The following is a 57671-nucleotide window of genomic DNA, read 5'->3' on the forward strand; positions in this document are numbered from 1 at the left end:
CCACATGATGCGCGCGCCCACAAGACCATCTAAGTTAAATGTCGGCGAGTCCACCAATCTATAGGATGGCGCAAGGGTCAACATCGTCATTGTTAAGTCAGTCGTAGCGCTCAAGTCCGCACGGCCCACGACGCGAGATGCTGTTTTACCCAAATCGCCATACACGCCATCCAAATAAAGTCCGAAGCGACCGTAGCGAGCCTCTGCTACCAGCATCGCTGCCATTTTGAGATCGGACAAAATATTGCCAGGAGTGAGTTTGACTTCGCCCAAATTTGTGCCGTTTTGAGAAACAGAGCCTGTGATGCCCATTCCCCAAGCGTAGGGAGTGACACTAAAACGCCAAGCATCTGACATTGATGTTGAAGCCGCTTGAGACGTTTGGGTCGGCTGTGCACTCACTAACGGAGAAAGCAAGGCGCCACATAGAAGCATTGCAAATCGAACCATCATATTGGGCTCCAATTTAATATTTTTAGTCGAAATTAAGTTTTTGATAGTACTGGATTTGACCAGTATCGCTTCCTTGTGACTATCATTTTTCTTCAAATTAATGCTAATTTGAAGAAAGTGTGGATTAAGATCAACACACATAAAAACGAATGAAGGAGATATCCCAATGAAGTCTGTTTTAAAAGCTAGCCTGCTGAGCCTGTTTGCGCTCGCACTTTCCCCGGTATCTCACGCTGCATGGCCAGACAAACCTATCAAACTCATCGTACCGGCCGCACCAGGTGGCACGACTGACATCACCGCGCGTTTACTGAGCGAAAAAATTGGTGCCGAACTTGGTACGACGGTTGTTGTAGAAAACCGTGCCGGCGCGGCTGGCATCATCGGTACGCAAGCACTTGTACAAGCGCCTCCAGATGGCTACACCATTGGCTTTGGCAACATTGGCCCCAATGGCATCAACTACAGCCTCTATAAAAAACTGCCTTATAAGCATACGGACTTTAGCCCGATCACCTTAGTTATTTCTGTGCCCAACGTATTAGTCGTCAACAGCAAATCACCTTATAAAAATGTAAAAGAACTTGTCGATGCGATTAAAAATGATCCTAAAGGCAATTACAGCTTTGCTTCCTCTGGCACAGGTCAATCACCCCACATGTCTGCAGAAATGTTTGCCCAGCGAACTGGTACGAATCTGACGCACATCCCCTTCAAGGGCATGGGTCCCGCCGTCGCAGCACTATTGGGCGGTCAAGTGACGTTTGCCATCGACAATCTCCCAAGCTCGATTGGCTTTATTCGTTCAGGTCAGTTTCGTGCCTTGGCTGTCACCGGGGCTGAACGCTCACCCCAGCTTCCAGATGTTCCAACCATGGCTGAAGCTGGCATTAAAGACATGGTGGTGACAGCATGGTTTGGTTTTGTTGCGCCTGCAGGCACACCGCCTGCGATTGTGGACAAAATCCAGCAAGCCACCAAAAAAGTATTAGCGATGCCGGAAATCCAGAAACGCTTTGCTGAAATGGGCGGCGTACCAGGCGGTGGCACACCGGCAGAGTTTGGCGCTTTTATGGATAAAGAGCGCGAAAGCTGGAGAAAAATCGTAGAGGCCGCCAAGCTGCAATTAGAGTAAATCTTAGCTAAGTGGATAATCAAGGTGCCCTGTTTTCACGTAAATCAGGGCACCTTCTTCTTTTGTGAACGGCGCATGTTTGCTATAGCGCGGGCTACGTATCCAAGAGCCTGCCGAGTAGGATCCATGCTCGTCATGAAATACGCCTTCTAACACGAATATTTCCTCGCCGCCAGGATGCACATGAGGATTGAACACCGTGTTGGGTGCCCAACGCACCAAAGCTGTCCCGACACCCTCAAACTCATGCAGTGGCATCACAGCGAGTCCCCGAACGAGTCCTGGGTACCAGTTGGCAGTGGTTGTGTCGACACGAACCGTGGCAGTATCACGCGGATGAAACTGTCTGAGCTTTACAAACAAAGTACAACCATTTTCTGATCGAGGCGAATGGCTACTATCGGGAGGATTGCGGAGATAAGTCCCCGCTGGATAATCGCCGTGCTCATCCGAAAAAGTGCCGTCCAGGACAAGAATCTCTTCTCCAGCACCATGCAAGTGTGGTGTAAATGAAGAGCCGGGTGCATAGCGGACTATTGAGCTCGCTCGAGCCACCTCCTCCCCAATGCGATCCAGAGGTACTCTATCCACACCCTCGACCGGCGAAGGCTGCCATGAGACCCGACGGGTATCAATAACCACCCTTTGTTTGAAGTCTGCGTTGATGCTCATATAGTCACCATACAAAAACAAATCTTACTTTAACTAAGCGTGTAATAAATTGCCTGTAAAAAATCAGGGCCGACGATTTGAATAATATGTAGACAAGCACGAAAATGGACAGGCATTCCATGCGGGCGTAACATCAAACTGTAAGATTTATTTAACCAATGGGTGTTATCCAAACTGTGCTGACAAAAATGCCTTTCACAACAAGCAGTGCAGAATTGCGTAATTTTGCCTTGGGCTTATCCATTCTGTTGATTGGCTTGGTCCTTGTTGTCATTCTCCCTGCACCTGATGCCGCAAAAGGTCTATCCAGTTATGTCCCGCTCCATACCATCATGGAGGTGATGGCGATTGCCGTTGCAGCGATGGTGTTCGGCGTTTCTTGGGCCACACATCGATTTAGACCAAACGGACGAGCACTTGTATTGGGGATAGGATTTCTAGGCGTTGCACTACTCGACCTTACTCATACGCTGTCATACGTAGGCATGCCTGATCTGGTCACGCCAAGCGGACCAGAAAAAGCGATCAATTTTTGGTTGGCGGCGAGGATCACCGCAGGAGTCGCATTGATCTGGGTAGCTTTTTGGCCGACACGCCTTGCAAACTGGATCGGACAACGTTCTCAATATTGGGCGCTTGCAATTATTTTGGTGTTGGTTGGCATCGTGCATTACCTCTTATTGGTTTACCCAGCCGCGATGCCGCGTACCTACATAGAGGGGCAAGGTCTTACCTTATTCAAAATAAGTATCGAATACGGTCTCATTGCACTCTACTCAGCTGCCGGCTTTGGTTTTTTTAAGCGTTGGTATAAAAAGAAAGAAATAAGCGACTCACTGCTTGCGATTGCTTCCTTCACAATGGCGATGAGTGAGTTCTACTTTACGCTGTATGCCAATGTGACCGATGTCTATAACGTTGCTGGCCATATTTACAAAATCATCGCCTTCGCATTTCTTTACCGCGCACTCTTTATCGAAACAATCAAACATCCCTACGAATCACTACAGCTATCTGAAAATAAGATTTCTTTTGAAAACAAATTGAACGCTACATTGTTAGAGCTTCAAGAGCGAGAAAATCTTGAACAAGAAAAAGACCTTCTTCAGAGATGGTTATCCAACACCAAAACACTCACATACAGTCCGGTTGCGTTTATTTATGTTGTTCACGAGGAGCAAAATACAGTCAAGATGATGGCGTATTCAAACGATACGCCAGAGACTTTCCTGGATTCCTCTGGCGAAAGCTTTATAGCTATAAATGAAACGGGTCGCTGGACAGATGCACTGCGTCAGAGTCAACCCTTTTTACGCAATGAATCATTAGTGAATGATGATATTCGTGGTCTTCCAAAGACAAATAACGCATTTAATCGCTTGATGACTGTGCCAGTTTTAGAAGGAAACTATGTCAAACTCATCGTAGGTGTAGCCAATAAGTCTGAGCCCTATGATGAGCAAGGAGTTAAAGCTCTGCAAGTAATGGCCGCTACTTTATGGAGCATGCTCAAACAAAGTCAAAAAGATGCTGTCATCAATCGGCTATCTGAGACACTTGAGCAGAGCCCCCATTCCATTGTCATCACCGACACTGCGGCCTCCATACAATATGTCAATAAAGCATTTACTCGAGCAAGCGGTTACAGTGCACTTGAAGCGGTTGGCCAAAACCCAAAAATCTTACAGTCTGGTGAAACGCCGCACGCGAACTACGAAGCACTCTGGAATAATTTAACAAGTGGTCAGTCATGGCAAGGCGAATTCATTAATAAAAAGAAAAATGGACAGACTTATGTCGAACTTGTTTCGATTTATCCGATTCGAGATCGCTTTGGATCACTCACTCACTATGTCGCACACAAAGTTGACATCACCCAACACAAAGCCGCTGAAAAACGAATTCGCGATCTTTCGGACTTTGACGCACTGACGGGTTTGTTAAACCGAAAATCTTTTCAAGAGAGGCTCACTTTAGCCATTGATCAAGCAGCGCAGTCCGATAGCTTGCTGTCCTTGCTATGGTTCAACCTTGATAATTTCAAAGCCATCAATGAGACACTCGGCCATGCTGTTGGAGATGAATTACTCGTCGAGATGGCCAATCGCATTGTCCATGGCCTAGGGGCAGGCACAACTGTAGCGCGTCATGGTGGAGACACCTTTGTAGCCTTGGTTCCCATGGAAAAGCAAGCCCTTGTCGCCCTCAAGGCAAGAGAAATCTTGAATCAAATCCAATCACCACTACTCATTGATGGACAACATTTCGCACTGAGCGCTTCTGTAGGAATTTCGGTGTATCCGAATGACGCAAAAGTTTCCGGACCACTGGCCTCTGCAGCTGAAATTGCGATGTATCGCGCCAAGCAAGAAGGACGGAATGGCTTAAGATTTTTTGCACCTGAAATGCAAGAACACACACAACGATCGTTGGATCTAGCTGTTTCTTTAAAGGGCGCACAAGATCGCGGAGAATTATTTTTAGTCTATCAACCGCAGCGCAGACTCGCTGATAAAAAAACAATCGGTGCAGAAGTACTTCTGCGCTGGCAACATCCAAAATGGGGTCTTGTTTCTCCTACGGAATTCATTCCAATTGCCGAGCAAACAGGTCTGATTGTTCCTATCGGACTATGGGTTTTAGAGCAAGCTGCTCGTCAGCTTCGCGCATGGGATGTGACAGGCTTGCCGGAAATCTTTCTGGCGGTGAATGTGTCGACCATTCAGTTTTCCCGACCCGGATTTGTTGAAGAACTCATGAAAGTGATGTCGCGTGTCAACATAAGCACAAAACGTATTGAAATTGAAATCACAGAAGCTGTTGCACTCAAAAATGCCGAACAAGCGCAAGCCATCATTCAACGCCTTCATGCAGCGGGCTTTGCTGTTGCTTTAGATGATTTTGGGACAGGGTATTCTTCCTTGAGTTATTTAAAACGCTATGCAATAGACAGACTCAAAATCGATCAGTCTTTTGTGAAAGACCTTGCAACAAGTGCAAGTGATCAGGCGATCGTGAACGCAATTATTCATATGGCGCATAGCTTAAACATGAAAACGATCGCAGAGGGTGTCGAAACTGAAGCGCAAGCAAAACGCTTGCAAGAATTGGGCTGCGATGAAATACAAGGTTACTGGTTTAGTGAGCCGTTGCTCAACACAGTCTTCGAAAAAATGCTGCGAGATTAAATATTATGGAACATAAAAAAAATATCTTTGTTGTGTTTGGTACTCGGCCAGAGGCGATCAAAATGGCTCCTGTCGTCAAAGCTTTGCAAGCGCACTCTGAAATAATCACTACCGTCTGTGTCACTGCACAGCATCGACAAATGCTCGATCAAGTCCTCAGTTTGTTTGAAATCAAACCGGACATTGATCTGAATCTTATGCAAGCGAATCAGGATCTTGCTGATGTGACAAGTCGAGCGCTTGTAGGTCTTAGGGATCGCTTTCGTGAGACTAAACCCGACGCTATTTTGGTTCATGGCGACACCACGACTGCTTTAGCGGCGGCTATGGCTGGTTTTTATTCTGGAATACCGGTTGGGCATGTAGAAGCAGGACTAAGGACGCACGATGTGCACTCACCTTTTCCAGAAGAATTTAATCGTCAAGTGATTAGCAAAATTGCACGCTGGCATTTTGCACCGACTCTCAACAGCCAGGAAAATTTACGCGCAGAAGGCATCAATACTGACAATATCTATGTCACAGGAAACACCGTTATCGATGCCCTGCACTGGACCTTGGACAGACTCGCCGTTCGCGATGCAACAGACACTCGCGTTTCCAGTATCCTTGATCAGCTTTTGCCATTTGATTGGCACAGCCAACGCTTTATTTTAATGACAGGGCATCGGCGGGAAAATTTTGGCTCAGGCTTTATCCAAATCTGCGATGCCGTCCGGGACCTTGCGCAACGTTTTCCAGCAGTTCATGTCGTATACCCCGTGCACCTCAATCCCAACGTGCGTGAGCCAGTTTTGGCACGTCTCGGAGACTTGAAGAATGTCCACCTGCTCGATCCATTGCAGTACGAACCATTTTCCTTGCTTCTCAAGCACTGCTATTTTGTCTTAACTGATAGCGGAGGCATTCAGGAAGAGGCTCCTAGTCTTGGCAAGCCAGTACTGGTGATGCGCCAGACAACTGAGCGACCAGAAGCTGTTGAGGCGGGAACGGTAGAGCTTGTCGGCACGGATGTAGAGCATATTGTTTCCGCTTGCACTCGTTTGATTGATGATGCCGTTCACTATAAAAAAATGTCAGAAGCACATAACCCCTACGGGGATGGTCAGGCTGCCCGCAGAATCGCAGATATTATGATTGCTTGGTCAGTGTCCAAAGTTGATTAGATATCGCAATGAAAAAAATATGCTGTCGCCTTTGCACGGCGCGCGCTGAAGGAGCGCTGTCGCCAATTGATTGGCGGGCAAAGGCTCAGCCTTGAACTGACGATCAGGTCCGACCTGTCGGAATATTTCATAAACTAGCCCAGCTAAAGGCGACTCATCGCAAACGGCCAAATCCTGCAAGTACAGTGCAGTCTCTCCCGGCAGTAATGCCCGCGTGCCAACACCATCTTGGACCCAAATTTGCAAATGCGTTAACTGCTTCAGTGTATTCAACATTGCTTTGTATTCGGTGGGATCTGAATTACCTTTAAAAAACGAAGTGATGTATACGGGCTGAGTACTCAATACCTTAAGTGCGTCCACATCGCGGGAAAGTTGCTTTGCAAGAACGGTCTGATCGCTTATTGCACGCCATCTGCGATCATCTATTTCCATGGGCAAATACCAACCAACAATACTAGGTTGCGGTAAAAGAGAGAGCCAATTTTTAGCGAGCGCTATATTTTTTTCTGTATTCTCTAAAAAGTAAGGCTCTAACAAATCGCTAGGCACTTCAAGGGCTGAAAAGGTATCTGGATCTGCATAAAGACCAATCACAAGCTTTAAATCGGCGGCGACCGCATCTTGCAGTCTTCTTTCGAGCCACTTCTTTTCCTCACCCGCTTGAAAGAGCGTTCCATACTGTGTCCATTGGACAATCAACGTATCAAATCCTCGCTTCTTCAAATCGCGAAATGTGGTTGGCCAAAATTCTTCAGACAAGGTGATGTCACGCTGTTGAGGTTGATAAATCATCCCGGTCAATGCGTGCGCACTGAGCGCCACTCCACATATCAGCCATACAGCCATTAACCATCGCAAAAGATACAATTTCACCAGCGCACTCCCATTGTCAGCAAAGCGGCGAAGCGATCATTTTGATAGGTTTTGATCGCGCCCTGCAGTTCTAGTCCAACATAATATTTACTGGCATAGGCGCTGTAACGTGACTGATTGGCCCAGATATTCCAACGAACGCCCGCGCCGACACGCACATCAGGCGATGTTTCACCGCTGATTTTGGTTGCTAACAATCGCGTGTAAGGCTCAATCGTCTGTCCCTGTTGTAATTTATGGTGATAACCAAATCTGTAATCGGCCGTCAATGCATAAGCTTGCGTACTTAGATAATAGGCAGAGTCTAGATATAAATTTTGAGAAAACCAACCTGATCCTGTTGGATGCCAATCATCACTGTAGATACCCGTATTTAAAAAGGATGCGCTGACTCTCAACATCGTGTTGGCAGCTGCGCTCGTCCCTTGATCGAGTGGAATTTGCTTTTCAGCTGCAAGGTAGAGGACATAGTCCGAAAATGGTTTCCACCGCAGACCAACGCCAAGCATGGGCGCATACACTGGCAAAGCAGAGTTATTCGGACCACTGCCACCAAAAACGCGCCCATACACGGAAACGGTCTTGCCATCATTGATGGCGGGATCACCTAACCGATAGTCGAATTCGATCTGTGAATAGCTTTTAAAATCCTGTCCTGGTACGGGTGACTGGACTGAGGCAGCAGGTGAGGTGCTCGTCATACCGTCAACGCTTAGAGTCCAGCGTCTTGATAAGTCCTCGTGCATCCGTCGCAAGGCATACAAACTCTCCGTGCGCGCAGGCGTCTGCTCTTGATGCGGATAGCGTAACAAATGATCCACCGACTCTTCGATATAACGTTTAGCTTGATCGTTATCGCCTAGGCGCTGATCGATATAAGCCAATTGTTCGGTCACTCGCATATCATTAGGTCTTAATTTGAGTGCAGCCTTCATTTGCACCTGTGCCTCAGGCAAGTCTCCTAGGTTGTACTCAAGAAAACCCAAGTCTGCACGCGTAGCGCCATCATCTGGCGCTAAAGCAATCGCGGCCTTAAGTGATGCTGTCGCGGCATTTGCATCACCATATTCCCGTTGCCAACCTGCCAACTCAGCATAACGATTGGCGCGAGGATCCATCTTGAGAGAGGTTTGCATCGCATCGATCGCACCCGGCAAACTTTCAGCGCTTAAGACACTTGCTTTTACCGCCCAGTAGTCTGCAGTCTGCTTGCCTTGAGCTTGCTCGTACTGCTCTAGCCACTGTGCAGCTAAAACTTTATCGTCTGATGCCAATGCAGTAATCGTGGCCGCCAACCAATTTTCTGATGTCAGCTTTCCAGTCGCAATCGTCTCTTTCCACGCCTCAAGCGCCAGTGCGTTATTCTTATTTTGATATGCCACATAGGCAAGAGCCCTTGTCGCTTCAGCAGTCGGATGCCGCTTAATGGCTTGCTCAAAAGCGTATTGGGCCAGTCCTGGACGCTGCTGTGTCTGATAACACTCGCCCAGCATCATCCAGTCAGAGGCAGAGTACAGTTGGGACAAGTCACCTAGCACTTGCCTGACACCATGACAGTCGCCCAAGTGCTTAAGCATGGCAGCTTGCAGCCCCCTTAGTCGCGAGCTATCCAAAGGGATTGATAAGCGCGCTTGAGCGCTAGCCGCTAGCAAACTTGGCTGGCGTAACGAGATCACATCAAGCCGAGTCACTAGTTTTTCCCGAAGCGAAGATGGCATCCCATCGAAAGGGTAGCGCGTCATCAACAAATGCCAAGCAGTGGCATAGGAGCCGGATTCGACTAAGCGATATGTCAACGCGTCCAGCAATGCATCGCTCGTCTGACCGAGCTCGGCAATTGTTTCTTCCCAATCCGTATCGGCGGGCAATTCAGCGCCTGACTGCAGACGACGCTGTAACTCAGTCTCTAGAAGACTCGCATTATCTCGATATTTGACCTGATAATCCACAAAAGGTTTCAAGCGCTGACCGACTGTTGCACTCACTAATGCCAACCACTCACGTTCTTGTGCACTGGATTGAATATTAGTTTTTTGATTCTCTAAAAACGCCTGCATTTGAGTCTTATCGTTCGCGCGGGACTCGGCGATCAGCAAGCGCATCACAAGCTGATGGCGTTCAAGTTCAGACACTCCCTTGAAAGGATATGCTTTGATCAGTATGCGAAGTGCTTGGTCGGCATGGCCTTGTGTGAGCAGCTCATAACTTAGGCTATCCACGTGCGATATTTGCCCGAGCTCGGCGGAACTCCAACGGTCGATTAATTGGTTTGCCTGGGGATGTGCACCAGACTTGGTGAGCATCAGTATCGACAACCGCTGCTTGAGATAATTATTTTCTGAAAATTTAGGCGTGTAAGTCTGTAGCAAATTATCAATGGGTGTTGAAGACTTTGCCAGCAAATCAATCCAAACTGACTCCGCATACGCTGAATCCAACTCAGGGTGATTGTCCTTTAAATAGCGACGCAACAGTGCGGAATTCCCCTTTAATGACTCTGCTCTTTTTAATACATCACTATTCATTCGTTGGGTATAGACGCGTTTCATCTCCAAAAGTTTGGGTGCATCAGGTGTGAACTTGAGTTGCGCATCAATCGCCGACATCGCCTTATCCAGATCACCAGCTGCTGCATAGGTTTCAGCCAGATAGCTCACTAGTACAGGACTGCTTGGCGCTAAGACTAATGCACGCTGAAACTCCTTGACCGCAATGTCATACCTCTTTTGATTCAAGGCACGGAATCCTGCATCAACGTGAGGAAAGACCGTAAAGCGCTGCCGGGCGTTTAATTGCTCTGACCAGTCTTGTTGGGAGATTGCCGGTAACGGACAAAATAGCGATACAAAAAGAATGCTTTTGCAAAGATTTTTTTTAAAAAAACTAATCAAGTCATAATGCTTCATGTAGAGGTCTCAGAATGTTTGATCTCCGAAGACATTGCATAACCAGCAATGACTGCCTCCATCGTCGGCTGAATTTTCGCTTGTACCTCTATGGCGTGTCGCAATGTTTCTTCACTGATAATTCCATGCTCCACTAGATAGTCCCCTAAAGGTAAAGTCGAGCTCGCGTGCTGCAACAGCACAGCAGAAAATGCGGCGGCATCAATACGGCCAAGTGTTTGCAGAACCTCGCCCAACATCACCTGTCTCGAAACATATTCTGTCCATACTCTATTGCGATCATGCTCTTTTATTTGACCAAATACGATCGCTGCTTCGAGCGTCTCCCTGGGGTCTGCCATTCGAAATCGCGCATAACAATGACGCAAACCCACCGTGACTTGGCCGATCTCCGCGATTACATAATTGATCTCACATCCGAGCTTTCTACGCAAGGCCGACAAAGCAATTGGACTCAATGCAGACTCTGTCGCGACGACCAGCCGACTCGCCTGACGCTCGATCGGAAGAATCGCATAATGCAGAGCGATTTCTGCAGGGACGCTCGCAATCAATTCCGACGCCAATCCATAGGCATCAATTGAGACATGAGGGACATTTGCCTGTTCAGCCAAACCTTGTGCAAGTTGCAGGGGCGTCAATTGACCGCTATGCACCAGCCAAGTTCCGAGGCGCATACCTTCCGGCTTTTGAAGCAAAGCAGATTTCAACTGATCTTCGGTCAGGCATCCTTGATTCACTAATATCAGACCAATCATTCTGCGTGCGCGTGAAATCTCACCGAGAGAGGGAAAATCGTGTGTCGTTTTATCCCAGGCAACACGTCTTGGATTGCCTTGTTGGATCACTTGCCTAATCGCACGCCAATTTGCCAGAAAATTGATGAAGTTGCCGAGCAACATGCGAGGCAAAGAAAGCAATCCCTGAAAGAGTCCGTAGTACTGCGTGACGAAGATCGTTCTTTGCAGAATACGATTTGACATCAAGATTACGTTCACCCAGAGCAGCGTGACTAGCAGCTCACTCTCTTCGAAAACAGACAGAAAACGATAGGCGTCAGGCCAAAAAGACTCATACAACAACACAAGCATGAGTTGAAACAAAATCAAATTAGCGCCAAAACTAAAAAAGTTAGTGAAGACACCCTTGCGATCACGCCAGAGAAAGTAATTAAGTCGCCAGTTACTTGTCCAGCCGTGCGTGACATAACCCTGAAAGACTATGCCGATAATCCAACGTGATTTTTGTCTGACAGCCGTTTCAATCTTATTTGGAAAAAACTCACGTACACAAATGACATTCGATTCCCTGAAACTTTGTCCAAATTTTTCGGTTTTTTTCCATTCAGTTTTTGTTTGCTCAGGCGCAGGAAATCTCACAAAGATTTCCTCAAGTCCATGCTCCTTTAAGCGGAAGCCTATGTCATAGTCCTCGGTCAAACTTTGCGTGTCAAAAGCGATACCATCACCATCTACCAATAAAACCTCAATCGCGCGACGGCTAAAGCACGTTCCGACACCAGCGCTTGGTACTTGCCCTACTACCGCCTCTCTAATTGGCACGTCTTTTGCATGGAGCTCAGTAAATTCGTCGATATAGTGCATCCCGACAAAGTCATACCACTTACGCTCAAAGGGATATACCGGCACCTGGATCAGGTCTTTACGATCGACAAGGTAATTAAAAAGCCTAAGCTCCATGGGCGACACCACATCTTCGGCGTCATGCAAAATAAATCCTGCAAATTTTAGATTGGCGCGTTTTTCAAACTGCGTAATGGCATCAAGCACATTATTGAGACAGTCTGCTTTGCTGGTAGGACCTGGTCGAGCGCAAACAACTTTATGAACGTTAGGAAATAACGCGCATACCTCATCGACATCACGCTGCGTATCTGGATCGTTTGGATATGTCCCGACAAAGATATGATAGTTTTCATAATCTAGCGTGCGTGCAGCAGTATCAGCCATTGATCCAATGACGCCCGTCTCGTGCCATGCGGGAATCATGATTGCCAGTGGTTTTTCCGGGATGGACAGAAGTAGCGCCTGTCCCGCGCGAGGATGACGTTTATAGATAGTGAATCGACGCCACAGCCAACGGACCCAGTAGATCAAGTCGATTAGCAGATCATCTAACCCGCTGAACGTAATAAATATCGCCACAACGATGACAATATATTTCAGCGTGTATAAATATAAAGAAAGGTAATCTACCCAAAGCATGTTGTGCCACTCGTTCATTTAAATCCGCTTAGTCACTGAGGCACTTAGTGAATGAGCATGCAGTCATTGTTTATATTAACAAGACCTAATGAGTGTACTTTATCGCAATTCGTTTTAAGCTGACTGTTTAAAACGTACCCAACTATTCTTGCCCTTTCTTTTAGCTTGATACATCGCAGTATCGGCATATGCTACTAAGTCATTCGTTGTCGTTCCGTCCGTTGGACAAATGCTAACGCCAATACTTGCACTGACCGAGACATTAACCCCGTCGATCATAAAAGATGCGGCAACTGCAGTCAGTATGCGGTCTAGAGACGCATCAAGATCTTCTTCTCTGTTAATGCCACCCAGCAATAATACAAACTCATCACCCGCCAAGCGAATCACCGTATCAGTCTCACGTATAACTTTTTTCATACGACGCGCCGCAGCAATCAGCAGCTTATCCCCGGCTTGATGACCAAAGAGATCATTCACCTCTTTAAAACCGTCTAAATCAAGAAAGCATACTGCGAGTAAATGTCCCTCAGCTCGAGACGACAGTATCGCGTCGTGCATCACACGATTGAGTGAAAGACGGTTTGGAAGATTGGTCAGTGCATCCAAATGGGCTGCGTCATGCAACATTTCATTTCGCTGGAGCAGTCTACGTTCAGCACTTTGAGTTTTTATCTTGGCACGATAAAACAGTACGATCGAGGCACCAAACAGTCCAATGAACAAAATCACCGTGGACAACATGATGTTCCTGCGTAAACTTTCGAGCAACGCGTCATCCAAACTTGCATCACTCTCTAGCCTGATCCATCCAAGTGGGATACCTGGATCAATCCGATACCAAAGGACCGAACGACCAGCTTGCTTTTGTATGACGTATGCTGATGAGAGATCGTCGGGTGGTGTCAGTTTTCGAATAGAGAAATTTACAAGTACCTGATCGGAGTCCGGTTTGCGTTCTAAAAACGCTAATACGTCCCCGTTTAAATCTGTTGCCGCAACATTGTGGACAACCTCATTACCCATGATTTGACGTAAGTCGCCCTCAAGTTGTGCGTAATTTCGCGTCACGATGAGATCACTGACGGCAAGCGCAAGGCCCTTTCCTAGCGCCACATCTCTTCTTTCTTGGGTGACTTGAATCATTTGATTCATACTGTAAAAGGTCCAGATGCTACTGGCCGACAACAACAAGACCCCGAGTACAGAAAACCAAATGAAAATTTTTGTAAATATCGCCGCAGATGCTGGTGAGGAGGATGCGCCTTTAGTTTGCATTTCTCACCATAAATTTTTCTAAGTGCAGCGCCTCAAGAGGTTGATAATTCGTCTCAAAGTTCACAACTTTAGGATCAGTTAACTGTACGTTTTTCAGCAACTGACGACCTTCATCTTTTTGCCCAAGCGCTAAAAAAGTATGTTGGATTTGATGTTGTAATTCAAGCGGAAGGCGTGCATGCGCTGAAAATGGGTGGGCAGTATAGCGCTTTGTTTCCATGAGTACTCTGAGCTCTGCCCTTAATTCTGCAGGCTCCGACCGCAAGGTGCTCTGAATGCCTCCACCCGCCACGACATCTCCGCGTATGACTGAGCGATAGACATTGCTATGGGTTTTTAAATAGACAGGGGTGAAAGGCACGCCCTCTAAAGTGAGTGTGGCACGAATTAAGAGTGAAGCTGCAAAAGCATTGGGTGCTGGGAAAGCGATTTTGGTCCCATTCAAACCGTGGACGGTCTGAATCTTACTTTCTCGACTGACACTCAGCACACCATAAATCGGCTCACTACTTGCCACCAGCGGAATATATTTGTGCTCGCGCCATTTCATCACAGCATGGTATGGATTCATGAAAGCAAAATCAGGCAATCCGTCATTTAAATCCGATTCGAATTGAGGAATGCTGATTGGCACAATCAAGTCAAAACACTGTTTCGTTTGTTGACCGACCTGTTCGAGCAAAGGTGCCCAGTATGTGTAAGTCTGAGTAGCAGTGAGTTGGGGAACGATATAGACTTTGAGCGGAGCAGCAGAAGTGGCCACGCCTAAACACGCAGCGTGGACGCCTAAAGACATGATGTAGGCAGCGACTCCGATTGCGAACTGACGCGCGTTTACCCAAGCCATGATGTTTTATTCTTGATGAAGTTAACCTTAGCTTAATGATGTCACATTATCACATCAATCCTTTATATTCAGGATATCGAACAGTCTTTACTAAGGAAATTTAGTATGAAAAAAGTGGCATTTATCAAACGCAGCAATGGTAGCCACTGGGTAGGCGATGGTTTTCCGGTGAAAAACATCTTCTCCTATACCGACATTGCTGAAAAAATCTCACCCTTTTTGATGATGGACCATGCAGGTCCAGCTGTTTTCCCTCCAACCAAACAAAAACTTGGTGTCGGTCAGCATCCTCACCGAGGATTTGAGACGGTCACGATTGTGTATCAAGGCGGCGTCACGCATCGAGATTCGGCAGGAGGCGGGGGCTCAATTGGTCCTGGAGACGTGCAATGGATGACAGCGGCATCCGGTCTGATTCACGAAGAATTTCATAGCGAAGATTTTGCACGCCAAGGCGGACCCTTTGAGATGATTCAACTTTGGGTGAACTTGCCTGCAAAAGACAAGATGTCAGCACCAGGGTACCAAGGCATCACCGCTGAAAACATCGTCCATGTTTCTCTTGCAAATGATGCGGGAACCGCACGTATTATTGCGGGTGCCTTTGGAAACGTGAAGGGTGCGGCCCAAACATTCACCCCCATGAACGTGTGGGATTTGCGTTTAAACGCAGGGCGAACGCTCTCTCTGACACTCCCTTCAGGACACACAGCAGCACTTTATGTGTTGAGCGGTAGACTGACAGTCGGCACACAAACAGTTGGCGCAGCTGAGATGGTAGTGATGGAGCGCGAGGGAACGGAGCTCTTAGCAGAAGTCACTGAAGATGCTGTTGTATTGTTGCTCTCAGGGGCGCCGCTCAATGAGTCGATCGTCGGTCACGGCCCCTTTGTAATGAACACCCGTGCAGAAATCATGCAGGCAATGCAAGACTACAACAACGGAAAATTTGGTCAAATTGTTTCTGCGTCATAACATCAACTCAAATCCTTCATGTATCGCTGATAGTTAATCAGACACAATGCACTACAGAGAAAGGTAAATGCGTGCATAGAAAAATGATCACAAATATTTGTGTCATGCTGGCTCTTGCCACGACCTTGACGTCGGCGATCGCAGACCAAATTGAATGCACCTTCGATGTCAACGACAGTCGAAAGACACTTACACTTTCCCCTAGCGAGGACGTATTTACATCAACAAAAATCAATTTGCCCGGTGGATTTCGTTTTGCTGGTCAATATTTATCAGAACTAAAAACATTTAAAGTTTACGTTTATCACACACCAAAAGAGCGCTATGTATTACTAGCGCTTCAATCCTTTGTTATCGAAAAAGCATCTTGCCCCCAAGATTTCGGCCAACATCGTGTGTATGACAGCGAGGATGAACGGGAGCTTTATTTTCATTGTAGAAAAATATGTACTCGATGACTATGCTGAGGAAATGGCTAAGTTGCACACTTCTTGTGCTGATATTTTTTGCAAATATCGTTCATGCAGAAAACCAACCCATCAGGATTATTTTTGTTGGCGATATCATGCTGGATGATCTACCCGGAAAATATATACAAAACGGAAAAGATCCCTTCGCTTCTTTTGCTTCTCTTTTTAAATCTGCAGACTTAACGATTGGTAATCTTGAATGCGTGGTGGGAACAACCGGCGTCGCAGAAGACAAACCGTTTGTGTTGCGTGCACATCCGCGTGTGTTACCCATACTCAAAAACTATTTCAGTGCGCTGTCTCTTGCCAATAACCATAGCGGTGATTTCGGCCCGACAGCTTTTTCAGCCATGCTTGATCTGCTTGATGCGTCTGGGATCAAATATTTTGGTGGTGGCAGAAACCTTCAAGAGGCATATGCGCCCATCTTTTTCGATATAAAAGGCAAACGTATCGCCTTGTTGGCCTATAACTTATTCTTCCCGCGAAGCTTTGAAGCACTCGAGGATCGCGCCGGAAGCGCATGGGGAGAAGATGACTATGTGCGCGAAGGCATCAGACGGGCACGCGATGTGAACAAAGCCGATATTGTGATTACCTACCCGCATTGGGGGTGGGAAAATGAAAAGCTCGCCTCTGCCAATCAAGTGGCGTTAGCGCACTTAATGATCGATAGCGGTGCGGATGCCGTCATTGGTGGACATCCGCACGTCACACAAAATATAGAAACATACAAAGGTAAAACGATTTTTTATAGCCTCGGTAACTTTGTTTTTGATAGTTTTGAAACCGAAGATACGAATACGGGATGGGCTGTAGAAATGACCATCCAACCTGACTCAACGATTTCCTGGAAAATTATTGAAGCCAAGCTGGATAGCAACGGAATCCCGCGAAACAATGGACAAATCAAGCTCCCTTAGATGCCAAGATCACAACGGCATCTGCGGCCACTGCAGAGTGGCCATCTTCCATCACCAGCAGTGGATTCATCTCCGCCTCAAGCAACTGATCACCTAACGAAGCGACCATCGTTGAAAAACCAATGATCGCTTTGACGACAGCCCCAACATCAAGTTTGGGTTTGCCCCGATAACCATCGAGTAAGGGCCAAGACTTTAGTTGCTTGAGCAGACCCAGTGCTTGTTCCTCCGACACAACCATGCCAGGAGGCATCAAACACAAGACACTATCGTTCATCAGTTCTGCAGTAATGCCACCCATACCAACCATGAGTGCCGTGCCAAGTGGATCCCTGTGCATACCAACAATCAATTCTGCTGGCGCCCGCAGCATTGGCTGGATAATAAAAGACGTGGCATTGAGCCCTGTGTGCGTTTGAACATCGCTCACCATTTTTTCAAAAGCCTTTGGCAAGGACTCGGCCGTCAAGCCTAACCGCACACCACCAACCTCTGATTTATGAAGAATGTCAGAAGACAACACTTTTAAAACAACCGGGCCTGTCAATTTCTGTGCGGCGGCAACCGCCTCTTGCGCACTTTGCACGACTTGAGTGTGCGCACAATCAATCCCGTAAAGTCCAAAAAGCTGACTGGCTTCAAATTCATTTAAAGCACCTTCACCATCAGCATACGCAGTGTGATCAGGCGCATTGAGCAATGGCGTAAAGCTTGGCAGCGATCGCGAAACAGATTCCATCGCCTTAAACGCGACGGCACAAGACTCTGGATTTAAAAAGGCTGGAATTCCGCGGCCTTCAAGAACCTGTACAACATTAGGCGCGTGAGGACTGACATACGCCAAAATAGGCTTATCTGAATCCCCCAGACAATCTCGAATTGCATCGGCCACCAAGTCAGGCATCGCCAGGCTTGACGAGCCCACCACCACCACTAACGCATCATAAAGAGGGCTTGCAAGCACAGCCCGGATAATGCCGCGCAACAGAACTGGATCAAGACCAGCTAACGTGACATCGATCGGATTTCTATCGAGTGCAGCTTCGTCGCCTTTTTGTAAGTCGCGCAACGCTTGGGCCGTTACTAAATCAGGTGCGGGCGTCTCGAAACCAGATACACCCAAACTATCTGCCACCAAAGTACCTGCACCACCCGTCGATGTCAGTACAGCAATACGCTGACCTTTTAAAACGCGATTGGTTGTCAATGCCGAGCAGATATCCAGCAAATCATTGAACTGCTCTGCACGAATCACGCCAATCTGTTTAAAGAAGGCGTCATACATTCTATCCGAACCCGCCATTGCACCAGTATGGGAAATCGCTGCACGCGCTCCAGCTTCTGAGCGACCCACCTTGTAGGCCACCACAGATTTTCCTGCATCGCGTGCAATCTCCACTGCTCTGCGAAATCGCTCAGGATGACGAATAGTCTCTACATATAATGCAATGACTTGCGTAGCTGGATCCTTAGCCAAATACTCAACAAAGTCTGACAACTCAAGATCGACTTCGTTACTGGTTGAAATGAGTTTTGAAAAGCCAATACCACGGGCTGCGCCACGCGATAATATCGAACCAAGAATTCCGCCGCTCTGGGAGACAAGGCCCACCGAACCCGCCTCGAGCCCATCCATTTCAAGCGCAGCGCTTGCTGACAAAATAATGCGATCAGTTAGATTCACCAGACCGATCGTGTTTGGTCCCAAAATGCGCATTTGACCTGTCGCACTCATGAGTGCTGACTGTCGCGCGGCCCCGACTTCACCTGTTTCGCCGAAACCACTCGCAAGCACAATCGCAGCGGCCGTCCCGCGTTCAGCCAGCTCGCGAACCGCCTCATGCGCTCTTGCGGCACCTAACAGCACGATCGCAACATCGGGAGCTTCGGGCAAGTCAGCTATGCTGGCGTAACAGGGCAGATCACCAATACGATCCGCCTTGGGATTGACCGGATATACCTTGCCCGCATAGCCATGCTTCATTAGATATGTAATCGGACGCCCTGTCGTTTTACGTGGATCAGCTGAGGCCCCGATCACCGCAACACTGCGTGGTTGAAACAATCTCGAGATCGCATCCATCTTTTCGCTCATGCCTTTTTTGCTGCAGCAGCACGTTCAAGAAATGCCATGACGGCTTCGCGATGTTCGCTGCTTGTATAACAAATGCCTTGCGCTTGGCTTCCTTGTGCAAAGACTTGTGTCGAGGTCAACTCAAATGTTTGGTTAAGGATGGTCTTACTTAGCGCAAGTGCTGTGGGTGAACCTTGAGCCAGTGACTTGGCCCATGCCTGCGCATCCGCAACCAGTCCTTCATCAGTACTCATTTGATCAGCGATACCGAGTGCGAGCGCTTCTTGCGCATCGACCTTACGACCACTGAAAATGAGGTCTTTTGCTTTAGGCAAACCGACTCTGCGCGGTAAAAAATACATGCCGCCGCCATCGGGGATCAAACCACGATTGATATATGACCATGCAAAGTTTGCACTTGGACTCACCATCACAAAATCACAGGCCAGTGCTGTATCTGCACCTAGACCAGATGCAGCACCATTGACTGCTGCGATCGTAGGTTTAGGCATCGTATAGAGCAGAGATTGAGTATGGTGCACGCGTTGCTGTCGGGCCCAACCGTTAATGCCGACTTCGCCTTGAGGAGCTTGCATGCGCTTTTCCATACCAGCCACATCACCACCCGCACAAAATCCTTTTCCGCGACCAGTCAAGACCATTGCACGAATGCTGCGATCTGTCGCGATGCTCTCTAGCGTATCAATAAACTTGCCACGCATGTCATCACTAAATGCGTTACGTTTTTCTGGGCGATTTAGGAAGACCGTTGCAATACCGTCCGTCACAATCAATTCAATCGTTTCACTCATATCGTTCTCATAATAAGGTTGGATGTCGGTACTTCTCTATGCAAATTAATTTGGTTCAATTTTGGCGGCTTTCACAACTGCAGCCCAACGCTTTTGTTCGGCAGTCACATATTCAGCCAACTCTTTCGGCGTTCCTGCCGAGATCACAAGACCTTCGCCCTCGACGCGTTTCCGAAATGCTTCTGATTTGGCGGCTTTAGCAGTTGCTTGATTCAATTTTTTAACAACATCTGCGGGTGTTCCAGCAGGCACAAAAAAACCGTACCAACTCTCAGCGGCATAGCCTGGCACACCCTCCTCTGCAATAGATGGCACCTCTGGTCGTACAGGCGAACGTTCTGGTGTTGTGACCCCCAAAGCTCGTACCTTGCCGCTTTCAATCAGTGGCGCTGCGGCGGTAGCCGTTGCAAACATCATATTGACCTGACCACCCAGCAAATCGTTGAGGGCGGGTCCAGCACCTTTATATGGAACATGTGTCATATTGACATTGGCAAGCGTATTAAAAAGCTCTCCAGCCAAATGAGCGGAGGTACCCACGCCCTGAGAGGCGAATGTCAACTTTCCTGGATCTGCTTTCGCGGCAGCCACAAGTTCTTTAATAGATTTGTACGGACTATTTGCAGGCACGACCAAAATATTAGGTGATCGTCCGATCAGCACGACGGGATCAAACGCTTTGTCAGTATCAAAAGGCATTTTGCTCCGTAAACTGGGATTCACGGCGTGAGCAAACGTTGCGATCAAAATAGTGGTGCCGTCTGGTGCACTTTTAGCAACCGTATCGGAACCAATCACAGTCCCTGCGCCTGGCTTATTTTCAACAATGACAGTTTGTCCAAGATCTTGAGACATTGCAGCGCCTAATGTTCGCGCGATGGTGTCTGTACCGCCACCAGGGGAAAAAGGCACGATGATTCTAACTGGACGATCTGCTGCATTGCTCTGAGCCTCAGCCGGGGCTATAGCCGTCAAGCTTGGTACCAGCATCAAGAGGGCGAACAGCCGAGTCAGGTTTGCTTTGACTATAGACATCATATTTGTCTCCTTTATTGTTAAATCTGTATGTTGATACTTTTTTAGTCTAGTCCTATCGTATAAGTCTTGCCCATGGCACAATTCCACTGAGTGGAATGTATCTTCTAATTAAGCCCTACATGTATGCCAAAGTTACCAAGCCGATCCGATCCTAACCGGTCTCTTTTGAGAGGGCTGGAAATCCTGCGCGCATTTCGTCCTGGCAGTGACATTCTGGGAAATGCTGAAATCGCTGATCGCACTGGTCTACCTAAATCAACCGTCAGCAGACTGACCGGAACGCTACTTAAGGCGGGATTTCTTTTTTACGCTCCCCAACAACATGGCTACAGCCTTGGGCCTGCGGTGTTAAGCCTTTCGCATGCCATGCGAAGTGGCTCCATCCTTCTTCAGGTTGCGCGCCCAATCATGCTTGCTGAAGCCAGGCGCTTAAAAATTAATGTCGGCATCGCCATCGCTGACCGAGATGAAATGGTTTATCTTGAAACACTACGCTTTTCTGGTAACTCCTCACTGCGGCAGGTTGTCTCAGGTCAGCGTGTCCCAATGGCTTTGACCTCCCTGGGGCGTGCATACTTGAGTACTCTTTCCCCAGAGGAAAGACGGACTCAACTTTCGCAGCTCAAGTCAAAACATACGCGAGACTGGCCAACACTCCGACCCGAAATCATTCACGCTATTCAATCAATTGAACTGAACGGATGGTGTGCTGCAAGCTGGCAACCGCAAGTGATTGCACTGGCCACCCCGCTGTTAGTCGAACCGCAAGCTGTTCATATCCTCAACATCAGCATACACACCCCTGAAAACATTGAAACCGTAGCTGATCGTATGGGTCCTGAGCTCATCCATCTCAAGCACAAACTGATCGATGCGCATCACCTCGTGCTAGGATAGCTATCACTTGTGCAACCCATATACTTACAGAAACTATTATTCGGAATGCTCATGCTTAAGCTCGTAAGCAGCCTCAGCAGAATGCTGCTTGTCATGATCACGGCGATGATGACCACTTTGTGTGCGGCACAACCCGCAGCAACGGTTGCCGCTGCTTCTGACCTAAAGTTTGCAATTGAAGAGCTTTCCTCAATGTTTGAAAAAAATACAGGCCATAAACTTCGGCTGATTTTTGGCTCTTCTGGAAATTTTTATTCACAAATTCTTCAGGGCGCTCCTTTTCATTTGTTTATGTCTGCTGATGAGACGTTTGTATTCAAACTTGCACAAGCAAATAAAACCATTGATCAAGGAAAACTCTACGCGTATGGTCGCATCGGATTAATGGTGCCAACAGGCTCATCGATCCACGTTGACTCCGAACTCTCAGGTCTCCGCACAGCACTCAACAACGGTCAAATCAATCGTTTTTCAATCGCGAATCCAGCACATGCTCCCTATGGCGCACGAGCCAAGGAAGCACTTGAACATGCGGGGCTATGGACTCAAATTGAGCCGCTAATCGTTTTGGGTGAAAACGTTTCTCAAGCGGCCCAATTTGCCACTTCTGGCTCGACTCAAGGAGGCATCATTGCCTACTCACTCGCCCTCGCACCGCAAGTTGCGCGACTAGGAAATTTTGCTCTTATTCCAGAGAGCTGGCACACGCCACTGGCGCAACGCATGGTGCTCATGCGCAACGCGCCACAGGCAGCAAAAGATTTTTATGAATATCTGTCTACGTCAGCTGCACAAGAGATCATGGTGAAATACGGCTTCACCATGCCGAGACCATAAGATGGATTGGCAAGCGCTTACCCTTTCGCTCAAGTTAGCATCAGTGACGCTTCTGCTGTTACTTCCATTAGGTATCTTGATTGGTCGCTGGTTAGCCAAGACTAAGTTCTCTGGAAAATCGCTTATTGAGGCAGCGATCGTGCTCCCACTTGTTTTACCTCCAACTGTGCTTGGATACTATCTTCTTGTCTCTTTGGGTGCAGCCTCACCTCTCGGCATATTGGCTCAACACTTGTTCGGTATCCAATTAACCTTTAGTTTTACTGGTCTGGTGATTGCATCCGTTATTTTCAACATTCCCTTTATGGTTCAACCCATACAACGCGCGTTTGAGGCGATTCCAGACAACCTTTCCGAAGCCGCTACAGTAAGTGGGCTCAATGCATGGCAAACTTTTTTTAGAGTTGAACTGCCTCTGGCATGGCCAGGACTTTTATCTGCGATGGTACTAACCTTTGTACACACACTTGGAGAGTTTGGTGTGGTGCTCATGATCGGGGGTAGCATTCCAGGCGAAACGCAAACCATTGCAATTTCAATTTATGATCGCGTTCAATCTTTTGACCTTCAAGCCGCTGATCGCATGGCACTGTTGTTGCTTGTACTGTCTATGCTTGCTGTCGCCGCGTCCTACTTTGCTACAGCTAGGATGATGAGACGTCGATGAATACTGCCAGTTCGTCAAAATCGCTTCACGTCATAATCGATCAGCATGGATCAATCCCATTGCAAGGAGTGCTTCACTGCGATGCAGGGAAAATGATTGCCTTAATCGGCCCCTCTGGAGCAGGGAAAACTTCTCTATTGCGATCGATTGCTGGACTACTCCCGATGACTACGGGCTCTATTTGCGTGGGTGGAGAAACTTGGTTTGATAGCCAGCGACAGCTCAATCTTAAAACTTTACAACGGCATGTTGGGCTCGTATTTCAACACTACGCTTTGATGCCGCACTTAACAGCGCTAGAAGACGTTGCACTTTCACTCCTGCAACATCCAAAAAATGAAAGGCTTGCACTGGCGAAAGCATGGTTAGACAAGGTCAACATCACCGATACCTTGCAAAATCGAAAGCCAGCTCAACTGTCAGGGGGCCAACAGCAACGTGTGGCGCTCGCGCGTGCGCTCGCGCGTGAACCAAAAGTTCTTTTGCTTGACGAACCATTTTCTGCTGTCGATCAGCTCAGTCGTCAAGGTCTGTATGAGCTTTTGGCGGATCTGAGGTCAGAACTCAACATACCGATCGTCTTGGTGACACACGACCTTAATGAGGCAAGATTACTCGCCGATCAAATTGCAGTGATGGATGCAGGAAAAATCATTCAACAAGGTTCACCCTTCGAGATTTATCGCTCCCCAAAAAACGCAAGAGTTGCAGACCTTGTCGGCATTCGCAATCGATTTTATGGCCGATGGCTTGGTCCAGACCGGTCAACGACCCAAGTTGGTACTGGTCTTCTGCAGTGGCTCGCAACACCTGACGCGAAAGAAGGACCCATTTTAAAAGTACGCGACAAAGGTCGACTTGAAGCGGGACAGTTAGTCAACTGGGTCATTCAAACGGATGGTCTGCTGCTTCAACCAATCGGCATTGAGCAGCCTATCTCATCTGAACTCAATCATCGCGTTGAAGTCATGATTTCTGAGGTCAAGCATTTAGGCGAATCATCCATCATCACGCTGGAAAGTCATGCCTCTCCAGATATTAAAATTAGGATGACGGTAACTGGACCTCAACGAGCCAATATCGATCAAAATATAAAAATGACTCTTCTGCTTGATAGCAGTTGGGTACACATCATGCCTTTAACATCCTGACACCATGCTTGATAAGCAAAATTAAATCATCACCTTTAAATCTGCGGCAACGTCAAAATTAATTTCTCCAAGTGCTTGAATTTCAGCTGGAGTAAACCCAGGTGCAACTGCCTCTAAGACAAAACGTCCATCGACCCAATGCAAAACTGCAAGATCGGTGACAAGCCAATCTACACAGCGCTTTCCAGTAAGAGGATATTTACAACGGCGCGGAAGTTTTGTTCGGCCTTTGCTGTCAGTATGTTCCATCACAATGATCAGCTCGACATCACCAGAGATCAGATCCATCGCGCCACCGATACCTCCTCGTTTTGCATCCGTCACGCTCCAGTTAGAAACACTCGCCTCTGCATCCACTTCATAGGCGCCAAGAATCACTGTATCGATATGCCCCCCGCGTGCCATCTCGAACGAGGTCACGCTTTCAAAAAATGAGGTGCCAGGGATTGCTTCGACAAATTGCCCACCCGCATTAAAGACATCTGGATCGACAGCGTCACCTGTCACAATCCCGCCATAACCCAGCACACCATTTTCAGCATGTAACCACACGCCCCGACCTTCAAGGAAATTGGAAACGAGCGTGGGGATGCCAACACCTAGATTCACGTAAGAATTGTTTCGTACGATGTTCGCGGCATTTTGAGCAATCCCACTGCGTGTCAGTGCTGGTTTCCCGTTATACATCCGCGCACTATCTGCTGGTCGCTTGCCTGAGCGAGACAAGGAATTGATATCGATAGGATCTGTAATTTTGACAACGCGATCGATAAAAATTCCAGGGAGATGAATATGCTCTGGCGCCAACTCGCCCACCTCAAGGATCTCCTCGACCTCAACGATAGCAATGCGTGCCGCTTTAGCGAAACTTGCATTGAAATTCGCACTCCCTCCACGAAACTGAACATTGCCCGCACGATCAGCGCGATAAGCGCTCAAAAATGCGTAATCAACTTGTATCGCGTGCTCTAACAAATAGGGCTGGCCGTTGAAATAGCGAACATCCTTTCCTTCTTGCAAGTCGGTCCCTATACCAGTTGGCGTGTAAAAGGCGGGGATTCCAGAACCTCCCGCACGACAGCGCTCAACTAAAGTCCCTTGAGGTACTAACTCCACCTCTAGCGTACCTTCGGCAATTCGTCTTTCAGCTTCCGTCTCCATGCCGGCACGTATTGAAAAAGAGGTAATGATTTTTTTGACCTGATCATTCTCTACGAGCAATTGCCCCTTTTCACCAGGTGCGCCGAGTGAGTTACACACCACCGTTAAATCGCGAACACCTTTATCGCGTAATGCAAAAATTAGAGTATTGGGAAAACGGTGTGCCAATCCAAAACCGGAAATTGCAACGCTGGCGCCATTTGCGATATCTTCGATTGCTTGCTGAGCTGAAACAACTGCCTTATCCATTGTGTTCTTTATAAAAAGTTTTTAATTTAAACAATCAGAAATGCTTACTCGATGCGTAATTTCAAGATTTTGTTCAACTCGGTGAGTTCAGCCTTTTCTTGAATAATGGCGGCACGGAATTGTTGAGGATTGAGTAGTTTGAGTTCAGAGCCACCTGCCTCGATACGTGCGCGTACCTCTGGCTGAGAAAAATATTGATTGGCTGCCTGATAAAGAGTGTTGATGACGCTTTCAGGTGTACCAGCAGGTGCAAGCAACCCATACCAAGAACCAGTGACATCCTTAATCCCTAATTCAGTCAATGTCGGCACATCAGGCAATGCTTTGGATCGTGCTGAAGCAGTGAGTCCTATCGCACGTAAACGCCCCGATTGGATATGCGGCAACATTGCAGATAAATTCAAAAATGAAACATCCACATGTCCACCCAACATGTCCGTCATGACAGGCGCCGCACCCTTATACGGCGCGTGTGTCAATTTTGTTTTTGTTTCGATTTGAAAAATTTCGCCCGCCAGATGTGTAGAGCTTCCAGTTCCGGTCGAGGCATAGGTCATTGGCTTTGTCTTCGCTAACTCAATAAATTCTTTGACGTTTTTGGCTTTAATGTGCGGGGCTACCACCATCACATTAGGTACGTCGACAATCATAAGAACCGGACTGAATTCAGTAATGCCATCATAGGGTGACTTGGCGCTGAACACTGGAAATGCCGTCTGTGGTGCACCGGCACCCACAAGTAGCGTATATCCATCCGCGGGCGCCTTGGCAACAAAGGCTGTACCAATAGAACCACTCGCACCAGGCTTGGCCTCCACAACAAATGACTGCCCCAGATTTTGCGTCAATCCCATCGCAAGCTCTCGTGCAATTTGATCGGCAGGTCCGCCGACAGGATATGTAATGATGACTTTGACGGGTTTATTAGGATAAGTCTGTGCTAAGACACTCTGCGATAAGAACGCAACTATTAACGCCAAACAACGTAAAAATATTTTCATTATTTTGTCTCCGTTTTTATATGGTGCAAGATACTGCGATCAAATCACGATTTACTCACCTCTTGCGTCTGGCTCAGCAGGCTCAAAACGATAACCCTTGACGCTATCGCCACGCACATATCCACAATGTGGCCAACCAAAATGCACGGGCATAATTAATGCATTACGCTCAGCAGCACGCTTTAAGAACAAAGCCCGTGAAGTACGCGCCTGCTCAGCATGTGCATCAATCCACGTATTGATATGTGGCATGGCAATTTGTAGCGGGCTATGCATCACATCACCTGCAAAGATCGCCTCTTTACCCTCAGACTGGAGACGAAAATGTATGGAACCCGGCGTATGTCCAGGCATCGCCTCGGCTTCTAGGCATCCGGCCACAATATCCCCATCACTAATCAAATCGATTAAACCGGCCTCATACAAAGGCAGCACACTATCCTCGAAAGATCCACTGATGACCCCCTTGTCACCTTTTAGATAGGCCGCATGCGCCTGTTCAAAGTCAACCTTGGGCATCAAGTGACGCGCATTTGGAAACATCGGCACCCATTGCCCATTGTCCATCCGCGTCCCCCAGCCCACATGGTCAGGATGAAAGTGTGTCACGATGACGTGCGTCACAGACTTTGGATCTGCGCCCGCCGCAGCCAACCATAACGGTGTCAATGTATTGAGGTTATTCATGCGCTCAGACGCGCGTTTTTTATGATTACCCACGCCTAAATCAATCACAATCACTTTGTCATCGATATGCATCACCCACAATTGCATGGCAACGATAAAGCGCTCAAGACGCCTGTTGTAATGATGCGGGGCAAGCCACGAAAGGTGAGGTGCGATCTCTTTGACGTCGAGTTCAGGAAATACAAAGTCTGCTGCGTGAGTGGGGCCGCTGTACTCAAGAACGTTATAAATCTTTGCACGACCAACATTACGTGAATAAATCATCTTTATTTGTCTCCGTTATTTTTTATTTTGTTATTTTTTATCTTTTTATTCGACTTGCCGATAGGTCAATCGCCATCTTGTATCGCGCTTTTCCCAAGAAGGCGGACCAGAGGAAAATGAGTTGCCGGTTGGATCGGCAGTTAATCTCGATTGCATGAATGCTTGCGCGCGCGCTTCGTTCGCAATACCGTACATCGCAACATAATTAGGAACACCTGGCGCAGGATGCATAAACTCGCGCATCGATGCATAACGTGCGCCACTCACAAACCCATATCCGGCCAACACCTCAGGGACATGCGTCTGGTTATAAAATTCATTGAACTGGGCAATCTCTGAGGCAGTTGAACCCGACGCTTCACTCATCCCGACAAGATACATGTAGGGCGACGCAGACACTTGCAATGTCTCGGGGTTATTCAATAAATGACGCCACATGAGACGCCATTTTGTCTGGCGCTGCTGCCAAGCACTCGGTCCATCGCTGTACACAGGCCGTCCACTTGCAGGGCCATCATTGCGAGAAATGTAAAGCCTTGCGGCCTCCTCACTTTCAATATCATAGGCCGCCAGAAATCTTGGTCCTCTTGGCCCGCGAGGATCATCTTGTGCAAGTTCGTAACGACGTCCGCGTAAAAAACCTGGATTACTGGCTAAAACTTCGGGTCGATGTATATCGCTATAAAAACGATTGAACGCTGCCACATCTGCAGCGCTTGTGTCAGCGGGAATATCCATTCCCACCCAATAGGTAAATAATGCATCACTCATGACATGATCCTTGTGTTTAGGCCAACTTGAACATTGGTATACCCGTGCCATTCTCACTGTGTTTGAACGTCACTTGTACTTTTTGACCACAACGGATCGTATCCAAATCACAATCCACAATATTAGTGAGCATCGTGGGTCCCTCCTCCAAGGTGACGTAAGCAATCACATAAGGAACGGGCCCAGACACACGTGTCACGCTGTAACTGTAAATCGTACCGGCACCTGTTGATTCTCTCCATTCCGTTTTATCGCTGAAACAAAATGGACAGAGTGCGCGCGGATAGTGGTGATACTGGCCACAGTCATTGCAAAACTTTACTAACAACTTGCCCTTTGTGGCCGCTTCAAAAAATGGCTCATCGCCATAGTTGAATTTTGGGTCGGAAATTTTTCTATCTTGATATGGGGTAGCCATCGAATTATTCTCTTTCCATGATGAGTGTGGCACTGCCGTGGCGCGTACTGAGCGAGCCACCGGTTCCATGTGCAAGTGCGAGGTCGCAGTTTTTGACCTGAACCAACGGATGCGCTTCACCACGCAATTGTCGAACCGCCTCGATGATTTTAGTAATCCCACCACGATTGACAGGGTGGTTATTACACAAACCACCACCGTCTGTATTGAAAGGTAATTTACCCACACCAGAAATGAGATTGCCATCCATGACGAACTTGCCACCTTCGCCTTTTTTGCAAAAGCCCAGATCCTCGAGAGTCATGATGACCGTAATCGTAAAGCTATCGTAAATAGAGGCATACTTAATGTCTTGAGGTGTCACACCCGCTTCAGCAAAAGCGATGGGGCCCGAGCGCACCGCACCTGTGTAGGTGATATCAACCTTGCCACCCATTTGTCCTTTAGGCGACTCCCCTGCGCCAATGAGCTTGACCATCGGACGCTTCAGTCGTTTGGCGACTTCGGGACTCACCACGATGACCGCGCCACCACCATCTGTGACCACACAGCAATCCAAGCGATGCAGAGGATCAGAAATCATGGGCGATTTCAGCACATCCTCAACGGTCACCACCTTTTTAAGGTAAGCATTGGGGTTGTGCTGGGCGTGATGTGAAGCGGCAACTTTGACCCAGGCAAGCTGCTCACTTGTCGTGCCGAATTCATGCATATGACGCATAGCGGCAAGGGCATATAAGTTAACGGTCACGGGTCCGTAAGGCATTTCAAAAGGCGTATCAGGAATGTTCGAGTCCAACTCGCGCACGATCGTTCCTGGCCGACCAAATCCAGCACAGGTGATCAGCGCCACACTACACTTACCCGCAGCGATTGCCTCTGCGGCATGCGCCACAAGATACAGGTAGGACGAACCACCCGTATTCGTTGAATCTGAATGCCTGACTGTTAAACCCATGTAGTCGATCATATTGATGCCACCTAGCCCTCCTGGGGCATCAGTCGAACAAAAATAACCGTCAACGTCATGAATAGTGAGTCCAGCATCCTCTAAGGCACCTTTTGCACATTCCGCATGCAACTGGGCGAGTGATTTATTTTCAATTTTTCGTGCGGGGTGCTCGTAAATGCCCCCGATATAGGCCTTGCCGCGAATACTCATGCGATGTTGTCTCTATGAATATTTAATGTCACCTGATTGAACAACTCAAGAGATGCACTAAATTTTTGTAAATTTTTATACCACGTGGGTTTTGACAAGTAAATCAAATATTAATTTTTCAAGATGGTGTATCAATATATAAAACTGGCATACTTCACTCACGCTTAACAATTGTCGAATTAGTCGGGATCTCATCATGAGCAAAAACGCTGCGCAAGTCATTATTGAGGTTTTGGAATCCGCCGGGGTACGTCATATCTACGGTGTTGTAGGCGATACGCTCAACCACGTCACAGATGCTATTTCAAAGAGCACCATTGAATGGGTGCACACCAGACACGAAGAAGTCGGAGCTTTTGCGGCCGGAGCTGAGTCCTACATGAGCGGCGTCTTGGCGGGTTGTGCAGGATCCTGCGGGCCTGGCAGCCTCCACTTGATCAATGGCGTCTACGAGGCCCATCGCAATCATGCCCCACTAATTGTGATTGCTAGCCAACTCGACACGATGAGCCTTGGTTTAGATATGCCTCAGGAAGTCGACTTTCAAAAAGTCTTTTCTGATTGCTCGGTCTTTTGTGAGCAGGTTTATAACGCCGAGCAAGCTCGACGCGTTGCAGTGCTTGCCTGTCAGGCCGCCATCAGCAAAAAGGGTCCTGCGGTCATTATTCTGCCAGTTGACATCAGCAATACCGAGATCAAAGATGATGTGCCTTATTCGGTGCACTTCCCTAATCCGGTTCGACGTCCCTCTGATAGCGAACTTGCCCAAACTGCCGCCATTCTTGCCGAGGGGAAAAAGATTGGCATTTACGCCGGCGCGGGCTGCCAAGGTGCGCATGATCTGCTGATTGAGTTAGCAAAAAAATTAAAAGCTCCCATCGCACATACATCGCGTGCTAAAGATTTTGTCGAATACGACAATCCCTACAACGTTGGTATGACGGGCTTGCTGGGTGTGCATTCTGGTTTTCATATGATGACCGAGTGTGACACGTTGCTCCTGCTTGGCGCAGACTTTGCCTGGGGGCAGTTCTATCCTAAACATGCCAAGATCGTACAGATTGATCGCGATGCCGCCCGCTTGGGTCGACGCCATCCTGTCACGCTCGGTTTAGAGGGAGACGTGATCGCTTCGCTGGAAGCCTTACTTCCAATGATCAAAGAACGCTCTGATGAAAGCTTTTTGAAAGAGTGCCTTGAGCAACGTCAAAAAACTGAAGCCACGCTACTGGCTGAGGAGCAACCCGGTCGCGGTGACTTGATACACCCTCAACACCTCGCAAGTTTGCTCAACAAGTATGCGGATGATGACGCTTTATTTTCAGCGGACACCGGAACCGCGATGGTGTGGACCCTGCGACATATCAAGACAAATGGTAAGCGCCGGACCATGATTAGCCTGAGACACGCCACGATGGCGAACGGTATGCCCATGGCGCTGGGGTTGAAAAAAGCCTATCCCGATCGCCAAGTCATTTGTATGGCGGGTGATGGCGGTCTCGCTATGCTGATGGGTGATTTATTGACGATTCATCAAGAAAATCTTCCAATCAAGATTGCAGTATTGAACAATGGCGCCTTAAACTTTGTCGAGATGGAAATGAAGACAGAGGGCTTGCTCAATAACTATACAGACCTGAAAAATCCAAGCTTTGCCAAAATCGCTGAAGCTGTCGGTTTAAAAGGGTTTGAGGTCAAACGCAGCGAAGATCTTGAGCAAGCCGTCCAGGACTTTCTCTCTCATCCAGGTCCCGCGCTATTGGATGTGCATACGAATCGTTATGAACTCGTGATGCCACCGACCGTTAGTGCTCAAAATGTTGTGGGCATGGCAACCTACAGCGCCAAGGCATTGTTGAGTGGTCGCATCAGTGATGTGAAAGATCTGATGAAAAGTGCGCTGCATGATTTGAAAAGATAAGCACCATTGAAATCGCGCGCGGCTTCATCCAGCGCGCGATTTTTTCTTTTTCAATGTCTCGCTTTTAATTCTTCTTTTTCTCGACGACTAACTGTATCTCGACCATGAAACCGTAATGAAGCTCGGGCACGGGCACCACGGCGCGAGCAGGCTTATGGTCACCAAAAATATCCGCATAAATCGTGTTGAACTCTGGCCAGTTTGATACGCCAACAATGTATGCCGTGCACTGCACCACATCATTGAGCGTACAGTCGGATGCTTTGAGAATATTTACACAATGTTTAAAAGAGGCGCGCACCTGGCGCTCGAAACTATCGATCTCCTCTTCCGCAGGTTTGCCAGGAAGAACCCCTGAAACAAAAATCAAGCCTTCGGACTCAACCGCATGGCTATAGTGACCGGCGGGAGCAGGCGTATGTGGCGAGTGTATGAGTTTCATTTGATATTCAAAATTAATTAATAAATTTATCGTTGTAACTGTGTATACAAATACTCAACGAGCAATCGTACCTTGGCTGTTAAGTAACGGCGACTTGGATACACAGCAAAGATACCAAGTTCGTCCGCTCGCCACTCGGGCATCAATTCAATCAATCGGCCTGACTCGATGTCTTCGCCAATCAAAAAGTCAGGCTGTAAAATGATGCCTTGATCTTTAAGTGCTGCTGCGCGACAAGTATCTCCGTTGTTAGTCCGCATCACCGGAGCGATTCGCACTGAGACTTGACCCTTGGTATCACTATCAGAAGTAAAGATCCAGTGATCGCCTGACGATAACAAACTGTATGCCAGGATACGATGATGACTCAAATCTTCGGGAACGCGGGGTATTGTATGTTTCTGTATGTAACCCGGTGAAGCGCACAACACCATTCTCGTTTCACTTAATGGACGACTCACAAGCGTCGAAGATTCTAGTTTTCCAATTCTTACTGCCATGTCGTAGCCCTCTTCAACCAAGTCGACGACACGATCTGACAGCGTCACATCCAAATTCACCTCAGGATACTTTTGCATAAAACCAGGCCAGAGCGCCGCCAGATGCGAAAGCCCATAGCTCACCGGCACATTGATACGTAACAATCCGCGCGCTTGCGCACTACGATGACTGACATCGTCCTCAGCTTCCTGCAGTTCAAAGAGCACACTGCGACAACGACCCAAGAAAGTATCGCCCTCTGGAGTGAGGGATAGTTTGCGAGTCGTACGGTGGAGCAATCTCACACCAAGATGCTCCTCAAGCTCTGCGACCAAGCGTGACACGACTGCCTTGGATATCTGCAGACGATCCGCCGCTCCGACAAAACTGCCAGCATCCACCACCGCTACAAAGGCACGCATCGCGTCAAACTTATCCATTGTTCCTATTTTAAAGACAATTAATCATTTTTAATCATATTTATCTATTTTTAAATCACCAATAGACTGTTTTTTGTTTAGCAACACTCCCATCTTCACCCAACTCAATGGATTTTTCATGAATTCAACACTACAAAATAGCTTGACCCTTTTCGGCCGCCTAGCACTGGCTGCTCTCTTTCTACCCGCTGGTTTGTCAAAAATAAGTGGCTTTGAAGGCACAGTCGGCTACATCAACTCCGTAGGCCTTCCCCTAGCCTCCTTGGCTGCTGTCATCGCGATTCTGGTCGAGGTCGGTGGCGGCTTAGCGCTCATTACAGGTCTGTTTACCCGCTCCGCCGCACTCGTGCTTGCAGCATTTACGGCTGTGGCAACGTTATCCTTTCATGCATTCTGGGCAGTTCCTGCAGAACAAGCATTCATGCAACAGCTCATGTTCTATAAAAACGTTGGGGTTGTAGGCGGTTTACTTGTCTTGGCTGCTCACGGCGCCGGAGCCTGGGCACTCGGCGCGAAACATCACCAAGTCGCAGCTTAATCATTCACGCATTTAAAGCACAACCAGAAAACACTCATGACAACGCAACGCGCACCCGTAATCTTCGTTTCACATGGTTCTCCAATGCTAGCAGTCGAACCTGGTGCGCTAGGTGCCAAACTCGCAGAGCTTGGAAAGCACTGGGATCAAGTGCGCGGGATCGTGGTGGTATCGCCTCATTGGCAAACCAAAGCGTTGAAAGTGGGCAGTCATCTTCAACCCGAAACGATTCATGATTTCGGTGGCTTTCCAAGCGTCCTTTATACGCTTAACTACCCCGCGCCAGGATCACAAGCCTTGGCGCAGCAAGTGCTGCAGACGCTTGCATTGTCTGGCATCCAAGCAGAGTTAGATACAGCACAAGGCCTGGATCACGGAGTATGGGTTCCGCTTTTGCATCTGCGACCTCAGGCAGATATTCCAGTTGTCCCGGTTTCATTACCTGTGGACGCAACACCTGAAACTGTGTTCGCGCTTGGTCTTGCGCTTGGCTCACTACGCGATCAAGGCATAGCGATCGTTGGCTCCGGCAGTATGACGCATAATTTAAATGAGTTTCGCGGTGCGGGCGTCACTCAACCGCAAGCATATGTCACGGAGTTTTCCAATTGGGTACGATCTCACACTGAAACGCGAGACATCAAGTCGATGATCCACTACCGCACACAAGCGCCGCATGCCGTCAGAGCGCATCCGACCGACGAGCACTTTCTACCACTCTTCGTGGCGCTTGGCGCAAGCTCAGAACAGGACTCCATGCAGATACTAGACACTGAAGTACGCTACGGAATGCTATCGATGGAGTCCTATGCCTGGGGCAACTTGGATCTTGATTCAAACCAAAATACTACTGAGGTTTGATACCAATATCTGTCACGACCTTGCCCCAAATCTGTATTTCACGTGCAATGGACTCTTTAAACTCGATCGGTGTTCCCCCTGCAGGTTCAGCCCCATCGGCCTGAATCTTTTCTCTCGCAGAAGGTTTTTGTAGAATTTTATTTACAACGGTATTGAGTTTTTCTACGACATCAACAGGCATCCCTTTGGGTCCGATGAGGCCATACCAAAGCGTCGCCTCGTAATTCGGAAAACCGCTTTCAGCGATGGTTGGCACATCCGGCAATGCTTGAATACGATTGGGTGTAGTGACCGCCACCGCATTGATTTTTCCTGAACGGACATGCGGCAAAGCACTCGCGGTCGCAGCAAAATAGAGGTCAACCTGATTGGCAATCAAATCAACCAATGCGTTCCCGCCGCCTTTGTAAGGGATATGTGTCATCTTGATATCCGCTCGCTGGTTAAAGAGCTCGTTGGCGAGATGAATCACACTCCCTTGTCCTGATGAGGCAAAATTAATAGAACCTGGAGATTTTTTGGCAGCAGCCACCAACTCCGCCACTGTTTTGATTCCACTCTTGTTTGATGTCACAGCGAGCATCGGTCCAGCGCTCATTTTTATAATGGGCGTGATGTCTTGCACTGGATCGAATTTAAGTTTGTAGAGACTTGGGTTGACGGTATAACTTGAGGAAATCAGTGTCACTGTATAGCCGTCTGGTGCCGCAGCGAGACCTGCTTCAACACCAATTAATCCGCCTGCGCCGGTTCGATTTTCAACCACAACGGGTTGACCTAAAACATCCGCCATCTCTTTGGCCATATATCGCGCCAACACGTCAGCACCGCCGCCTGGAACAAAGGTCACGATCATGCGGATTGGTTTGTCTGGATAGCTCGCGTGAACGCCCGAACTAAACATCAAGGTAAAACCAGTCAAACCAAAGGCTATCAGGGTTGAAATTTTTTTATTCATTGGTTGTCTCCGCGCATGTTGCACCGTTCTTATTCATTTCTTCGAATGTATCATTAGGAACGGTGCGATTAATAACCGCAACGACAGATTATCGTTTAATCAAGATATTTGCCTCGCGGGCCACTTTGCCAACAACTGCGATTTCCTCAGCAATAATTTTCTTAAACTCCTCGGGTGTATTAGGTTGAGTCTGGAATGAAAGCTTTTCAAACTTAGCCAATACCACGGGGTCTTGCGTTGCCTTGTTCACTTCTCTGGAAATCATTGCGACAATTTCAGGTGGTAAATTTGCAGGGCCCCACAGCCCATACCAAGACTTAATCTCAAATCCCGGCAGTACTGTTTCTGAAACGGTAGGCACATCAGGCATCGAGCGGACACGCTCATTGCTTGTAATAGCAAGTACCTTTAAGCGCTTGCCTTCGATAAAAGGCGTAGCACCCGGCAAAGGTGAAATCGCTGCAGTCACGTGCCCACCCATCACGTCCGTCAATTGAGGGCTCGCACCTTTATAAGGAATGATGTCCATATTGAGCTTCAGCTCTCTCGTGAGGATTTCCTCAGAAAGATGGCTAGTGGTACCAAAACCTGAAGTCGCCCAAGTGTATTTTTTAGGATTCGCCTGCGCTAACGCCACCAACTCTTTGAGCGAGTTGATTTTTTCATTAACCGACACAAGCACTGCGAGAGGGACATATCCGACCTGAGCGATCGGTGTAAAGTCCTTTTCAGCATCGTATGTTTTACCTTCCATCACCAGTGGCAAATACACTTGGCCAGAAGCATTAAATAAAAGCGTATAACCATCAGATTTTGCTTTAGCCACCTCAAGGGATCCAATTAATCCTGAGGCACCTGGCTTATTTTCAATCACAATCGGCTGGCCGAGTTGCTTTTGTAATTGATCGGCCACAATGCGCGCTGTCGTATCAATCGATCCGCCAGGTGTGTACGGAACGATTAATCTGATGGGGCGTGATGGATATGCTTGAGCGATTGCTTGTCCCGCCAACACCGAGCTGAGGACTGCAAAGATTACGCCATAAATTGTTTTTTTCATAAATGCCTCTTTATCATTTTTAATTAAATTTAACTAACAAATCGGTAGAGTCTCTGCGGATTTAAAACAAGCACTTGCTCCATCAACGTAGGTTCAAGGGCAATATGCGCTAACGCTTCTACTAACAATCCATCATCCGGGATGTGTGTGTGATTAGGATGTGGCCAATCTGTTCCCCACACACACTGTTCTGGATATTGACTCACCAGACACTTCGCAATTTCAACTCCTGCAGCATAGCGATCTCCTATAGATGCATGCGCATCAATGCGATCAATACCGCTCACTTTTACAGTGAACAATTTATTTCTAAGTAAGCGAAATAGTGCTTGAAAATCCTCATGCTCAATACCCTTTCTAGCATCAATGCGTCCCATATGATCGATCACCACCGGAACTTGGCTTTCTGCAAGTAATGGTCCAAGCTCATGAATAAGTGAGCTCTCAAAGTGCACCTGTAAGTGCATACCGACAGCCTTTAAACGCGGCGTCATTTCAAGGACTTTCTGAATCGATGCATCATTGGATAAATGACGCATAAAGTTAAAACGAACACCTCTGAAGCCCGCTTCGGCGAGTCTGAGTAACTCTTTGTCTGTGACAGTAGTTGGCACCAGCGCAACGCCAAGATACGATCCTTTTCCGGCAAGAATTGCATCTTCAACCACGCTATTATCAAAACCATGAATGACGGATTGCACAATCACGCAGCGTTCGATACCTAATTGCTGATGCAAGGCAAATAACTTTTCTTTCGGCGCTTCGACAGGTGTGATTTTTCGGTCTGTTGAGTATGCAAAAAGACGGGTAGGTCCAAATACATGGACATGACTGTCACAGGAAAATTTTGGTAATTTGATTGTCGATTGGCTTGGAGACTCCAGATATGTTCGAACTGGAGTTTGAACTTCTTTTGTGCCTATTGAGGACATAGTGTTCCCGATCTCGCTTAATCGCAACGCGCGGTCATCCCGCCGTCAACAAGTATTTCAGTTCCCGTAATAAAACGAGCGTCGTCACTGGCAAGAAACAAAGCTGCGCTTGCCGAATCACGTCCGTCACCCATAAAACCAAGCGGAATACGCTTCAATCTCTGAGCAAGCAATGAATCGACATCGCCGCCTGCACGTTGCTTCGCCAGTCGGACTTCGACCATGGGCGTATGCAATTGACCTGGCACAACGGTGTTGACTCGAACACCTGAGCTTGCATATTGGACAGCCATGACTTTTGACATTTGAATCACGCCTGCTTTAGAGGCAGCATAGGCGACCTGGGCACTTCCCGTCCATCGCATTCCAGATGTGGATGCCATGTTGACAATAGCACCGCTTTTTTTCGCCATCATGATGGGTAAGACAAACTTTGATGTCAGGAATACGCTTTTAAGATTGATTGCCATCTGACGGTCCCAACTTTCCTCCGTCATTTCTGTTGGGCCACCTGCAGCTGAACCACCGACGTTATTAATCAAAATATCGACTGTGCCAAACTTTCTCACACAGGCCTCCACCATGGCCTCAACGCTTTGCGCACTCGTCACATCACAGATGTAGGTCTCAAACGATTTCGCCGCCTCTCCAGCACGCGCGATTGTTTCTGCAAGTGTCGCCTCCTCTCGGTCCACTGCAAAAACGCGTGCGCCCTCCTCTGCGAGTCTGACAGCCATTGCACGACCGTTTCCCCATCCTTCCCCTACGCAGCCTGCGCCGGTCACAATCGCGACCTTTTGATCAAATCTTTTCATGTGTGACTGCGTCCTCTCATCGTTATTTATTGATACAAAGTACCTATTAACCTTCAAGTTTGAGCGCATCAGGATGTCATGTAAACTACATAGCTCCTATACCAGATATGTTTTTATGCTATGGATCTGAAGCAGCTTGAATACTTTATTGCTGTTGTCGAAAAAGGCAGCTTCAGCAAGGCCGCGATCTATTTGAGTCTTGCCCAACCAAGCATCAGCCGAAAGATTGCCTTGCTGGAGGATGAGCTTGGACAGAGGCTGCTTGAGAGAACTGGCCGAGGAGTTAGACCCACTGAGGCCGGCCAAGCCCTCCTGTCTCATGCCAAGCTCATGATTGATACGGCGGCGACGGCGACCTTTCAGATAAAAGAGATGAGCACAGCGGTATCTGGAAAAGTCATTGTGGGTTTGCCGCATCGCGTCGCCGAAGGACTCTGCGTCCCTCTCGTCCAAGAGTTCAGAAAACGGATGCCACACGCCATGATTTCTGTGGTTGAGGGACTCAGTGTTTCTCTCAGAGATGGACTCATCAATGGCCGCATTGATCTCGCGGTACTTTTTGACCCACCGCCCACTCCATTGCTCTCATACGAAAAACTGATGCGAGAAAAGCTAATTTTGATCGCACCCGATCACTATCCACTCAAAAGCCAAATCAGCTTGGCTGAGCTCGCAAATTTTCCAATGATTTTGCCCGGTCAATCCAATCCAATCCGCAATCTCATGGACGCCGTATTACTGCCTCAAAATATTTGCCTCAACATCATTGCCGAAGTGGGCGCCGTCTATACCGCACTTAAACTTGTAGAGAGCGGCATAGGTTGTTCAATTTTGCCTGAAAGTGCCCTTAAACATAAACACACGTCTAACCTTAGGTTTGCACAGATCGGCCCACCAGTCATGCGCAACCTTTTAGTACTCGCCACACCCAAATCTCGTCCCACCAACAGGCTGCACCAGGAAACGGCAAAACTTTTAAGAGAACTCGACTTTAGGGCTTAAAAACTTCAACCCTCAGCCAACTATAGAACTCGCCTATAACTGTTATAGATGGGAAGTCCTTCACAGAGCTGCAGAAAACCCTGAAACTATGCCTTTTAAACACTTCTACCAGCAGATGCAAACATGACATATTCGACTCGGTCCGTGACGTATCAATCTAAAAATAACCAGCCAATCACGATTGAATACAGCGATCAAGGTACAGGTCGTATCATCGTTATGCTTCCTTCTCTTGCTCGTTCCGGTAGAGATTACGATGCAGTGGCGGAGCTTTTGGTCAAAGACGGTTTTCGAGTGATCCGTCCAGAACCCAGAGGTATTTTAGGAAGCTCTGGTCCCATGAAGGATCTGGACCTGCACGATTTTGCGGCAGACGTCGCAGCGGTTTTAGATCAAGAAAAAACAGGACCGATTGTGGTCGTCGGACACGCTTGGGGAAGTCAGCCTGCGCGTATGCTCGCCGCAGACCGTCCAGATTTAGTGTGTGGCGTGGTCATGGCAGCCGCTTCAGCAGGAAAGCTTCCACCCGGCTCCACAGAAAAACCCTATAGTCGACTCAGGGCTGAGATTGACGGTGCTGGTAACCCCGAGTTGTCCAAAGAAGTCAGACTTGAAAATCTCAGAAAAGCATTTTTCGCTCCTGGCAGTGATCCAAGCGTCTGGCTAGACGGTTGGTATCAAGAGGCCCATCATGCACAGAGCCATGCCCGTATGTTCACCAACATAGACGAATATTTCTCTGCTGGCGAAGTCGTTCCCATCCTGGATTTGCAAGCCGAGTTTGATGCAGTTGTTGTTCCAAACGTCATGAAGCCCTATTTGGGCGATCGCGTCACGGTGCAGGTGATCAAAAACGCCGGACACTCGATGGCACCTGAACAGCCACTTGCTATGAGCAAAGCCATCGTGGCTTTTGCAAATAAAATCTATGGCTGAAATGAATGAAGACTCGGTCTAGGATGAATGAACCGTCATTGGCATTGACGTCGTCTTGATCCGAATAGGGACGCGCTGATTCTTGTAGGGAATGAGCGCCTCGCCCTCGATCTGACTGGCGATCGTTTTTGCCTGACGACCAATCGGCTCGATAAAACGACTCGTTTCTCCAGCAATCGAAATACAATCACCCAAGGCATAGATACCCGCTTCGCTAGTTACCAGAGTGATTGGATCCACAACAATGCCATTCTTCCAGGTCAGGCCTGCGCTGCTTGCGAGACGGTCACATGTTTTTAGACCCGTTGCCACAACAATCTCATCGATTGTTATATGTTGATCATCGCTTAAACGCACGTCATAACCATGCGTAGCAGAACGCTTAACTTCTAACACTTCTGTATTGCCAAAAAACTTAATCGCCAGATGTTCCCACGCTTTCAATAAAGCGTCTGTTTGCTCTGAATCGGCGAATAATCGCGCGAGCGGCCTTGGGGCAATATCTACGAGTAAGACGCTATGCCCACCTAACGCCAGATCATTAGACAACTCAGCACCAATAAGACCAGCACCAATCACCAGCACTCGACGCGATGATGCGCCAAGTGCGTCACGCAATCGTGCATACTGACTTAGATGATTGATGCGCCAACAATATTGCGCTGGCAAATGCGCTGGAAAAATAGACTGAGCGCCTTGAGCAATCACCAGATGTTGATAGTGAATACTCCCGATCGTTGTTCGAAGCACCTGACGAGAGGCATTGATACTAATCGCCGTCGTCTTCGACAAAAGAGCGATCTCAAGCCTGAGCGCCGCTGCAGCGCCTGTTTCCTTGACGAGCCCTGATACAGACAAGTTTCGCGCCATCGCAACGGATAAAAGAGGCTTGTCGTATCGATCAGCGTCACATTGTGAGACTATTGCAATAGAAATTTCTTGAGATAACGCGCGTAAGGCTTCCGCTGTTTTCCAGGCCGCAGTCCCGCCTCCTACAATCACCACATCGTATTTTCTCTTGCTTGAGCGACGTAATGAGCCGCGATCCCGAGCAAGGCTGATTGAAGCGCTTGAGCGCGCTCTTAAGGTGCCAACACGTCCCTCTTCGACCAACACAAAATCTGCTTTAGACACGCCGCAAATTGGGCAATACCAATCCTCAGGAATATCCTCAAAACGTGTGCCAGGTGCCAAACCACTGTCCACATCGCCATCGCGCTCATTGTAAATATAGCCACATGCTTTACAGAGGTATTCCCTCCATGCTTCTAATGCACTCATGCTGGCATCGTCTCCTGACTGAGCCGGGCCATCTCGCTGCGTAGGTGTTTAATTGCAGGTGTCACGATCGCCACAAAATGCGACTCGCGTACACGACGCTGGACCTCGGAGCTCATTAGATAGCCTCGAGCACCTTGATGTAACAATGCGGATTGAGCGGCTCTCAGGCTCAACTCAGCTCCATGCGCGCGGGCATCGAGAACTTGTATAAAAAACCCATCCGAATCATCATAAGGTGTTTGCGCAAGCCCCATGATCCTGAGCAACAAGGCATCGAGCTCCTCTTGTAAGTCATCAGGCCTGTCTTCAAGATAACGATTCACATGGCCCAACTGATCCTCAACTTTCCATATTGAATCAATCGCGCCTTGAATCACACCTGCCGCCATCCCACATTGCAACATCACAAAAGCTGCCCTGATTTTTTTAATCAAAGGTCTGGCGGGCTCAGCGATCACCTCATCATTCGGAACAAAACAATCGTTTAGATGCAACGCATAGGTGGCTGTACCCTCCATGCCTGAAAAACTTGGGCACTCCCTAAGAGTCACACCTTGCGCATCGCAACGAAGTAAAAACATTAATTCACGCGTTCCACTCTCGTGTTCAATCGAGGCAATCGCACCACAATAATGATCCGGGCCAAGATTGCTCACCCAGGGCAAGTTCCCTGTCACTCGATAGCCTCCCTCTACGGGCACCGCCTTGAGCATGAAGGACTCAATCTTGGCATATGTCTTCATCGGATTAGACAATGCAGTGCCACCCAGTCGCTCACCCGTTGCATGAAGCATGAGGGGAGTGCCATGCAGGGCACCCGACGAGGCCTCTTGCAAATAAAGTCCGCAAACAGCCTGGCACCACATCATAAAACCTGTTGAACCACATACGCGCGCGACTTCGGCAATCGATTGAATAGACAAGCCAAAATCATTGAAGCCATGCGGGGCGCGCAGATGTGCACTCATGCCACCCGCCGCGGCCAGCTGACGCAACACGCCCTCTGGGTAAAGTCCTTGCTGATCGATCTCCTGAACAGACCGAGACAGCTCACCTTGCGCAATTGATCGCACCATAGCTAACAGTGACTCTTTACCTGCCTCAAACTGTTTCATGCCGGACTCTCAGACTAAACAGAAGTGATTTCAAATGGAATGGGATTGCGAATACTGTTTGCCACAGGCGAATAAAAATTCGCATGCTTCACAATTTCGTCTAATACTTCTTGCGAGGCATCGCCTTCTAGATTGACCTTGACGCGAACAGCCTGAAATCCCATTTGGGTTGGCTGCTTATCCAACGCACCACCGGCCCCCCAGGCTGCCGAGTTGCCGATATCACCTTCGAGAAAAATCTCAAGCTTGGTGAGCTTGACTTGTTTCCACGTGGCGACTGCTTGAATGCCGACAGCCAAACATCCACCTAATCCCGACAACACAATTTCGCCAGGTGCAGGCGCGGTATTTTGGCCAAACAAATGCAACGGCTCGTCCACAATCACGGGAGCATGATCACCCACATAATTGAGGGATCTGTATTGTCCCTCTAGAACGGTATGAACCTTATTCGTGCCTTTCGCCGTAGGATTTCCGCGGCCTTTTTCTGCGAATGCTGCGAGACCTGTTGCATCGATAGGACGTAGATAAACGTTGACAGTCTCAGCTTGTTTTGTAGTGCTCATGCTTTGCTCCATAATTGACATAATTCTCTAAACAACCAATCCAACATAAATCCCAGGATCCCGATCAATACGATCGTCGCCATCAACTCGTGATATGCAAGTCGGTCGCGCGTATCCAAAATGAAATACCCCAATCCTGCCGTCACGCCTAACATCTCGCAGGGCACCAAGACAATCCAGACAATCCCAATCGCCAAGCGTGCACCGGTCAACACATGACCCAGTACGCCCGGCAAAACGACGCCGCGCAAAGTTTCCCAACGCGTTGCAGCGAGGCTTTTAGATAATTGCAACCAGCGAGGATCTAGCGCACGGACGCCTGCGATGGTGTTCAACATAATCGGCCACACCGCGGCGAATGCCAACAAAAAATAGACGGGGTGATTGCCAACACCAAAAGCAATCACTGCAATCGGCATCCAGGATAGTGGTGAGATCATGCGTAAAAATTGAAATGCTGGTGAAAACGTTGCATTTAGTTTTAACGAACTCCCCATCACTAAACCCAAGGGCACACCTATCAATAAAGCAAAGCCAAGACCCACAAAGACGCGCTGAAGACTCACCCCGATATGCGTCCAAATTTCAGCACGGCCGAGCATCTCTATCAGCGTGAGCAAAGCAGGGCCGGGCGCAAACCGCTGCACCATGCCAGTACTTGCTGAAAAAGGGACCGTCAGGACCCACCAAAACGCCATGAGCACAATCAGTCCTGCTAAACCTCGTATAAGGCTAAAAGCTTTCGTACTCACTTGCTTAAGCCTTAGAGAGATCGATTGTTTCTGTGCGTGTATACGCGCTATCCACACCGAATTTTTGCAAACCACCCACGGCTTCAATCGCCTTTCTAACAAAGCGATCGTCGACCAAATCTTTAGCAGCGAACACAGGATCAAGCTGATTCAAAAATCCGCGATCCGCTTCGACTGTCGTACTTTTTAAACGCGTCACAAGTGCTTCGGTATAACTTGGATAGGGGTATGGCTGAAATCCAATTCTTTCCTCTTTCCAGTCAGCATGACGAATCGCACGCGACGCTAAATAGCTTTGCGCATCACTTGCTGGAGGTGCGAGGACTTTTGTGAGAGCACTCAACCCATGCGGTGTGTATTGCTTACCACTCTCACGGGACAATATTTTTGCAGCCTCAGCTCTGTTTTCCAAAATCCACAACTGGGCGCGCACAATCGCATCCACCACGCCTTGAGACCACTGTGGCCGACCATTTAAATCACGTTCATGCATAAACACTGTGCAGCAGGCATGATTGCGCCAAACATCACCCGTAAAGCGCAATACCTTTCCGACTCCCATCAATTCAGCTGCCGCATTAAACGGCTCTGCCACGATGTAGCCAGAAATACTGCCCGCAGCCAGAGCAGGCAACATATCCGAAGGAGGCATGACCACCAGACTCACTTCATCAGCCTCAACCTTGCCGACGCGTCGCGCTACAGGTTTGAGACCCTCTGCACGAAGCATGTCTTGCAGGACCACATTGTGTATCGAATACCAAAATGGAATGGCTACCGTCGTGCCACCCAACTCTTTCAAATGATTAATCTTCGGCGCAACGGTCAATGCCGAACCATTAATGTGGTTCCACGCCACAACTTTTGCGGGAACCTTACTACCAAAACGCGCCCACACTGTCATAGGTGATAACAAGTGAACAACATTGGTTTGTCCCGCGATGAAGGACTCCGCTAGTTGCGCCCAGCTTCGAAACAATGTCGGCTTTTCAACCTTGACACCTGCCTCTTGAAAATAACCATTGTGATGTGCAATCAATAATGGCGCTGCATCGGTGATGGGCAAATAGCCGATTTTGACAGGCTGATCTGGATGACTTTGTGCGTATGCGTTCGCCGCAGACAGCAAGGGGGCCGCGCCTGCGACCGTGAACAGGCTGGCAAGCTTGAGCATGTCACGTCGTGTCGTGTATTCAGTGCACATGCGAGAGCTCCTGATGCGAAAAAGTATTTTGCAAAAGATTTAGATCAAGGACTGAGGACTGTGGTGTGAATTTTCCATTAATCGATCCTCTCAACGCCTGAAGTATTTCTAGACGAAGAGTTTGCATCGGTGACTCCAGTAAATCTCTGGGCTGATGACGATCCAATCTCCACTGCCCGTAGACATGTGCCGGCATACCTCCGAGCAACACAATCCGATCAGACACTCTTAGTGCTTCGTCGATATCGTGCGTAATGAGTACGGCTGCCGTACCAAAATCATCGCGAACACGCAGCAATAACTGCTGCATCGCTTCACGTGTGACCTCATCAAGCGCGCCAAACGGTTCATCTAACAGCAGCACCGTAGGTTGACGTGCGATGCAGCGCGCGAGTGCCGCGCGCTGTGCCATCCCGCCTGAAAGCTCGCGAGGATAACGTGTGCGAGCATGCTCAAGCCCAACTTCGCGGATCGCCAAATCGACGCGGGTCTTTAGTTCTTGCCTGCTCAGCTTCGGTTGATGTTTAAAATCCAAGCCAAAGGCGACGTTTTGTTCGAGTGTCAGCCACGGCAATAAACTCGGATCTTGAAATGCCATCGCCACGCGAGGATGCGCGCCTGTGACCTCCTGGTCCCCGGCGAATACTTGTCCATCACTCGATTTTTGCAAGCCCGCAAACACACGCAATAGGCTTGACTTCCCAATGCCGCTGGGTCCGAGCACAGTGACAATTTCTCCTGCCTCGACAGCCAACGAAAAGTCAGCAATGAGTGGACACCCTGCGCCATAAGCCAGTTCTATCTTGTGCGCACTCAGCACTAACTTTGGGTTATTTGTATATAAGCTATTCATAAGAAACAGTATTAAGATGTAACCGAATCGTATCTAAAGGGCATATAGCCTCAAACGATTGTTTTCTTATTTGTTTATGGATCAACACAATGTCGAAACTGCGCCGCTTCATTCAATGTGACGTTTTTAGTCCCACGCCATATCAAGGCAATGGCCTGGCCGTTGTTGTGGATGCAGACGGCCTCACAGACGAGCAAATGCAACGCTTCGCTGCGTGGACAAACCTCGCAGAGACAACATTTTTATTGAAGCCAACGGATCCCTCGGCTGACTATCGCGTGAGAATATTCACCCCGAATCGCGAGATGCCTTTTGCAGGTCACCCAACGCTGGGCACCTGCGCCTCATGGCTCCATTGCGGAGGCATTCCCAAAACGACCGGAATGGTTCGCCAAGAATGTGGGGTAGGGATCGTGGAGGTGGATGTGTCAAAACGTCCAACGCTTTCCTTTGGAGCGCCTGCGACCACGATCAAGGAAATGGATCCTGCTCATCGTGCCGACATCATGCAGGTGCTCAACATTCCTGCCGATGCAGTCGTCAACACCGCAGAGCTATGTAATGGTCCTGTATGGCAACTATTTGAACTCAAGCATGCCTCACAAGTGCTGGCACTGGATTCCTCGCGCGTTCGCTGGCCGACCTTCAAGGCGATTGGTTTAATTGCGCCGCACCCGGCTGGTAGTGAATGCGATTACGAGGTTCGTATGCTCGCGCCCTCAAGCGGTATGAGTGAAGATCCCATTACAGGATCACTCAATGCAGCGATCGCAAAATGGCTCATGCATTCTGGTCGCATGCAAAAGCCTTATCTTGTTGCGCAAGGCACGCAGATCGGACGCACCGGCCGTGTCACAGTGACCCCAGGTGGTCCCGAAACCGTTTGGATCGGTGGTGAGGTGCACATTTTGATCGAAGGAAACGTGCAGCTCTAAAAATAGCGCTGCACTTCCCTAGATCACTTAGATTGGTTGATCGTGTTACTCAAAATCTGGCAAGGCATCGTCAGGCCCAATATGCGCGGGTGTGACCCACGTGACATCCCGCATCGATCTCTGCACCAACCGATCCACACCGAGCAGTTTGGCAAAAATCGCCATGCGAATCGGAATGCCATTGTCCGTTTGACGGAAAATCGCCAAGCGAGGATCTGCATTTAAATCGACACTCAGATCATAAGAACCGGGTCGACCATCGCGCGGCAACGGATGCATAATCACCACATCACTCTTGCACGCCTGGTTCACCAGTTTTTGATTGATTTCAAACTCAGCGCCGTAGCCATCAATGGCCTCTTCGCCAAAACGTTCTTTTTGAATACGCGTCGCGTACAAAATATCGGCTTTAGCCAAGCCATTTGCTGGCGAGTCACTGAACTCGATCACGTGACCATTCCGACTCACCACATCCACAATCTCTGAAGGCATTTCCAAAGACTGGGGCGCGATCAAGGTAAACGTCAAACCGCGATACAAAGACAACAACTTAATCAAAGAATGCACGGTGCGACCATATTTCAGATCACCCACCATCGCGATGTGCGCGCCATCGATTAATTTTCCAAGACGTGAAAACTCGCGCTGGATCGTATAGAGATCCAGCAACGCCTGACTCGGATGCTCGCCCGGACCATCACCTCCATTCACAACGGGGATATTGGTCGCGCGCGCAAACTCCGCGACGGCGCCTTTCTCTGGGTGGCGAATCACCATTGCATCCACATAGCCGCTCACTACGCGACTGGTGTCATAAATCGACTCACCCTTGGCCATTGAGGAAAAAGTAAAACCCGTCGTGTCGCAGACTGAACCGCCAAGCCGACAAAACGCGGCACCAAAGCTGATGCGCGTCCGGGTACTGGCTTCGAAAAATAGATTTGCTAGGACAGCGCCTTCTAGTACGCGCGTCACTTTTTGACGGCGTGCGATGGGCTGCATGACATCAGCCAACCAAAACAGCTCCTCTACCGACTCACGGCTCAACTGATCTACCGAAAGCAAATGATTGTCAGACAAACCTGACGCGGTCGAGCTACTTGGCGTGCTGTCAGGCAAATTGGCAAGGATCTCAGTGACATAGCGACGCGCGACCTCTGGCATCGCTCGGTATTCACTGGACTCATCGGGCAGTAACCAACTATCGAGCGTCCTGCGCCGGCAGCCAATTCGCTCTGCAAACGCATCACGGGTCATATTTAAACGACGCATTGCGTCGCGCAGAAGTGCCTGTGTTGCGATTGCCATGTCTCACCTATACACAAAAGTTGGCCTCATTGCCCTCATTATATGCACTTTGCGTATTGTTACGGTGATTTTTTGTCGAAATCCTTGTCGCCGCTACTAAGCGCCTCAGCCAGGCCTATGCCCTTGAAAAATTGCGACCCTAACGGTGAAATTGGATCGTGCACCTTGTCAATCGGACCCTTGAGCCTCTTGATTTCATTGATTAAAAGCGTCCCAAAGCCCTTTCGCCTGTATAGAGGATTTACGTAGATGTATTCCACCTCTCCGGACTCAGTAAAACGGCTATACCCAATCGTTGTGTTTTGATTTTTAATCAGCACAACCCCCTCGGAGATGTCGATCTGATAATCGTCTGAAGCGCTAGGCATCTGTGGCCTCTCTATTAACAATGGGTTGAATACTCAAGGATTAAACACCAAATCGGCGTACGCCCACATATCCAAAGTTGTAAACTTCCCGTCAAGGATTTGTTAAACCAACAAGATTAATTTAAAGAGACACGTCATGCCAATGTACGAAAAAGGATCTGTCCGCATCCACTATCAAGATACCGGTACTGGTATGCCTCTGCTGATTTTGCCCGGCGGCGGTCTCAATGCGACGATGTCCTTTTTCAAATCCCGTTCGCCTTTTGATGCCGTAGAAGAATTTAAAAATGACTATCGCTGCATCACCATGGACGCGCGCAATGCAAATGGCGGGGAATCCTCTGGACCACTTGAAGTGGATCGCCCCTGGGATGCATACACCGATGATCAACTAGGCTTGATGGATCATCTAGGGATCGACAAGTTTCTAGTCATGGGTTTCTGCATTGGTGGCCCTTTTATCTGGAACATGCTCAAAAGAGCGCCTGAGCGGGTCATTGCAGCAGTCATGGTTCAACCCAGTGGCTTTCGACCTGAGCTGCCTGATCAGTTTTATGCCAACAATATAAAAGACTGGGGACCGGCGCTTTGTGCACGCCGTCCAGACTTAAATATGGATATTGTTCATGCATTCTTAGAAAAAATGTATCGCGCGAATCCAGACTTCGTGTTTACGGTTTCCAGAGATTTTGTGCGTCAGTGCCAAACACCTATTTTCGTCATGCCTGACGATACTGCACCCCACCCCTATGCGGTGGCCAAAGAGGTTGTTGATCTGGCGCCCAAGGCAGAGGTCAGCATTTATCCCTGGAAAGAACCTAAAGAGCGCGTGCCTGAAGCCGTCGCGCAGGCACGGGCATTTCTCGAAAGACAGCGTAACAATGTGACTTAAGTATGCCACTCAGCCTCATCCCGGCGATCTTCATGTTTTACGGAATATTGTCGATCGCCTATTCAGTCACCTTATTGTTTTATTTTAAAAAACAAAAGAACAGAGCCATTGAAAATTGCGCGATCGGAGCATTTCTGCTTGGTTCAGCGGCAATCATCACCATCTTTCGAACAGACATACCGACGATTATTTCTTATGTTGGTGCCAACGCACTCGCATTCATCGCATATCGATACTTTAACTACTCCCTCATTAACCTGCTGGGCGAGCAACCCAATCTCAAACCATCGGTCTTTCGCAATCTAACTGTATTTGTTTTGTACTGCTTCGCACTCTACGCGATTGGCCAACTCTTTAACCCCGGATATCAAACGATCTTCGTCTGCCTGGCCATCGTCTACATCACAAGCGAAAGTGGTTATTTATCGCTAAAAGTTTTCAATAAAAACAAGATAGACCTCATTAAGGTTTATGGCATTCTCTTTTTCATTACCGCTTTTTTATGGGGTGCGCGAATTCTTTTAGTCCTGATGGATATTGCTACCGTTGCGTTTGATACCAACATTATCAATACCGTTATTTTTATCTCACTATTTTTACTGGCAATTTTCCGCTACATGATCTTTCCGATTTTTCTGCTCAAAATTGCTGAAAACGAAAAAGAAAAACTTCTCATCGACAGTTTGGTGTGGGCCAATAAAACTGCCGCTACCGGTGCACTTTCCGCCTCCATCGCGCACGAACTCAACCAGCCCTTAGGTGCGGTGCAAATCAACAGCGAGTTTATGAAGCTTCAGTTGGCAACCGGGCGCGTTGACGAAGCGTTGCTGAAAGATCTTGCAGGAAAAATTGTCGCAGACAATTTACGTGCAGGCAGCATTATTCAATCGCTACGCTCAATTTTTAATGATGAAAATACGGATGCAACACCCATCAATCTCGGGGATATCGTTCAGTCAGTCCTGCAGATCACTGCCCCAGAATTATCCCGACGCAACATCAGCGTCAAACTGCACCTAGATTCGAAAACAATTGCGCACGTCAACGCTCCCGAAATTCAGCAAGTGCTTCTAAATATTTTAAACAATGCGATTCAGGCGCTCTCAAATGTTGAGCGGCCTGACAAAGAAATTACGATTGAAACGGCGCTTCAACAAGATGCCGTCATACTGTCGGTTATCGACAATGGCCCCGGCATTTCCAAAGATCAAAAAGCAAAAATCTTCGAACTCTCTTCTAGCGAAAAACGAAGCGGCATGGGACTCGGGCTATGGCTTTGTAAGCAAATCGTCACACGAAATAATGGAACAATCGCCTACCAAGACACGCCCGAGGGTGGTGCAAAATTTGTAATTCAATTACCTCTTAGCTAGATTCCACCTTGGATTTGCTTGGGATTAGCATGCTTGCAATCACCGACGTCAGCAAGATCGCTCCCACTACTGCCAGCGATATGCCGACTGGGATTTTGATCCAATCAACAATCAGCATTTTGGTTCCAACAAAGACCAAGATGAATCCCAAGCCATAGCTCAACAGATGGAAACGATCCTTAAGGTCGGCAAGCAAAAAGTACATCGCGCGCAAGCCCAATATGGCGAAAATATTGGATGTCATCACAATAAACGGATCCTCTGTAATCGCAAAGATCGCTGGAATACTATCGACCGCAAAAATGATGTCGGTAATACCAATCATGATCACGACCACAAACAATGGTGTAAAGAAACGCACGCCATTTTTGTTAACCCAAAATTTCTCACCCTCGAAATTTGGCAAGATATTCATGTGACCACGCATCCACTTAAGAATTGGATTTTTCTCCAGATCCGCTTCAGCCTCGGCAAACACGAGCATCTTGATACCTGTCACCAACAGAAATAGGCCAAATACATACAAGATCCAGTGAAATTCTTTGATCAACCAAGCACCGATCAAAATCATCACAGCACGTAGCACGATTGCACCAATCACACCCAATATGAGCACGCGCTTCTGCAAGTGCGGGGGTACGGCAAAAAACGTGAAGAGCATGAGGAACACAAAAATGTTGTCGACAGCCAGCGACTTTTCAATCAGATATCCCGTCAAAAACTCCGACCCTTTCTGATTGGCCAACTCTCTACCGGCTTGACCATCGATGTACCACCACAACAAGGCGTTGAAGACCAAGGCCAAGAATACCCAGAGGGCGGACCACCGAAGAGCCTGACCAATCGAGACCTTATCGTCACCCTTGCGCTGCAGCACCAACAAGTCCACAGCACAAGCCACCACGACGAAGATCGCAAAACCCGTCCACATCCACCAACTTCCAATCGTTTCCATCTGCTCTCTCCGATATGCCCATGAACGGACACAAACACTGCGCCGCCTTTCATTTCAAACACAGGTGAGAGACTAAAGACTATTCAAGTCCATTAAAATGACCTATAAACTGATAGTTATTATGTTTTATTCGAACTAATAAATGCTTAACTACCACCATCTACGATATTTTTGGGCCGTTGCCACCGAAGGCAATCTTGCGAGCGCCGCAGAAAAGCTGGGCGTTAGCATTCAAACGGTCAGTGGCCAAATCTCGAAACTCGAAAGTGATCTTGGTCGAACTCTGTTTCAACTAGAAGGTCGCCGCCTTGTGCTGACTGAGGCAGGTCGGGTAGCGCGTCGTTACGCAGATGAAATCTTTCGTTTGGGCGAGCAAATGCTCGACAGTCTCGCCGACGAATCTTTAGAGCGCACCCTGCGCCTGACCATTGGTGTCTCTGACGTGCTGCCCAAGACCGCATCCTATCGCTTGCTCGCGCCCATTTTGCATGGCGATTTACAAGTCAAAATCGAGTGTATCGAAGGCCGTTTTGAAGAGCTTTTACCCTCGCTGCTTTTACACCGCCTGGATCTCGTACTGTCGGACCGCCCTTACGCCCAGGGGGGTCCGCAACAAATCCGCTCGCATCTACTCGGTAAAAGTCCTGTCGCAATTTTTGGAAATGCGACCCTAGTCTCTCAACTCACAGGCTCCTTTCCGGGCTGTCTCAATGGAAAGCCCATGTTGCTTCCCACACATGGCAGCGTCTTGCGCGCACAAATTGACGACTGGTTGACGCAACATCGCGTACAAGTCAATGTGGTCGCGGAGTTTGATGACGGTGCACTCATGAAGACCTTTGGCATGCATGGTGAGGGTTTTTTTCCCGCACCGTTTATTGATCCAGCAGACATCACCACTCAATTTCAAGTGGTCCAACTCGGTCTCGTCGAAGATGTCTATGAAAACTACTACGCCTTGGTCGATCGCCCAAAGCTCAACAATCCCGCAGTCCAAGCGCTACTGGCAGCGACCAAGGCCTGAGCCCTTCATGCCTCTCGCTTTTTTCACATTCCGGAAATACAAGGGACTTCCCTGATTCAATTTTGAGCAGAACCTCTTACTCTGAATCAATGATTTTTCTTGATCACTTTTAGCGAGCTTTTATGCGTATTAAAAATCTGCTGTCAGTCGTTGTCGCCATTGCTGCCAGTGCAACAAGTTTGCACTTGCATGCTCAAGATGCTTATCCGAACAAGCCAGTCAAACTCATCGTGCCGTTCCCCCCTGGACAAGCGACCGACATCGTAGGCAGACTGCTTGCCGACGGACTCACAAAAGAATGGGGACAACCAGTCATCGTTGATAACCGTGGCAACACCATTGTCGGCATGCTGGCGGGGAAAACTGCTCCGGCCGACGGCTACACCATTACCTTCGGCACAAGTGGGACGTTGGGAGTCAACCCCAGCCTCTATTCCAAACTGCCTTATGGACCAAAAGATTTTGAAATGGTCAACGGCGTGTTCATTGTGCCGCTGATGATCGTTGCACACCCCTCCCTTCCATACAACACCGCAGCAGAGCTCATTGCCGCAGCTAAAAAAGAGCCTAACAAGCTCAACATTGGTTATGCAGGCACAGGAACCTCTCAACATCTAACAGGAGAGTTGTTCAAGTCGAGCGCCAACGTTGAGATGACAGGCGTGAATTACAAAGGCAGCGGCCCGGCAATGACCGATTTATTGGGCGGCCAGATTCCCTTGCTCGTAGACAGTTTGGCTTCTGCCCTGCCTCACATCAAGGCAGGAAAAATCAAAGCGATCGCCATGACAAGTGCGCAACGCGTGCCTCAGTTGCCCAATGTTCCCACTGTCGCTGAGGCTGGCTTTCCAGGCTTCGATGGAAGCGGTTGGGGCGGTCTGGTTGTACCGGCCGGCACGCCACCCGCTGTCGTTGCAAAAATCAGTGCCGACGTTCAAAAACTGTTGCGTGACCCTGAGTTTCAGGAAAAAATTATCGCTAGAGGAGCCATTCCAGATCCACGCGGTGCGAAAGACTGGACAGCCTTTGTCGATGCCGAAGTCATCAAATGGGGCGATGTCATCAAAAAAGCAAATTTAAAAGCTGACTAAGTCCGCCACGAAGGGATTTTCCAATCGAAGGTCATTGCGAGCACGCGCAATACCGTTGCCGTCGCAGCACCAAGGAATAGTCCCGTCCATTGCGGCAGCCCCACGTAATATGCCATGACAAGCACCCAACCACCGGCAAATGCGCACAACGCATAGGGTCGGTGGTCGCTAAAAACACGCGGGATTTCGTTACACACAACGTCCCGCAACACACCGCCAAACACTGCCGTAATCATGCCCATCATGACCGCCACCAAGGCCGGCATATCCATCCCAAGCGCGATTTGAGTGCCGCTCGCACAAAAGAGGCCCATGCCGAACGCATCGGGCCATTGCATCGCCCTCTCAGTGGGCTCGAAATGCTTTCCACGCATAAATAAAATCGCAGCACTTGCCATCAGCACGACAAGCCAGAGTAAGGCATGATTTTCCACCCAAAAAAATGGTCGTCGGTCTAGCAACACATCCCGCAGCGTGCCGCCACCGAACGAGGTCAATATCGCGACCGCACACACCCCCACGACATCGAGACGGCGTCTGGCGGCCTCAATGACCCCAGAAAGGGCAAAGGCCACCACACCAATGATTTCAATGACAAATTGCGCCGTGGTAAAGACTGAGACATCCATATTTACTGACTCCTAAAGGCCTCAATGCCAACGTATATGTTGAGATTATGCAGGGGAACAGGTACTCTACGCTTGCCAAATCGACTACGCCTAATGACATTTGTAGTACTTAGGTGGCGATCTCGTATAACAAACTGCACAATGCACAATCAGCTTTTATATCCAACCGCTTATAAAAACCTCGTTAGCCTCTTTCTGTTGGCTGTACTGTTGCTTGTAACCCGCTCCGGCCATGCGATTGATCTCAATCCCTTTGACGTCGTGGCGCCCCCACCAGACAAAAACTTCTTTTCAGCCGCACTGATTCACTCAGAGCTCGAGGGCACCTATACCCGCGGTGACAAATCTAACAACACCCCCACATTATCCAGCAATCAAATCCAACTCAGACTTGGACGCTCCTACAGCATCGGAGGCTATACCGGCCTGTCCTTTGTACAACTTCCCGTTGGCATGCTTCGGCCCGGTGGTTCAGCATCCAACTCGCCAACCGATTACGGCCTCGGCGATCTGACTCTCGCGACGGCACTCTGGCCCTATGCTAATCGTCAGACGCGGACATATCTGGGTATTGCAGGCTATTTAACCCTGCCCACCGGCAGCTACTCCAATCAGCAGATATTCAACTTCGGTGCCAAACGCGTATCTGGCGACATCCAAGTTGCCTATCAAACAGCACTCTCCAAAAATCTTGATGGCATGCTTGGTATTGATGCGATGTGGTTCGGCCCAAACAACCATGTCGGTCGTAACAACGCGCAACTCACGCAAAAGCCACTCTACACAGGTCAGATCGGCCCCATTTATCACATCAATCCAACCATCTCTGTCGCCGCGACGTATCTGTACGTATGGGGGGCTGAGACAGCACTAAATGGCGTGAACAACAACAACGCACTACAAACGCATCGCTATTTACTGAGTGCGGTTGCCACCACGAGCAAGGGGCGCTTTATGCTGCAATACGGCACAAACATTGATACCCAATTTGGATTTGCTGAAACCCGTCGGGTCATTCTGCGTTATGCGCTCGCGTTTTAAAATCACTTGAAAACGCATCCCCTGATTTCACGCCAATAAATGTTGCGTCAGTCCATATTTTTTTCTGGCAAAGCTCTTTCATGACACGCCTCGCAACAACACTGACTGCCTGCGCCGCGGTAGACAAAGGAATATGTCGAGCATGACACAGCGCGACAGTCCGCGTCAATGCAGGCGAACGAATCGGCACACTCCTCAGCAGGCCTTCTTCAAGCTCAGCCTTTAGAGGCATGACTGGCAAAATAGTTTGCCCCAAACCAGCCAGCAACGAATTGCGCAAAATACTGATTGAACTGATATCCGCCACCACGTTGGGGGGAGGCAAACCGGCTTTTAACGCAGCATTCTCGATAATCGGCCGTACACCATGAGGTTGTGCAGGCAGAATCAGCGGTTGACTCAGCGCCTCACGAAAACTGACGGAGGTTCTGATGCGCCCAGGCGCGCTAGAGGGTTGATCAATGAGTGACATCCGTTCGGACACTAAACATTCATACAAAAACTCATCCATGTGACCGTCGTCAAACAAAATAGACAAATGCAAGGCACCCGCCTGAAGCTGTTGACTCAAGTTGCCTGTCAGTTCCTCGGTTAACTCAAGATTGACCAAGGGCAGTTCCAGCCGCACTGCGGCGATGATTGGCAAGGCCAAGGCATGGGAGACGCTGTGAGGCAAGCCAAAGATGACACGTCCAGAAGGCGCGCTGAGCATGCTTGAAACACTCGCCTGCGCATCGGCGACTTGCCTCAAGATCGACAACGCATGCACGTGAAAAAGCGCGCCCGCCTCAGTCAGGGTCGCGCCGCGACGAGAACGCAGAAACAGTGCAGCGCCGAGCTCTTCTTCAAGCTGAGCAAGCTGATGACTGAGCGCAGATTGAGCAATATGCACTTTAGCGGCGGCCTTGGAAAATGTGCCGTATTCTGCAATCGCCACAAAATAGCGAAGTTGTCGGAGTTCCATTGCCACCATCCATCTGTATAAAAGATAGATATAGCTTAAAACAATATTATGCAGATAGCTTAAAAATCGTTCTAATCGCTTTACAGGTTGTTCACGTGCAGCTGTTGACTACCCTTAACAGGCATCCTTCTACATGTAGAGTGTGCGCACCTGAAGACCGATTCTTCTTACCAGAAGATGGACAAAAGGTGATCAATCGATCGGTTGATCACCTTATTTTTTGCATTCTGCACAGTATGCCTATCCGTCACTACGCGCTCGCTTTGTTTATGTGTGACATAGTCATTACACTTGCAGCACCTTTCCAAAGTTTTCCTGTCGCAAATGACCAACCAAACACACTCATCCTCCAAGCCAGCAAACGCCAAGCTTGAGGCAATGTTGAGGGGTCCTATCTTTGTCACGCTGCTGAGCCTTGCCTGGCCCAACCTTGTCATGATGATCGCGCAATCCAGCACTGGCTTTGTCGAAGCGTGGTTTTTATCAAAACTCGGCATTGATGCACTCGCAGGCGCTGCACTGGTACTACCGATTTTGATGCTGATGCAGAGCATGTCACAAGGCGCCATGGGCGGCGGCATCTCATCAGCTGTCGCACGCGCACTGGGTGCTGGTCAACAGGCTCAGGCAAA

General features: G+C 48.6%; 55 protein-coding genes (2 of these 55 cut by a window edge). 22 read left to right on the forward strand and 33 right to left on the reverse strand.

All coding sequences use genetic code 11. The features are described 5' to 3' along the window. Positions 1–453, reverse strand: the 5' portion of a protein-coding gene (locus tag WBJ47_RS04210) for a hypothetical protein (RefSeq protein ID WP_422243682.1). 327 nt of this gene lie to the left of the window's left edge; the window shows 453 of its 780 coding nt (coding positions 1–453); its start codon is at positions 451–453; its stop codon lies off the left edge, out of view. A gap of 166 nt (positions 454–619) precedes the next feature. Between WBJ47_RS04210 and WBJ47_RS04215 the strand changes: the two genes are divergently transcribed. Continuing rightward, positions 620–1588, forward strand: coding sequence for a Bug family tripartite tricarboxylate transporter substrate binding protein (locus WBJ47_RS04215; protein WP_422243683.1), 969 nt, complete (start codon positions 620–622; stop codon positions 1586–1588). 3 nt (positions 1589–1591) lie between these two features. Here the strand turns inward: WBJ47_RS04215 and WBJ47_RS04220 are convergent, their stop codons facing one another. Then, positions 1592–2260: a cupin domain-containing protein gene (locus WBJ47_RS04220; protein WP_422243684.1), complete on the reverse strand. Its 669-nt coding sequence runs from the start codon at positions 2258–2260 to the stop codon at positions 1592–1594. A gap of 188 nt (positions 2261–2448) precedes the next feature. On the opposite strand from WBJ47_RS04220, the gene WBJ47_RS04225 reads away from it, so the two are divergent. Both WBJ47_RS04225 and wecB read left to right on the forward strand, forming a co-directional pair. Further along, complete coding sequence (locus tag WBJ47_RS04225) at positions 2449–5448, forward strand: EAL domain-containing protein (RefSeq protein WP_424585247.1); 3000 nt, start codon at positions 2449–2451, stop codon at positions 5446–5448. A 5-nt stretch (positions 5449–5453) separates the two neighbouring features. Next, positions 5454–6614, forward strand: a complete 1161-nt coding sequence (wecB, locus tag WBJ47_RS04230; RefSeq protein ID WP_422243686.1) for a non-hydrolyzing UDP-N-acetylglucosamine 2-epimerase — start codon at positions 5454–5456, stop codon at positions 6612–6614. On the opposite strand, the gene WBJ47_RS04235 is transcribed toward wecB, so the two are convergent. The 5 genes from WBJ47_RS04235 to WBJ47_RS04255 all read right to left on the reverse strand — a co-directional run bounded on the left by WBJ47_RS04235 (position 6594) and on the right by WBJ47_RS04255 (position 14746). Continuing rightward, the gene (locus WBJ47_RS04235; protein WP_422243687.1) at positions 6594–7490 is read right to left on the reverse strand and encodes a DUF4434 domain-containing protein; all 897 of its coding nucleotides are present in this window, start codon (positions 7488–7490) and stop codon (positions 6594–6596) included. The two genes, wecB and WBJ47_RS04235, sit on opposite strands and share 21 nt — an antisense overlap. After that, positions 7487–10396, reverse strand: a complete 2910-nt coding sequence (locus WBJ47_RS04240; protein WP_422243688.1) for an NfrA family protein — start codon at positions 10394–10396, stop codon at positions 7487–7489. The genes WBJ47_RS04235 and WBJ47_RS04240 overlap by 4 nt, the downstream gene beginning before the upstream one ends. After that, positions 10393–12639: a glycosyl transferase family protein gene (locus WBJ47_RS04245; RefSeq protein ID WP_422243689.1), complete on the reverse strand. Its 2247-nt coding sequence runs from the start codon at positions 12637–12639 to the stop codon at positions 10393–10395. Before WBJ47_RS04245 ends, WBJ47_RS04240 begins: the two co-directional genes overlap by 4 nt. Before the next feature lie 96 nt (positions 12640–12735). Then, positions 12736–13776 (reverse strand): diguanylate cyclase domain-containing protein, encoded by a 1041-nt coding sequence (locus WBJ47_RS04250; RefSeq protein ID WP_422243690.1) that lies wholly within the window; start codon positions 13774–13776, stop codon positions 12736–12738. 112 nt (positions 13777–13888) lie between these two features. After that, a complete protein-coding gene (locus tag WBJ47_RS04255; protein ID WP_422243691.1) occupies positions 13889–14746 on the reverse strand; it encodes a phosphate/phosphite/phosphonate ABC transporter substrate-binding protein in 858 nt (285 codons plus the stop codon). A gap of 105 nt (positions 14747–14851) precedes the next feature. Between WBJ47_RS04255 and WBJ47_RS04260 the strand changes: the two genes are divergently transcribed. From WBJ47_RS04260 to WBJ47_RS04270, 3 genes are all read left to right on the forward strand, one after another. Then, complete coding sequence (locus tag WBJ47_RS04260) at positions 14852–15721, forward strand: pirin family protein (RefSeq protein ID WP_422243692.1); 870 nt, start codon at positions 14852–14854, stop codon at positions 15719–15721. A gap of 83 nt (positions 15722–15804) precedes the next feature. Further along, entirely contained in the window at positions 15805–16179 is a 375-nt protein-coding gene (locus tag WBJ47_RS04265; protein WP_422243693.1) for a hypothetical protein, read from the forward strand. A gap of 2 nt (positions 16180–16181) precedes the next feature. Next, positions 16182–17114: a CapA family protein gene (locus WBJ47_RS04270; protein WP_422243769.1), complete on the forward strand. Its 933-nt coding sequence runs from the start codon at positions 16182–16184 to the stop codon at positions 17112–17114. On the opposite strand, the gene WBJ47_RS04275 is transcribed toward WBJ47_RS04270, so the two are convergent. The 3 genes from WBJ47_RS04275 to WBJ47_RS04285 are packed head-to-tail and all read right to left on the reverse strand — an operon-like array spanning position 17101 to position 21035. Beyond that, complete coding sequence (locus WBJ47_RS04275; RefSeq protein ID WP_422243694.1) at positions 17101–19209, reverse strand: acetate--CoA ligase family protein; 2109 nt, start codon at positions 19207–19209, stop codon at positions 17101–17103. The two genes, WBJ47_RS04270 and WBJ47_RS04275, sit on opposite strands and share 14 nt — an antisense overlap. Next, positions 19206–20000 (reverse strand): enoyl-CoA hydratase/isomerase family protein, encoded by a 795-nt coding sequence (locus WBJ47_RS04280; RefSeq protein ID WP_422243695.1) that lies wholly within the window; start codon positions 19998–20000, stop codon positions 19206–19208. Before WBJ47_RS04280 ends, WBJ47_RS04275 begins: the two co-directional genes overlap by 4 nt. A gap of 45 nt (positions 20001–20045) precedes the next feature. Next, a complete protein-coding gene (locus tag WBJ47_RS04285) occupies positions 20046–21035 on the reverse strand; it encodes a Bug family tripartite tricarboxylate transporter substrate binding protein (RefSeq protein ID WP_422243770.1) in 990 nt (329 codons plus the stop codon). 126 nt (positions 21036–21161) lie between these two features. On the opposite strand from WBJ47_RS04285, the gene WBJ47_RS04290 reads away from it, so the two are divergent. The 4 genes from WBJ47_RS04290 to WBJ47_RS04305 are packed head-to-tail and all read left to right on the forward strand — an operon-like array spanning position 21162 to position 24590. After that, positions 21162–21935 (forward strand): IclR family transcriptional regulator, encoded by a 774-nt coding sequence (locus WBJ47_RS04290; RefSeq protein WP_422243696.1) that lies wholly within the window; start codon positions 21162–21164, stop codon positions 21933–21935. Between the two features lie 51 nt (positions 21936–21986). Then, the gene (gene modA, locus WBJ47_RS04295) at positions 21987–22772 is read left to right on the forward strand and encodes a molybdate ABC transporter substrate-binding protein (RefSeq protein ID WP_422243697.1); all 786 of its coding nucleotides are present in this window, start codon (positions 21987–21989) and stop codon (positions 22770–22772) included. Between the two features lies 1 nt (position 22773). After that, on the forward strand, positions 22774–23439 hold the full coding sequence (gene modB, locus WBJ47_RS04300; RefSeq protein WP_422243698.1) for a molybdate ABC transporter permease subunit: 666 nt from the start codon (positions 22774–22776) through the stop codon (positions 23437–23439). Further along, positions 23436–24590 carry an ABC transporter ATP-binding protein gene (locus WBJ47_RS04305; RefSeq protein WP_422243699.1) on the forward strand — a complete coding sequence of 385 codons (1155 nt, stop codon included), beginning with the start codon at positions 23436–23438 and terminating at the stop codon, positions 24588–24590. The genes modB and WBJ47_RS04305 overlap by 4 nt, the downstream gene beginning before the upstream one ends. Positions 24591–24611: 21 nt before the next feature. On the opposite strand, the gene WBJ47_RS04310 is transcribed toward WBJ47_RS04305, so the two are convergent. Genes WBJ47_RS04310 through WBJ47_RS04335 form a run of 6 tightly spaced genes read right to left on the reverse strand, consistent with a single transcriptional unit; the run spans position 24612 to position 30303 of the window. Then, positions 24612–26000, reverse strand: coding sequence for a 3-oxoacid CoA-transferase (locus tag WBJ47_RS04310; protein WP_422243700.1), 1389 nt, complete (start codon positions 25998–26000; stop codon positions 24612–24614). 44 nt (positions 26001–26044) lie between these two features. Next, positions 26045–27001 carry a Bug family tripartite tricarboxylate transporter substrate binding protein gene (locus WBJ47_RS04315; RefSeq protein ID WP_422243701.1) on the reverse strand — a complete coding sequence of 319 codons (957 nt, stop codon included), beginning with the start codon at positions 26999–27001 and terminating at the stop codon, positions 26045–26047. 51 nt (positions 27002–27052) lie between these two features. Further along, on the reverse strand, positions 27053–27952 hold the full coding sequence (locus WBJ47_RS04320) for an MBL fold metallo-hydrolase (RefSeq protein WP_422243702.1): 900 nt from the start codon (positions 27950–27952) through the stop codon (positions 27053–27055). A gap of 45 nt (positions 27953–27997) precedes the next feature. Next, positions 27998–28723: a hypothetical protein gene (locus tag WBJ47_RS04325; protein WP_422243703.1), complete on the reverse strand. Its 726-nt coding sequence runs from the start codon at positions 28721–28723 to the stop codon at positions 27998–28000. A 16-nt stretch (positions 28724–28739) separates the two neighbouring features. Then, a complete protein-coding gene (locus WBJ47_RS04330; RefSeq protein ID WP_422243704.1) occupies positions 28740–29141 on the reverse strand; it encodes a Zn-ribbon domain-containing OB-fold protein in 402 nt (133 codons plus the stop codon). Positions 29142–29145: 4 nt separating this feature from the next. Continuing rightward, a complete protein-coding gene (locus WBJ47_RS04335; RefSeq protein ID WP_422243705.1) occupies positions 29146–30303 on the reverse strand; it encodes a thiolase domain-containing protein in 1158 nt (385 codons plus the stop codon). A gap of 196 nt (positions 30304–30499) precedes the next feature. Here WBJ47_RS04335 and WBJ47_RS04340 point away from each other — a divergent pair, with 196 nt between their 5' ends. Then, positions 30500–32224: a thiamine pyrophosphate-dependent enzyme gene (locus WBJ47_RS04340; RefSeq protein WP_422243706.1), complete on the forward strand. Its 1725-nt coding sequence runs from the start codon at positions 30500–30502 to the stop codon at positions 32222–32224. A gap of 64 nt (positions 32225–32288) precedes the next feature. Here the strand turns inward: WBJ47_RS04340 and WBJ47_RS04345 are convergent, their stop codons facing one another. Next, on the reverse strand, positions 32289–32666 hold the full coding sequence (locus tag WBJ47_RS04345; protein ID WP_422243707.1) for a RidA family protein: 378 nt from the start codon (positions 32664–32666) through the stop codon (positions 32289–32291). Between the two features lie 26 nt (positions 32667–32692). After that, positions 32693–33586 (reverse strand): LysR substrate-binding domain-containing protein, encoded by an 894-nt coding sequence (locus tag WBJ47_RS04350; protein WP_422243708.1) that lies wholly within the window; start codon positions 33584–33586, stop codon positions 32693–32695. Between the two features lie 118 nt (positions 33587–33704). Here WBJ47_RS04350 and WBJ47_RS04355 point away from each other — a divergent pair, with 118 nt between their 5' ends. Further along, entirely contained in the window at positions 33705–34124 is a 420-nt protein-coding gene (locus tag WBJ47_RS04355; protein ID WP_422243709.1) for a DoxX family protein, read from the forward strand. An 84-nt stretch (positions 34125–34208) separates the two neighbouring features. Then, entirely contained in the window at positions 34209–34985 is a 777-nt protein-coding gene (locus WBJ47_RS04360) for a DODA-type extradiol aromatic ring-opening family dioxygenase (protein WP_422243710.1), read from the forward strand. On the opposite strand, the gene WBJ47_RS04365 is transcribed toward WBJ47_RS04360, so the two are convergent. From WBJ47_RS04365 to WBJ47_RS04380, 4 genes are all read right to left on the reverse strand, one after another. Then, positions 34972–35943 carry a tripartite tricarboxylate transporter substrate binding protein gene (locus tag WBJ47_RS04365; protein ID WP_422243711.1) on the reverse strand — a complete coding sequence of 324 codons (972 nt, stop codon included), beginning with the start codon at positions 35941–35943 and terminating at the stop codon, positions 34972–34974. The two genes, WBJ47_RS04360 and WBJ47_RS04365, sit on opposite strands and share 14 nt — an antisense overlap. An 88-nt stretch (positions 35944–36031) precedes the next feature. Beyond that, positions 36032–37003, reverse strand: coding sequence for a Bug family tripartite tricarboxylate transporter substrate binding protein (locus WBJ47_RS04370; protein ID WP_422243712.1), 972 nt, complete (start codon positions 37001–37003; stop codon positions 36032–36034). A gap of 29 nt (positions 37004–37032) precedes the next feature. Then, positions 37033–37935, reverse strand: coding sequence for an amidohydrolase family protein (locus tag WBJ47_RS04375; RefSeq protein ID WP_422243713.1), 903 nt, complete (start codon positions 37933–37935; stop codon positions 37033–37035). Positions 37936–37952: 17 nt separating this feature from the next. Next, entirely contained in the window at positions 37953–38750 is a 798-nt protein-coding gene (locus WBJ47_RS04380) for an SDR family NAD(P)-dependent oxidoreductase (RefSeq protein ID WP_422243714.1), read from the reverse strand. Between the two features lie 120 nt (positions 38751–38870). Here WBJ47_RS04380 and WBJ47_RS04385 point away from each other — a divergent pair, with 120 nt between their 5' ends. Both WBJ47_RS04385 and WBJ47_RS04390 read left to right on the forward strand, forming a co-directional pair. Then, entirely contained in the window at positions 38871–39752 is an 882-nt protein-coding gene (locus WBJ47_RS04385) for a LysR family transcriptional regulator (protein WP_422243715.1), read from the forward strand. Positions 39753–39875: 123 nt separating this feature from the next. Beyond that, positions 39876–40688, forward strand: a complete 813-nt coding sequence (locus WBJ47_RS04390; RefSeq protein WP_422243716.1) for an alpha/beta fold hydrolase — start codon at positions 39876–39878, stop codon at positions 40686–40688. Between the two features lie 18 nt (positions 40689–40706). Here WBJ47_RS04390 and WBJ47_RS04395 read toward each other — a convergent pair whose 3' ends face one another. The 6 genes from WBJ47_RS04395 to WBJ47_RS04420 are packed head-to-tail and all read right to left on the reverse strand — an operon-like array spanning position 40707 to position 46459. Then, positions 40707–41969 carry an FAD-dependent oxidoreductase gene (locus WBJ47_RS04395; RefSeq protein WP_422243717.1) on the reverse strand — a complete coding sequence of 421 codons (1263 nt, stop codon included), beginning with the start codon at positions 41967–41969 and terminating at the stop codon, positions 40707–40709. Further along, entirely contained in the window at positions 41966–43084 is a 1119-nt protein-coding gene (locus WBJ47_RS04400; protein WP_422243718.1) for an acyl-CoA dehydrogenase family protein, read from the reverse strand. Before WBJ47_RS04400 ends, WBJ47_RS04395 begins: the two co-directional genes overlap by 4 nt. Before the next feature lie 14 nt (positions 43085–43098). Then, positions 43099–43650, reverse strand: coding sequence for an OsmC family protein (locus WBJ47_RS04405; RefSeq protein WP_422243719.1), 552 nt, complete (start codon positions 43648–43650; stop codon positions 43099–43101). Continuing rightward, positions 43647–44402, reverse strand: coding sequence for an ABC transporter permease (locus WBJ47_RS04410; RefSeq protein WP_422243720.1), 756 nt, complete (start codon positions 44400–44402; stop codon positions 43647–43649). Before WBJ47_RS04410 ends, WBJ47_RS04405 begins: the two co-directional genes overlap by 4 nt. A 4-nt stretch (positions 44403–44406) precedes the next feature. After that, positions 44407–45606: an ABC transporter substrate-binding protein gene (locus tag WBJ47_RS04415; protein ID WP_422243721.1), complete on the reverse strand. Its 1200-nt coding sequence runs from the start codon at positions 45604–45606 to the stop codon at positions 44407–44409. Next, positions 45596–46459: an ABC transporter ATP-binding protein gene (locus WBJ47_RS04420; protein WP_422243722.1), complete on the reverse strand. Its 864-nt coding sequence runs from the start codon at positions 46457–46459 to the stop codon at positions 45596–45598. The genes WBJ47_RS04415 and WBJ47_RS04420 overlap by 11 nt, the downstream gene beginning before the upstream one ends. A gap of 89 nt (positions 46460–46548) precedes the next feature. Here WBJ47_RS04420 and WBJ47_RS04425 point away from each other — a divergent pair, with 89 nt between their 5' ends. Then, positions 46549–47394 carry a PhzF family phenazine biosynthesis protein gene (locus WBJ47_RS04425; protein WP_422243723.1) on the forward strand — a complete coding sequence of 282 codons (846 nt, stop codon included), beginning with the start codon at positions 46549–46551 and terminating at the stop codon, positions 47392–47394. A gap of 45 nt (positions 47395–47439) precedes the next feature. Here the strand turns inward: WBJ47_RS04425 and WBJ47_RS04430 are convergent, their stop codons facing one another. Then, positions 47440–48702, reverse strand: a complete 1263-nt coding sequence (locus WBJ47_RS04430; RefSeq protein WP_422243724.1) for an aspartate carbamoyltransferase — start codon at positions 48700–48702, stop codon at positions 47440–47442. A 59-nt stretch (positions 48703–48761) separates the two neighbouring features. Next, positions 48762–49070: a GNAT family N-acetyltransferase gene (locus WBJ47_RS04435; protein WP_422243725.1), complete on the reverse strand. Its 309-nt coding sequence runs from the start codon at positions 49068–49070 to the stop codon at positions 48762–48764. Positions 49071–49206: 136 nt separating this feature from the next. Between WBJ47_RS04435 and WBJ47_RS04440 the strand changes: the two genes are divergently transcribed. Together WBJ47_RS04440 and WBJ47_RS04445 are read left to right on the forward strand one after the other, a co-directional pair. Beyond that, on the forward strand, positions 49207–49962 hold the full coding sequence (locus WBJ47_RS04440) for an alpha/beta fold hydrolase (RefSeq protein ID WP_422243726.1): 756 nt from the start codon (positions 49207–49209) through the stop codon (positions 49960–49962). Positions 49963–49994: 32 nt separating this feature from the next. After that, on the forward strand, positions 49995–51335 hold the full coding sequence (locus WBJ47_RS04445; RefSeq protein ID WP_422243727.1) for a sensor histidine kinase: 1341 nt from the start codon (positions 49995–49997) through the stop codon (positions 51333–51335). On the opposite strand, the gene WBJ47_RS04450 is transcribed toward WBJ47_RS04445, so the two are convergent. Then, complete coding sequence (locus WBJ47_RS04450; RefSeq protein ID WP_422243728.1) at positions 51328–52290, reverse strand: TerC family protein; 963 nt, start codon at positions 52288–52290, stop codon at positions 51328–51330. The two genes, WBJ47_RS04445 and WBJ47_RS04450, sit on opposite strands and share 8 nt — an antisense overlap. 142 nt (positions 52291–52432) lie before the next feature. Between WBJ47_RS04450 and WBJ47_RS04455 the strand changes: the two genes are divergently transcribed. Both WBJ47_RS04455 and WBJ47_RS04460 read left to right on the forward strand, forming a co-directional pair. Next, positions 52433–53314 carry a LysR family transcriptional regulator gene (locus tag WBJ47_RS04455; protein ID WP_422243729.1) on the forward strand — a complete coding sequence of 294 codons (882 nt, stop codon included), beginning with the start codon at positions 52433–52435 and terminating at the stop codon, positions 53312–53314. 122 nt (positions 53315–53436) lie between these two features. After that, on the forward strand, positions 53437–54405 hold the full coding sequence (locus WBJ47_RS04460; RefSeq protein ID WP_422243730.1) for a Bug family tripartite tricarboxylate transporter substrate binding protein: 969 nt from the start codon (positions 53437–53439) through the stop codon (positions 54403–54405). Here WBJ47_RS04460 and WBJ47_RS04465 read toward each other — a convergent pair. After that, the gene (locus tag WBJ47_RS04465) at positions 54402–55034 is read right to left on the reverse strand and encodes a trimeric intracellular cation channel family protein (RefSeq protein WP_422243731.1); all 633 of its coding nucleotides are present in this window, start codon (positions 55032–55034) and stop codon (positions 54402–54404) included. The two genes, WBJ47_RS04460 and WBJ47_RS04465, sit on opposite strands and share 4 nt — an antisense overlap. Before the next feature lie 141 nt (positions 55035–55175). Here WBJ47_RS04465 and WBJ47_RS04470 point away from each other — a divergent pair, with 141 nt between their 5' ends. After that, positions 55176–56075 carry a transporter gene (locus WBJ47_RS04470; protein ID WP_422243732.1) on the forward strand — a complete coding sequence of 300 codons (900 nt, stop codon included), beginning with the start codon at positions 55176–55178 and terminating at the stop codon, positions 56073–56075. On the opposite strand, the gene WBJ47_RS04475 is transcribed toward WBJ47_RS04470, so the two are convergent. Then, the gene (locus WBJ47_RS04475; RefSeq protein WP_422243733.1) at positions 56047–57039 is read right to left on the reverse strand and encodes a LysR family transcriptional regulator; all 993 of its coding nucleotides are present in this window, start codon (positions 57037–57039) and stop codon (positions 56047–56049) included. The two genes, WBJ47_RS04470 and WBJ47_RS04475, sit on opposite strands and share 29 nt — an antisense overlap. 324 nt (positions 57040–57363) lie before the next feature. Between WBJ47_RS04475 and WBJ47_RS04480 the strand changes: the two genes are divergently transcribed. Next, positions 57364–57671 carry the 5' portion of an MATE family efflux transporter gene (locus WBJ47_RS04480; RefSeq protein WP_422243734.1) on the forward strand. 1066 nt of this gene lie beyond the right edge of the window, so 308 of the gene's 1374 nt are visible here — the first part of the coding sequence; its start codon is at positions 57364–57366; the stop codon falls past the right edge of the window.

The sequence above is a fragment of the Zwartia sp. genome, from assembly GCF_049655405.1.
In the GTDB taxonomy this organism is placed as follows: domain Bacteria; phylum Pseudomonadota; class Gammaproteobacteria; order Burkholderiales; family Burkholderiaceae_B; genus Zwartia.

Bases quoted from the DNA above. Each gene is read 5' to 3' on its own strand.
- WBJ47_RS04290 (WP_422243696.1), top strand. From the start codon at position 21,162: ATGCCAAAGTTACCAAGCCGATCCGATCCTAACCGGTCTCTTTTGAGA.
- WBJ47_RS04450 (WP_422243728.1), bottom strand. From the start codon at position 52,290: ATGGAAACGATTGGAAGTTGGTGGATGTGGACGGGTTTTGCGATCTTC.
- WBJ47_RS04280 (WP_422243695.1), bottom strand. From the start codon at position 20,000: ATGAGTGAAACGATTGAATTGATTGTGACGGACGGTATTGCAACGGTC.
- WBJ47_RS04475 (WP_422243733.1), bottom strand. From the start codon at position 57,039: ATGGAACTCCGACAACTTCGCTATTTTGTGGCGATTGCAGAATACGGC.
- WBJ47_RS04390 (WP_422243716.1), top strand. From the start codon at position 39,876: ATGACATATTCGACTCGGTCCGTGACGTATCAATCTAAAAATAACCAG.
- WBJ47_RS04305 (WP_422243699.1), top strand. From the start codon at position 23,436: ATGAATACTGCCAGTTCGTCAAAATCGCTTCACGTCATAATCGATCAG.
- WBJ47_RS04245 (WP_422243689.1), bottom strand. From the start codon at position 12,639: ATGAACGAGTGGCACAACATGCTTTGGGTAGATTACCTTTCTTTATAT.
- WBJ47_RS04215 (WP_422243683.1), top strand. From the start codon at position 620: ATGAAGTCTGTTTTAAAAGCTAGCCTGCTGAGCCTGTTTGCGCTCGCA.
- WBJ47_RS04345 (WP_422243707.1), bottom strand. From the start codon at position 32,666: ATGAAACTCATACACTCGCCACATACGCCTGCTCCCGCCGGTCACTAT.
- WBJ47_RS04465 (WP_422243731.1), bottom strand. From the start codon at position 55,034: ATGGATGTCTCAGTCTTTACCACGGCGCAATTTGTCATTGAAATCATT.
- WBJ47_RS04370 (WP_422243712.1), bottom strand. From the start codon at position 37,003: ATGAAAAAAACAATTTATGGCGTAATCTTTGCAGTCCTCAGCTCGGTG.
- WBJ47_RS04320 (WP_422243702.1), bottom strand. From the start codon at position 27,952: ATGATTTATTCACGTAATGTTGGTCGTGCAAAGATTTATAACGTTCTT.
- WBJ47_RS04310 (WP_422243700.1), bottom strand. From the start codon at position 26,000: ATGGATAAGGCAGTTGTTTCAGCTCAGCAAGCAATCGAAGATATCGCA.
- WBJ47_RS04365 (WP_422243711.1), bottom strand. From the start codon at position 35,943: ATGAATAAAAAAATTTCAACCCTGATAGCCTTTGGTTTGACTGGTTTT.
- WBJ47_RS04250 (WP_422243690.1), bottom strand. From the start codon at position 13,776: ATGAATCAAATGATTCAAGTCACCCAAGAAAGAAGAGATGTGGCGCTA.
- WBJ47_RS04400 (WP_422243718.1), bottom strand. From the start codon at position 43,084: ATGAAACAGTTTGAGGCAGGTAAAGAGTCACTGTTAGCTATGGTGCGA.
- WBJ47_RS04405 (WP_422243719.1), bottom strand. From the start codon at position 43,650: ATGAGCACTACAAAACAAGCTGAGACTGTCAACGTTTATCTACGTCCT.
- WBJ47_RS04395 (WP_422243717.1), bottom strand. From the start codon at position 41,969: ATGAGTGCATTAGAAGCATGGAGGGAATACCTCTGTAAAGCATGTGGC.
- WBJ47_RS04445 (WP_422243727.1), top strand. From the start codon at position 49,995: ATGTTTTACGGAATATTGTCGATCGCCTATTCAGTCACCTTATTGTTT.
- WBJ47_RS04375 (WP_422243713.1), bottom strand. From the start codon at position 37,935: ATGTCCTCAATAGGCACAAAAGAAGTTCAAACTCCAGTTCGAACATAT.
- WBJ47_RS04340 (WP_422243706.1), top strand. From the start codon at position 30,500: ATGAGCAAAAACGCTGCGCAAGTCATTATTGAGGTTTTGGAATCCGCC.
- WBJ47_RS04255 (WP_422243691.1), bottom strand. From the start codon at position 14,746: ATGGCTTGGGTAAACGCGCGTCAGTTCGCAATCGGAGTCGCTGCCTAC.
- wecB (WP_422243686.1), top strand. From the start codon at position 5,454: ATGGAACATAAAAAAAATATCTTTGTTGTGTTTGGTACTCGGCCAGAG.
- WBJ47_RS04285 (WP_422243770.1), bottom strand. From the start codon at position 21,035: ATGTCTATAGTCAAAGCAAACCTGACTCGGCTGTTCGCCCTCTTGATG.
- WBJ47_RS04335 (WP_422243705.1), bottom strand. From the start codon at position 30,303: ATGAGTATTCGCGGCAAGGCCTATATCGGGGGCATTTACGAGCACCCC.
- WBJ47_RS04315 (WP_422243701.1), bottom strand. From the start codon at position 27,001: ATGAAAATATTTTTACGTTGTTTGGCGTTAATAGTTGCGTTCTTATCG.
- WBJ47_RS04270 (WP_422243769.1), top strand. From the start codon at position 16,182: ATGCTGAGGAAATGGCTAAGTTGCACACTTCTTGTGCTGATATTTTTT.
- WBJ47_RS04225 (WP_424585247.1), top strand. From the start codon at position 2,449: ATGCCTTTCACAACAAGCAGTGCAGAATTGCGTAATTTTGCCTTGGGC.
- WBJ47_RS04360 (WP_422243710.1), top strand. From the start codon at position 34,209: ATGCTAGCAGTCGAACCTGGTGCGCTAGGTGCCAAACTCGCAGAGCTT.
- WBJ47_RS04240 (WP_422243688.1), bottom strand. From the start codon at position 10,396: ATGAAGCATTATGACTTGATTAGTTTTTTTAAAAAAAATCTTTGCAAA.
- WBJ47_RS04460 (WP_422243730.1), top strand. From the start codon at position 53,437: ATGCGTATTAAAAATCTGCTGTCAGTCGTTGTCGCCATTGCTGCCAGT.
- modA (WP_422243697.1), top strand. From the start codon at position 21,987: ATGCTTAAGCTCGTAAGCAGCCTCAGCAGAATGCTGCTTGTCATGATC.
- WBJ47_RS04350 (WP_422243708.1), bottom strand. From the start codon at position 33,586: ATGGATAAGTTTGACGCGATGCGTGCCTTTGTAGCGGTGGTGGATGCT.
- WBJ47_RS04330 (WP_422243704.1), bottom strand. From the start codon at position 29,141: ATGGCTACCCCATATCAAGATAGAAAAATTTCCGACCCAAAATTCAAC.
- WBJ47_RS04260 (WP_422243692.1), top strand. From the start codon at position 14,852: ATGAAAAAAGTGGCATTTATCAAACGCAGCAATGGTAGCCACTGGGTA.
- WBJ47_RS04440 (WP_422243726.1), top strand. From the start codon at position 49,207: ATGCCAATGTACGAAAAAGGATCTGTCCGCATCCACTATCAAGATACC.
- WBJ47_RS04325 (WP_422243703.1), bottom strand. From the start codon at position 28,723: ATGAGTGATGCATTATTTACCTATTGGGTGGGAATGGATATTCCCGCT.
- WBJ47_RS04385 (WP_422243715.1), top strand. From the start codon at position 38,871: ATGGATCTGAAGCAGCTTGAATACTTTATTGCTGTTGTCGAAAAAGGC.
- modB (WP_422243698.1), top strand. From the start codon at position 22,774: ATGGATTGGCAAGCGCTTACCCTTTCGCTCAAGTTAGCATCAGTGACG.
- WBJ47_RS04420 (WP_422243722.1), bottom strand. From the start codon at position 46,459: ATGAATAGCTTATATACAAATAACCCAAAGTTAGTGCTGAGTGCGCAC.
- WBJ47_RS04355 (WP_422243709.1), top strand. From the start codon at position 33,705: ATGAATTCAACACTACAAAATAGCTTGACCCTTTTCGGCCGCCTAGCA.
- WBJ47_RS04275 (WP_422243694.1), bottom strand. From the start codon at position 19,209: ATGAGCGAAAAGATGGATGCGATCTCGAGATTGTTTCAACCACGCAGT.
- WBJ47_RS04265 (WP_422243693.1), top strand. From the start codon at position 15,805: ATGATCACAAATATTTGTGTCATGCTGGCTCTTGCCACGACCTTGACG.
- WBJ47_RS04455 (WP_422243729.1), top strand. From the start codon at position 52,433: ATGCTTAACTACCACCATCTACGATATTTTTGGGCCGTTGCCACCGAA.
- WBJ47_RS04435 (WP_422243725.1), bottom strand. From the start codon at position 49,070: ATGCCTAGCGCTTCAGACGATTATCAGATCGACATCTCCGAGGGGGTT.
- WBJ47_RS04425 (WP_422243723.1), top strand. From the start codon at position 46,549: ATGTCGAAACTGCGCCGCTTCATTCAATGTGACGTTTTTAGTCCCACG.
- WBJ47_RS04470 (WP_422243732.1), top strand. From the start codon at position 55,176: ATGCACAATCAGCTTTTATATCCAACCGCTTATAAAAACCTCGTTAGC.
- WBJ47_RS04415 (WP_422243721.1), bottom strand. From the start codon at position 45,606: ATGTGCACTGAATACACGACACGACGTGACATGCTCAAGCTTGCCAGC.
- WBJ47_RS04220 (WP_422243684.1), bottom strand. From the start codon at position 2,260: ATGAGCATCAACGCAGACTTCAAACAAAGGGTGGTTATTGATACCCGT.
- WBJ47_RS04380 (WP_422243714.1), bottom strand. From the start codon at position 38,750: ATGAAAAGATTTGATCAAAAGGTCGCGATTGTGACCGGCGCAGGCTGC.
- WBJ47_RS04430 (WP_422243724.1), bottom strand. From the start codon at position 48,702: ATGGCAATCGCAACACAGGCACTTCTGCGCGACGCAATGCGTCGTTTA.